Consider the following 46128-nt stretch of genomic DNA (forward strand, 5'->3'; position numbering starts at 1 on the left):
ATGAGAGATTATAAGGCTGAACTCAAAACTGCTGAGAGAAAGGGAATAGAAAAAGGAAGAGAAGAAGGCATGGAAAAAGGCATGGAAAAAGGAAAAATTGAGGTTGCAAAAAGCTTTCTAAGAATGGGATTAAGTATAGAACAAATAGCAACAGGAACTGGCCTTACTGTTGAACAAATTAGAAAATTAGAAAATTGAAGCTAGAGGTTACAGATAAATATTTATAATAATGTATTATGAGTTTGTCATATATTAAGGATTTTTCACATATAAAGAAAAAGCCAGCTTATTCCAAAATATTGGATATAAATTAGCTTTTTTAACATTAATGACTACATAATGCTTTATCTCAGATTAATTGTTATTCCATCAAATCAAAGTATCTTCTCAAAACAAACACTGTATTTACTGTTTACATACTCTCCATAAAGCTCAATATCAACATATCCAAATTTTCTATATAAGGAGATAGACTCTGGTTGAAGTGGTCCGGTTTCTAATTTTATTGAATTATAGCCCATACTTTTTGCTTTATTCTCAAGAAACAAAAGAATTTTAGATGCTATTCCTTGCTTTCGGAATTCACTGTCAACATAGAATCTTTTTAATTCTACACTATTTGAGTCTAAAGGACGTATACCACCGCATCCAACAGCATAATCATTAATGTATGCAACAACAAAAACTATTTCATTCACTTTGGGGTCATTAAAATCTACACCAAATATACCTTCTTCAGGGTATTTTTTTAACATCTCACTATCAAGTTTAAAAATCAATTGGTGCAAATCATCATTTTTCGAATTGACTTCTTTTAAAAACACATTGGTCATGTTATTCTTAACTCCTTCATTAATGCATTATATTTTACAACTTGGACTCAATACATATAGAAATTATATCATATTAAAAACTATAGGATTTTTCATGATGTATTTTTACATAATAATAGGTGCAGCTCTAAGAACTGCACCTATTATTTTTCTATTATCTTTAAATCTGTATGTAGAATATGATTATCTATCCAATTAGTAACGAAATCTAGTAATTCTAAAATATAGGCATCTTGATTCTCATCTATTTTGTCCAAATCAAATTTTGTAACAGTATCAATAAATTTTAGATGTTCTATTTTATGAGTAAACAATTTTTTATATTTAATGCTTTCCATATATTTTTCTTCTTCACTAAAATGAAAGGCAGTATAGTCTCTTAACTCATTTATTAAATCAACTATTCTGTTGTACTTGTCTACAATCAAGTCACTTTTCAATAAATTATAGATTTCTTCTGCTAAATCAAATAATTTTTTATGCTGCTTATCAATTTCTTCTAACCCAAGTTTGTATTTATTATCCCATTCAACCATAATTAAATCCTCCATTTTTATTATTTAATTCATTATGCTAACTTAATAGTCAATTTTAATTATAATCTTGAATAAATAATATTTCTATAATATATTATATTTATTATGGAAATATTTACACCCCAGGGGTGGAAAAAATGTTCAATATGGAAAAAATTACACCCCAGGGGTGGAAAAAATGTTTGTTATGGAAAAACTTATAACTTTGAGGTAAATTATAATATAGTGATATACTACTATTTGGGAGATGATTGAATGGAATATACAGAAATCAACAAAACAAATCTTAAAGGATTGTCAAAAGTTGCATTAGGAACTTGGGCCATTGGTGGATCTGATTGGGGAGGTACTGATGTTAAGCAATCTGTTGCAACTATTAAGCATGCTTTAGATTTAGGTATTAATTTGATAGATACTGCTCCAGCTTATGGTAGAGGAGAATCGGAAAAAATTGTGGGAGAAGCAGTTAAAAATATACCACGAGATTCTTTTTATATAGCTACTAAAGTGGGATTGGATTGGTCTAAAGGTGATGGAAAGGTTTATCGTAATAATACGAAAGAAAATATCCTAAAGGAAATAGATGATTCTCTGCAACGTCTTAAAACAGATTATATAGATATTTATCAAATTCATTGGCCAGATCCTCTTGTACCTATTGAAGAGACTGCATTAACAATGAAAAGTCTTCTTGATGCTGGAAAAATTCGTGCTATTGGTGTAAGTAATTTTAGTTCTCTGCAAATGGAAACATTTAAGAAATTTGCTCCTATACACACAGTTCAGCCACCTTACAATATTTTTGAACAGGATTTCAAAAAAGATTTATTACCTTATGTAAAAAATGAAAATATTACAGCTTTGTACTATGGCAGCATTTGCCGTGGACTACTTAGTGGAAAAATGAAAGCTGATCGTAAATTTGATGGTGACGATTTACGTAATACTGATCCAAAATTTCAACCTAAGCGTTTTCCTAGTTACATTAATGCTGTGGAAGCTCTAGACAAATGGGTAAAAGAAAGTTATGGAAAATCTGTTATTAGTCTTGCCATTCGTTGGCTAATTGATCAACCTGTTTCTGGCATTGCATTATGGGGTGCTCGTCGTCCTGATCAATTGGATGCCATTAAAACTATTGATGGTTGGAAATTGAAAGAAGAAGATTATAAAACTATTGAATCAATTGTAAACAAGTATGTAAAAGAAGCCGTTGGTCCTGAATTTATGGCTCCACCTGCACGTACATTATAGTGAAGTGCTTAAATCAAGCTAACTTTCATATGTGAACATAAAAACACCGTAAAATTCTTCGTTGAATAATACGGTGTTTTTTAATATTTTACTTTTTTAATATTATAAGGCATCTTCAAAAAATAAACAAGTCAGTATGCTAGCCTATTTTAAATCCTACTGCGTCAACAGAACCCTCTGATAGCCAACTATCATTAGAACCTGTTTCCTTGTTGGATTCAAAATATTCGTCGCATCTTTGACTTCTTATTTATTTTCAGATGCCTAATGTATTTTCCTAAGCAGCATCATATTATTCTTCAATAAATTTCATCAATTCCTCATTAAATTTATCTTTCTGATCATAGAAGGAGGCATGACCGCTGTACTTGAATGGTACAAGCTTTGAATTTCTAATACTTTGTTTTTGTACCTCACCAAGTGAGAATGGAACAACCTTGTCATGAATGCCATGAATAATTAATGTAGGAACATTTATTGCCGCTAAATCAGAAAATAGTTCTTCACGTATCCAAGTATTTGCGATTGCAGCAGTTGCCCAGCCTGATGCTTGTAACCCTAAGTTTAGGAACCAATCGGCGAAGGGTTCAGTTATATGTTGAAAGAAAAATATATCACCAAAATCACTGAGCATTTTAGGACGATCAGCATATGTTGCCTGAATAATATTCGTTACAACTTCTGTATCTACACCGTAAGGAAAATTAGGACGTTTAATAAGGCTAGGGGCTGCTGCTGCAAAAAGGGCAAGCTTGGAGACACCATATTCTTTATGTCTACCCATATATCTGACAGCAATTGCTCCTCCTGTTGAATGACCTGCCAGTGTAAAATTTTTTAATCCTAAAGCTTTAACCACACCAAAAACATCGTCTGACAATCTATTGTAATCATATCCTGTAAAGGGCTTATCTGATTCACCAAACCCTCTTTGATCTATGCCAATACATCTGTATCCGCGTTTAGGAAGCTCATTAAACTGATACTCAAATAAATTATGGCTTCCAGGCCAACCATGTAGAAATACAATTGTCTTATTACCTTCTGGGTTGAGATCCTCTACATAAATTTTTACCTTCGGTTCTACTCCAACATAGTATCCCACCGAAATACCCCCAATATTTAAATAACTATATTGATATGTTATTCATATGGGTATGAATTTGTGAATGATTAAGGTGATTCTTCAACGGGAAAGAATTGCATCTATAGGATGAATAAGCAGCATAAGAGTGAATATTGATGAATTTGAAATGTTCTGTTATTATTATAGACAATATAATTACCAAAAATAAAGGAGCAGATATTTATGGATCTTTACAGAGAGTTGTTTTTAATGCAGCAAACTTATGCTACACTTTTTTCTCTTGCCAATAAGCTTCAGGTAAAAGGCGATCAATACCTTGGGAGCTTAACTTCAAGACAGCTTATGACAATGATTGCAATTTTCCATCTAGCGGAAGATGAAACTACAATGAATAATATTGCGAGAAAATTAGGTACCACTAAACAGAGTGTGAAACAACTTATAAGGATTATAGAAAATAAAGGTTATGTTATCACTGTACCCAGTAAACAGGATAAGCGTGCAGTTAATGTCAGAATTACGGAGTCTGGAAAACAGGTCATGATTGATTGCTCCGTAAGATCATTGAAGTTTTTTGCAGATCTTTTTAAAGATTTTACCACAGAAGAAATGGATATATTGTGGGGTCTGTTAAAAAAAATGTATCGGTTTGATGGTGAAGAGCAGGATGGTTTTGAAGAAGATGCTAATGTGGGAATGGAGGAAGGACTGAATGAGGATCAAATAAGAGAACTGAAGGAATTTGAAAGGAGAAGAAATCATTCTCAAAATGAAGAAAATAAAAATGAATAAATTGTCTCTATCTGTCTATAACTCTTCTAATATGAGCCTTTACATGGGGGATGGTAGCATCTTTAAAGGATACTACTATTTACCTAATGTAAGGCTTTTTTTATCTGATGACTAGCTACTGTAACACTTATGCCGCACTCGTTGAAAGTGATCCATGTAAAACCTAAGATTTGGTTCTCTGCTTGAAGTCAGTAAGATTTATTAATATTTTTTTCCAAAATATTCATAGTAAAATAGGAAAAACTAAATAATGAAAGTAACATTGAGGCACATTCAAATAAATAACTAGTCAGTTACTAGTCTATTTTGAATCCTACTACGTCAACAGAACCCTCAGATAGCTCACTATCCTCAGAACCCGTTTCCTTGTAGACTTCAAAATATCCGTAGCATCTTTGACTTACTATTTATTTTCATATGCCTTATTATGCATCTTATTTTATAGGGTATTTCGGATGTATACTTATTTAAAAATAGACAGTATATTGACTAAATTTAAACATTCTGTTATTATTCTTTTAGACAGTATAATGTCTAAAGGGGGATATTTATTATGAATAATATTGTTACAGTTAAAAATTTAGAAAAAAATTATCATACTAAAAAAGCCGTTGATGGAATTAATTTTGTAGTAAATAAGGGTGAAATTCTTGGGTTTCTTGGCCCTAATGGAGCAGGTAAAAGTACAACTATCAATATTTTGGCCACCATATTATCAGCTGATAAGGGTGAAATAAGCATATTGGGCTATGATTTAAAAAAAGATATAAATCCTATCAAACAGGGAATTGGAATCGTTCCTCAGGATTTAGCCATTTATGAAGAAATTTCTGCTGAAAAAAATGTGCGGTTTTTTGCAAGCCTGTATAACATCAAAGGAAAACAGCTGGAAAGCCAGGTAAAGGAGGCTTTGGAACTGGTAGCTCTTTATGATAAAAAAGATGATAAGCCAAAGACTTTTTCAGGGGGCATGAAAAGAAGATTAAATATCGCTTGTGGAATTGCACATCAGCCGCAGTTTATTATTATGGATGAACCCACGGTTGGCATAGATCCCCAGTCAAGAAATCATATATTGGAATCCATTAAAACCCTTAAAAAAAGAGGCGCAACGGTTATATATTCTACACACTACATGGAAGAGGTGGAAGCAATTTGTGATCAAATTATTATTATGAATGATGGAAAGATTATTGCAGAGGGTACAAAAGAAGAATTAAAGAAGAAAGTGAATGATGAAATCACCTATTCCTTTAGTATGAAAAATTTAAATAAATTAAGTGATAAGCAGTTTTATGAAATTGATGGTGTAACAAAAGTTAAAATATCTGAAAATACCATTGAGATAACTAACGAAAAGTTAAAAGACAATCTCAATGAAATTATATCCAAAGTAACAGCAAAGGGCTGTAAAATTGAAAACATGAGCAGTAAAGAGGCATCTTTAGAAACTGTATTCTTAGAATTGACTGGAAGAAATCTAAGGGATTAGGAGGGAGCATATGAATTTTATAAAAATAGTTAAATTTGATTTCATGAATATCCTTAGAAACCCAATGCTGTTAATTTTGAATACTGTATTTCCATTAATACTCATTGGGGTCATAGGTTTTGTCACAAAGGGTGGTTATGGTGCAGGAAGTGTAAGCTCCTATGATTATTATGGAGTCACCATGATGATTTTTACAGCGTTATTGATTGCTATGACAGCTACCAATACCTTCATGGAGGAAAAGGTTAAAAGAGGGAATACACGCATCACCTATGCACCAGTTTCGAAAACGGAAATATATCTATCCAAATTGATTTCTACTTATATTTTGGGTACGGTTTCATACAGTGTCATATTGTGTGTAGGACAATATCTTTTTCATATTAACTTTGGAGGTAAGAATATTTTATATATTATGTTGTTAATCAATATATTGTCGCTATTTGGATGTTCTTTAGGAACTATGTTTTGCTGTATTTTCAAAAATGAAGAAGCAGCAAATTCGGTGATGCAGATTCCAATATTATTGTTCGTTTTTTTTGGTGGTATCTTTTTCCCGGTAGCTAGTCTTGGAAAAATCGTGGAGACAATATCATATATATCGCCAGTGAAGTGGATTACAGAATGTGCCTTTAAGGTTATTTATGATAATGACTTCAGCATATACCTACCCACACTTGCCATTGTGTTGTTTGGAGCTATAATTTGTATCATAATATGTGAAATCATTTTTAAACCGGAGGAATATGTATAATGAATGTAATTAATCTATTGAAAAATAATTTAAACAGGATTTTAACCCAAAAGGCCATCATTATAGTGGCAGTGGTAGTTGTACCGATTATGATCGGAGTGGCTGTGTTGTTTTCTGGAAAAACTGACATGAAGGCACATATTGCCTTGGTTTCAAATAATCCACAGAACATTCCTAAAAATGATAGGATTCAAATTGACGTAATGAATAAAAAACCAGCTACGTCGAAGCTGCTTTTAGGTAAATATGCTGCTATTGTGGAAGAAAAAAATAATGGAACCTATGATATAACAACTATAAAAAATAAAGCTGATAAGAAAGTCATAGAAAACTTTTTTAAATTGGGCAAAATTTCGGAAAGTGATCATAATAAAGGGGCGCAAAGAGGCACTGGAACGAACATTTTAGGATTTATTCTAATGATCATTTTAATGCAGGGGGTTGCATTGATTACACTTTATCCAGAGGATAGAACACTAAAAACATTTAGACGGATATTAACAGCACCAGTAAGTGAAAAGCAATATATTTTTGCACAGGGAATCTTTACTTTTTTATGTATTTATATACCTACCTATTTGTCAATTGCTATTACAAAGTTGTGTTTTGGCATAGAAATCGGATTTAGTCTTGGAATGCTGGCAATATTAATTGGGATTCTTTGTGCTCTCTCAACGGCACTTGCTTTATTTATTGCATCAGCAATAGAGAGTAACATATCTTTAGTGGCCAGTGCAATTTATATCATAACTTCTATATTAGCAGGCTGTTTCTATTCTTTTACGGGGGATAATAAAGTTCTTGATACCATTTGCAATATCCTCCCGCAAAAGGCATATATGACACTGAGTCAGGGTATAGAAAATGGAAATGGTATATTAAAATTTACAGGACAGCTTATATATTTACTTATTTGGATCGTTTCACTCTGGCTCTTAGGAAGTCTTATTAGTAAGAGGAGAATGAAGGAAGGTGTCTATTAAATCATAAACTTATTTGTATTTAAATCCTCCCTCTACAAATTCATATTTATTGAATTGTTTACATCGTTCATATGCCGCATTGTATTACTAGTGCATTTTATTAGAAAAGGGTGAAACAACCTTTTCTTAGTTGAAAGTGGACAGTTAAAAACCAGTTATGAGTTAAGAATTAATAGTTAATAAGGCTTTTTCTACACTATGCTACGAAAAAAGTTTAAAAACTAAGAAATTAACATTGGCTAAAATTACACCCCAGGGGTGTAATTTTAGCCATCTATTGGAATTTTTTCATAGTATAATGGAGGAAAAATCTTCATCACGCTCAACTTTCAACTCTTAACTCTCCACTGTCTTTTTAATTCGTCCTATCTCACGTGGTTTGAATTAATTACCCATAATTTTACCATATAATTTAAATATATTCAGTACAATATTTATCTGAATGTAGAAAGGTTAATTATTTCACACTACATTATTCAATTCTTAAATTCCACTTATGTCTATCCTATCTAGTTCGCCATTTATTCAAAATTAGATTCTAAAAACAAGGGATTCTTCATGATATATTTTTACACAGAAGTTCTTACGGATTATTTAAATAGATAATGAAGTTTCCAATAAAATTGGATATAATATAGGTAAGATAGATGTGAGATAGTAATGTGATGAGAAATTGGAAAAATTTACACCCCTGGGGTGTAAATAATGGAAGGGGAGTGGTAAAACAATGTGCAGATTAAATCCAAAAGTAGATTTTGCGTTTAAAAAACTGTTTGCAAGTCCGGAAAATAAAGATTTATTGATATCCTTCATAAATTCAATGCTTTCAGAACATGAGCAGATTTCTGATATACAATTAAAAAATCCCTATAACATAGCGAATTATAGAAAGGGTAAAATGACCATACTGGATATAAAAGCAGTGGACGAAAAAGGGGTATGGTATGACATAGAAATGCAGCTGGCAGAGCAGAGTTTCTATGATAAAAGGGCCTTTTACTATTGGGCAAAGGTATATTCAGATCAGATAGAAAGTGGAGATGATTTTGAAACCCTAAGAAAAACTATAGCTATAAACATACTGGATTTTAATTATATAGATGAAGAAGATTTTCACAATGTATACAAGGTATTCAATGAAAAGAGTAAAAAGGAATTTTCAAATATATTTGAAATGCATTTTATTGAATTAAATAAATTTAAAAAAGACTATAAGAGTTTAAGTAGTACACTAGACAGATGGGTAACTTTTTTAAATAGAGCTTATGAAATAGATGTCAATAAAATACCAGAAGAATTAGCCTTGGATAAGGAAGTGAAAAGGGCTATTGAAAAGCTTGATATTATGTATCTTGATAGTGAAGAAAGAGAAATATATGAAAATGATTTAAAGGCTATGAGAGATTATAAGGCTGAACTCAAAACTGCAGAGAGAAAAGGAAGAGAGGAAGGAAGAGAAGAAGGGAAAATTGAAGTTGCAAAAAGCCTTCTGAAAATGGGATTAAGTATAGAACAAATAGCAGCAGGAACTGGTCTTACTGTTGAAGAAATTAGAAAATTGAGACTATAATCTTATGGTGCTTCATCTAGGGTACGGGGTGATTATCAAATAATTTTCACACAGTTATTTGATAATCTAAATGTAATAAGGCATCTTCAGATAAATAACTAGTCAGTATACTAGTCTATTTTGAATTATACTACGTTAACAGAACCTTCTGATAGCATCACTATCATCAGAACCTGTTTCTTTGTATATTTCAAAATATACGTCGCATCTTTGACTTGTTATTTATTTTCACATGCCTAACTAGATATTATATAATAAAGGAAGAAATAATTAGATTTGGGGTGATTTTAAAATGAGTATTTCATCAATTTCTTTTACATCGAATAGCGTAAGCGTAGTGAATAGCACTAGTGATAGCAATGTACTTAGTAAACAAGCATTAGATATTCAGAAAGAGATACAACAAGAAAAGGTAAGTAAAGACGATGAAAAGATAAAACAGTCTAAAATTAGTCAACTACAAGCTCAGTTACAACAAATTCAAAGTGAAATTCAGCAAAAACAATCTCAAAGTACAAATCAAACTTCTAGTCAACAGGTGCAAGCATCAAAAAGTGTTGATAATAATTTAAATACATCAAAACAGAGTTATTCTGATAATATATTGGATACATTTGCTTAATAGTAATATGATGAAGACTAGTCATTACCAGCCTTATTATAGTCTAAAGCAGGATTTTAACTCCTGCTTATTTTTTTCTAATGTCCACACTTATAAAAATTGGAAAAAATTACACCCCTGGGGTGCGATAAGTTCCAAAAATGGAATAAATCATACTACAGCGGTTCAATAAACTAAGTCGGATTATGTCCAAATATTGGGTATAATCTGACTTCTTTTACTTTTATACTGATTAGTGATAAAATTATAAGTGAAATGAGGTGTAAAGAATGATACTTTATCATTTCTCAAATGGAAGGTACAATAAAATAATTCCCAAATCAGCAGCAAAAAGGCAGCTAGCTGAAGGGAAGACAACAAGAGAAAAAATAACGATTTTAACTACCAATCCCCATATGTTCTATGAAAATGACAATGGAGATAACTTTTTTAAATATAGATATATTGTAAAGCTGGATGGAAATGATCCTTACTTACATGCTGACGATAAATTCAATGGTATGATGGAAAAGTATAATAAAGCCTTTAATTCCAAACGTTCTGCATTTAAGTGGTTCTTCTATGAGAATCCACTTGAGTATACTTCTATATCAGAATGGGATAAAGAGTTAAGTAAATTCAAAATGGAATAAAAAATTATTCAGATTACAAATGTTCGCCTTTAGATGCTGCTTTACATAAAGCAAGTACAAATAAGTAAACTGCAGTTATAAAAGAACCAATAAAAATAACCATTATAATCACCCCTTTAGTTTTATTATAGACAGCTTGTCTAGAAGGTATACCGCTAGTGTCTATATATTTACTATAGATAAATTATAATGGTTATTAACTTTATAGGTATTAACGAGATTTTAAATTATAGTAAACATTACTTCAAATTCATTTCAAATATCAATGAATCTTATTTAGTAGAATTTGTACTCACACTAAGGTTAGATGAATTGTTCATGGATGTGGTGCTGTTATCGCATAAGCTGGTAAAGATCAGCCATATTATCTGTATTAGCTCCCACTCTAAGAAACACGCAATGTTAATCGATTTTATAATATTTAAGTTGAATGGAAAAATTTGCACCCCAGGGGTATAATGAATGTTAAATATGGAAAAAATTACACCCCTGGGGTGTAATATATAATAACTATTGAGGTGATATTGTGAACAAAATAAATAGAAATGATCCTTGTCCATGTATGAGCGGTAAAAAATATAAAAATTGTTGCATAGGTAAGGATTTTTTAGAAGAATTAGAAAAAGAAAATCTAAAATATTATGATGAAGAATACATACTTAGTGAAATAAAGAAAGAAAGCCAAGCTTTTAATATATTTTACGAAAATGAAAGACAAAACATTAAGAGGGAATTACTGTGGCTTAAAAAGACCATCAATTCAGGGGCAAATATGTCTTATGGAACATTACCCTTTATAGATAATAATCCCTATTGCATTGCAGTAAAAAATGCACCAATACTATTAGAGGAGTCCTTTGAGGCTGCCCATGAACTTCAACGTATAATTTGCCTTGAAGAGAGCTTTAAAATTGTAAAATTTAAAGAAGATGCAATAGGTCATTATAGTAGTATTCTCTGTAGAGTTATTAATGATATGATATATGATTCAATGATCGATAACAGGCTCATTAAATATGGATTTAATTTAAATGATCATTACGAAAAAGATGATGAAATTCAAATTAAAACCATAGGAGTTCAACCAATTGAAAGTCTTTCACCAGAGCAGGTAGTATTTATTACTACTCTATATGTGAAGAAAACTTTGGATTTGAGAAATATTTATCCTAATATTAAAGATGAAGAAGTGGAATTTAATAAATGGATAATTAAGAACTATAGTGGACTTGTACCATTTTCAAAAACTATATTAAAATTCGTTGAAGAAGTAGGATATGATACTCCAGCGAAAGTAGAGACTATTTTCAATAATATGATTAATGCATTGAAATTAGAGGAAGTATTGACTATAGATTATATATAAGAGCCTAAATTTAGGCTCTTTTTTATAGGTTAATGTTTTATAGTTTAAGCTAAAACACTTCTTTCTTCTTTCAATTTAAAGATTTCTTCAACTGCTTTTTTATAACCACCAGCTTTTCTAAAAGAATGGCTTATCTTTTTAATATTTTCAAGATAGCTTGGATCAGTTAAAACCTTTTCCACAGAATCTTTTAAAATTTCTGGAGTAAGCTTGTCTTTATCAAGAGAAATAGCTGCTCCAAGTTCTGCAGATCTTCCTGCCATATAAGGCTGATCTGCACTTATAGGTATTGCTACAAAAGGTATATTATTATACAGTAAGTCACTGGTACTATTCATTCCAGCATGAGTTATGGCAACATCGGTATATTTTAAAATTTCTGATTGGGGAACATAGTTTTGTACAATGAAATTTTTAGGTATATCAAATTGAGATAAATCTACATTGTATGCAGCCATAACTACAATAGCATCAGTATTAGCAAAGCTTTTAAAGAATATATCATATAGTTTACTATTAGTATTATTAAATACTGTACCAAGTGAAATATAAATAACTTTCTTTCCTTTTAATTTTTCAAAGGGAAAATCTAAATTCTCTTTTCTATCATATATTGGTGGACCTATAAATTTAAAACTATCATCATAGTATTCCATATGTGAAACAAAATATTTAGAAGTATATGCAATATTTATATCACCTTTATTAAAAAATAAACTAAGTATTTCATCAGGCATTTTTACATTATAAGTTTTCTTTAAGTTTTCAGATACTCTTTTATAATTAGCTATAGCCGGATGATTTTTCATTAAATCTTTATCCATTAAATATTTATTTTGAGCCATAAGTTCTTTTGGGGTAGCAAATACTGCAAAGGACGAAATAGAAGGAATTTTTAGTATTTGGGCAATAATATTTCCAAAAGGGAACATAGCAGCATAAGCAACGTAATCAAATTTTGTATCTTTAATTTGATATAAAATATCTTTTATAACTTCTTCACTGGAATTAAGAAGTTCATTTATATGATTTAAGAATTCGTTAATATTCATTTCTTTAGTAATAGTATGTTTTTTTGTAAGAGGATTGGATTCTCCTTTGTAACTTTTAAATAGAGCTCCTGTACTTTCTATTTTTTCTTTAAAGTCTTCTGAACAAAAATAAGTCACTTCTTCTCCTCTTTTTGTTAATTCATTTACTAATCCCAATGTAGGATTAACATGGCCATGAGCTGAAAGGTTTAAAAAAAGTACTTTTGACATATCTTCACATCCTTACCTTATTTTTATATGTGTATTTTACTACAATGATATTTATTGTCAATTTAGAATATGGATGTATACGGTTAAAATTTGTGAATAAATTGGTAAATATATATTAACAATTATGTAACCTAAGTGAATTTGATTCCAATCTTCAATGATTTTAATGCAGCAACTTTTATTTCAGAAATATATTAATGTTATTTCTAAAATTTTCTCATAAGTAACTCTACTTTCAAAAAACCTAGGATTGTGAACTGCCCCCTGTCTACTTGACAGGGGGCAGTTCATAGCTATCTTAGGTTTAATTTTATACATTTATAGATATTAAGTTTAGAATTTAATTTCTTCTGTTTCACCACTAAATGAATATATAGTAGCGTTTACCTCAGTAAAATAAAGTACTTCAAAAATATCATCATCTGCTTTGTACATATAAAGATTTTTAGTGGGAAATGGGCTTTGATAGTTATTTATAATTTATGTGAAAAAACACTGCGTTTTGGAGAATTAAAACGTAAAGTTCCAGGTGTTACACAAGCTACACTTACAAAGCAACTACGTATTCTTGAACAGTATGGAATGATTAATAGATATGTGTATGCAGAAGTGCCACCGCATGTGGAATACTCTCTTACTAAGATTGGAGAAGAGTTCATTCCTGTATTACAACAATTTGAAGTCTTTGGAAATAAATATATAGATTTTTTAAAAGAAAAATATTAATCGTATTTCTGTTAAATGGAAGAAATTGAACCACTGGGGTGTAGGAAATGTGATTTATGGAAAAAATTACACCCTGGGAGTGGGTTACACATAAGTATAATACTGAAAATAAAAGGAATCTTTTAGAATAAAGCCTAGACCACAAATTAAGATTATGATAATAAAGAGGATTTTTTTAATTCCTTCTAGAACTATATGAATTATTAACCTATAAATTGAAAGAAGGTGAGTTTTAGCGAGAGACTTCCAATTATTATATGTTACATTCTCTCACTGAAGATAAAGATGAATAAAAAACTTATTATTCTACTATTGGTAGCGGCAGGTTCAATTGGAGCAGTATTACCAACTACAAATACCTATGCAGCTGCTGGAAATGAAAGCGTAATTTCTAATACAGTAAATACTTTGGCAGCAGTAAAAGTTACCTCATATACAGCAGCTAAGACAAAGGCTAAACCAGCACCAAGTCTACAACCACTGACATGTATAGATACTCCATCTTCTGGATTCAATGTAAATAAGAATTTTAATGTGAATGGCTGGGTACTCAATGGTTCTGGAGTAAAGCAAGTTCAAGTCTATGTTGATAATAGATTAATTGGAAATGCTTCTATTGGCAGATTTAGACCAGATGTGGCCAAGGTATTTCCAAAGTACAACAATAAGAACAGTGGATATTTATTGACTATACCTAAAAATAAAATTTCTGCAGGAAACCACACAATAACAGTTAAATCAATGGGCAATGATGGAGTAGTAACTAGTAAATCTGTTAAAATATCAAAGCCAAAGGATTTATTATACATAGATTCACCACAGCAGGGTCAGCATGTTAAAAATAGCATAATTGTATCAGGTTGGGCCTTGAGTATTGAAAATATGAGGCAAGTAAAGATATCAATAGATAATAAATTTGTAGGAAATGCTACCATAGGACTAAGTAGAGCTGATGTAGCTAAAGCATATCCAGTATATCTTAAGGGTAACAGTGGTTTTAGGTATAATTTAAATGTGTCCAAGCTATCAAAGGGTAATCACACTATAACAGTCACTGCCATTGATGTCAGTGGAAATAGCGTATCTTCAAGTAAGACTATATCTACAGCAGAGGTAAAATCAGTTGTTACTTTATCGAATAAGGTATCTACAACAAAAGGACAAGCTATAATAAGCTATGCTGAAAAGTTTAAAGGAGTTAAATATGTTTGGGGAGGAGAGAGTCCCAGCGGATTTGATTGTTCAGGATTTACAGAGTACGTATACAATCATTTTAGTGTAAAGCTTCCTCATAATGCAGCGGAGCAGTATGGTTATGGAAAGTCAGTGAGTAAGAGCAGCCTGCAACCAGGTGATTTAGTTTTCTTTGGGAAAACAGCTAGCAGCATATATCATGTAGGTATATACATAGGAAATGGTAATTTTATAAATGCACCTAAACCAGGAGACAAAGTAAAAATAACAGCACTCCGTTATATGCCTGATTATTATGGGGCAAAGAGAATAACAATTAAGTAAGGATTAAATGGAAAAAATTACACCCCTGGGGTGTAAAAAAATATGGGTTATGGAAAAATTTCCAATAGTCTTTAAAGGTAAGTTAAATCCATTTTTATAGATTATATTTTGAATATAAGTTGAAAAGGGTATATAAAATATATTAAAATATAATTAAAACTAATAAAAATAGGATAAAGTTAATTAAAGTTAATAAAAACATATTAAAAAGTTTAAAATATAAGATATGGGATATAATTTTAATAAAAGTTAGTGGAGGGAATGTATTATGAGAAAATTATTGGCTGAAAAAGTATTTAAGCCGGGCTCATTTCCGGAATACACTTATATATCACGAGTATCCCCTGAAATTAATGTTAATTATGAAACTAGATTAAAACAAGCATTAAAGATATCAGGTTTTTTGACATCAATAGTAGGACCTTCAAAAATGGGTAAGACAGTTCTTTGTGAAAAAGTTATAGATTTGAAAGATTTGGTTGAGATACAAGGAGGAGATTTTTCATCTTCTAATGATTTTTGGAAAGTGCTAGCTCAAAAAGTTGGTATATCAGTTGAAGGTGAATATAGCGAAACTCATAGTAATTCAAATGGTAAATTAACTAAAAAATTAAGTGAGACACAAAGATATATTACCAGCAAAGATAGAGTTATTGATTATTTTAAGGAGAATGAATTGGTTCTAGTTTTAGATGATTTTCATTATGCACCAGAAAATGCTCAGGTATATATTGCACAACAGTTAAAAGATGCCATAAGAAGAGAATTTAAAGCTATTATAGTATCACTACCACATAGAGCTGATGATGCTATAAGAAAAAATGCAGATCTGAGTGGCAGGCTAAGTTTAATTAACATTGAGCCTTGGAATGAAGAAGAATTAAAACAAATTGCAATAAAGGGATTTAAAAAATTAGAAGTAGAAATATCAGATGAAGTTGCCTTAAATATAGCAAAAGAAAGTCTTACATCCCCACAATTAATGCAGTATATATGTCTTAGTCTATCAACCATATTAGATTTAGATAATGAATGTACAAGGAGAATAGTTGATTTTTCAAAACTTGAAGAAAGTTATAAATTTACTACTTTAAATTTTGAATATAAAGATGTTATAAAGACATTAAAAGAAGGACCTAATACTAGAGGGAAAGGAAGACGCCTTTATAAGATTAAGACAGGGGAATCTATAGATGTATATGGTTTAATCGTAAAGGCCATAGCTGAGAATCCACCTATAATGGGATTATCCTTAGATGAAATAAAAAAAAGAATTGATGATTTAATAATAAGTTCTATAGATAAGCTTGATAAAAGAAAGATTAAAGATGCTTTAATTCAGCTTCAGAGTATTGTAAACGAAAAGGAGGCAATTTATCAAGTATTTGAATGGAAAGACAATATACTATATATTTTAGATCCATTATTTTTATTTTATTTAAGATGGGGTAGTCATTAAATATTATTAAACCAATATTTCCTCTGGTAAGATTAGAGGTTTCAAATGATACTGGATATAATTCTGTAAGATATGATATTTATATAGATGAATATGATGTAGTTATAGAAGTAAAATGTAGCAGAAATAGTATGACGGAAAGAACTATTGAAGAGGAAATTGGTTCGGATATTTATCATTATCAAACAAAAAATGTATTTTTCTTTATATACGATAAAGATAAGATAATAAAAAATATTGATGCATTTATAAAATCATATACTAAGAATGAGAATAATTTTGATAAGAATGTTGATGCAATTGTTATTCAGCCAGTGTTATTATAGATAATGTTGGTATTGAAATAATAAAATCATACCCCATTGGTGCAATAAATGAAACTATTTCCATTTATTCGCACCCCTGGGGTGTAGAAAATGTGATTTATGGAAAAAATTACACCCCAGGGGTGAGTTGCATACTACTTCAAATCCCCTTCAAATATAAACTGATGAAGATCGGCTACATTCTTAGCTTTATCCCAGCCTAAGAAATACACACCATTAATGTATTTGCTATAGCTATAACCAGATTTATCTTCTGGAAGCCTAAATTGGTCAATAGTTCTGATCTTATTAGTTATTACATAAGAAGTATCTGCAAGGATGTCTGTTTTTGATAGTGAAGTTTCCACATCAGGGAAAATAGTATCAAGGGCTGTAGAGGCATCGGTAATGCTCATGGAAGATAGTTTACTGAAAACTTGAGTTAAAACAGCTCTCTGCCTTTCCGTTCTCTGAAAATCCTGTCTTCCTACGTATCTTATTCTAGAATAACCTAAAGCTTGTACACCGTTTAAATGCTGCATGCCGCCTTCAGTTAATAGCTTAGGAGTTACTCCTTCAAGTTTTGCCACTTCTCTTATGTAGCCATTAGCAACGTCTACCTCAGAGGAAGATATATTCATATCTATACCACCAACGGCATCTACAATTTTATCAAAATGGGTAAAGTCTACTTTTACGTAGTCTTTAATGTTCATGTCAAAATTACTGTTTATGGCTTTGATGGCATATTGACCGCCGCCGTTTTTACCTCCACCTTGTTTATAGATAACATTGATTCTGTCCTGAGTGGTACCTTTAGTAGCGCCTTCTCCCTGAATATTATCTATGAGCATATCTCTCATTAGTGAAGTGATTTTTATTTTATTGTGAGCTTTATCAACACTTAGAATCATTATGGAATCTACAAGACCTGGATCAGTTTCAGGATCACGACTGTCTGCACCCATAAGTAGTATGTTAGTATAATTTTTATCAACATCTTTACTAGTATCAGTATTAAACTGCTTTGTATTTATACCAAGATCAGAAGGCTTGTCTGATATCTTTGTAATTTTGATTTTTGATAGTTTACTGTTTATGTATAAATAACTGCCTCCACCTATGATAGCAATAACTACAAGTACTATTATAATGGGAATAAATATTTTCTTCTTTTTCATTATGTTCCTCCAAAGTTTATTTTGTATAAGATTCACTAAGGTATATTATATATTTTTATTGAAGAATATGCCAGTGGGGGAAGGAAATTTAAGGAATAGTTAATATGGGGATAGCAGCATATTTACCTAAAGTAACTGAATAAAATAAAAAAAGCACTCCTTAAAGGGTGCTTTTTTATTATAAACCATTGCTATATTCCCAAACTAGCTTACACCTATAAAACATCTGTCTTGGCAATAATTAAGTCAGCTTCACTATCTTCAATAGCGCCTATAGCTGATAATTCTTTAACTAACAGTCTCATCAATACCCTGTTTCTTTTATTTATAGTAATAGTTGTTTTTATAGTTGTATCTGTATTCTCCATAATATAATCCTCCATATCTTCTTATAATAATTATTTACAATTAGAGGAGTTTTATACCATGTATACGTTTATAAATACAAGATTTTATAAAAATTCAAATCCTTTTCATAGCTTTCATTATGTAAAACCATTCACGTCAAATAACAGTATAATATAAACATAAGCATTACAAATGTAAATAAAGATATAATTATTAATACTTTTTTCATTTTATCGCCTCAATATGCTATGAGTATTCACAAATTATTAATACATTATTCACATAATATCATATTGAATTTCACCATACAAGTATTTTATAAAAAATTAAGACCAAATCTAGAAATACTTTTTAATTGGATTATATCAACTTTTGAGTAATATAGTATTTAAATTCACAACTAGAATATCAATGAAGCTTACTTAGTCGGAATTTGTACTCCAACTAAGTTTAGATGAATTATCCAGGAACGTGTTGCTGTTATCCCCGCCTTATAGAAAAGCAGAGTGCAGTGGAGTGTTACAGCGGCTAGTTATCGGATAAAAAGGATTTAGAAATTAATCTAAATCCTTAAAAGTATTTATTCAGTTATCACTTATATTTATAAAGAAATCTACAGATAATTAAGTATTTTTGTTAAATTTTTTTCTGTACATGAAAAATTACCTGTTATATTAGGATTGTTTACAAATGTAGGTCCTATTAGTATTTTCACTACTTCATTATAATTACCATCTATTTCAGATATGATAGTATTAGTAAAATTTGAAGAATTATTAATTCTCTGTGCACTTATTGTTATTAAGTGATTTTTATAACTAATAGGAACTTGGATATAATCTACAATAGGGATTTTACCATCTTCTGATATCCTTTTTTCTAGTGTATTTAATATTGTTGCTTTACCTATACACTGGGAAACATTTTGAATAACTTTTCTAATATCATTTTGATTTCTTATAAGCATAAATTCTCCCTTCAATATTTAATCATTATGATAAATTATATGATTTATAGTATGATAATTATTATCTAATATATATTAAATGAAGCTATTTTCACATTTATTTTATATCCATTAACTTTTATATATAAATTATACAATACTATTTGTGATAAGTTCCCTGTCATTTACAAACTGTAAAGATATAATTATAATGTAACTATTGTGATAAGGCACATTCAAATAAATAACTAGTCAGTATGCCAGTATATTTGACTTACTATTTATTTTCATATGCCTAAATAAACTTAAAAATTAAAATTCTAGTAATAAAGTTAACAATATTAACTATAAATTATAAAATGTATTACCATAATTGTTCTATAATTGAAGCAAGTTCTTAATTCAGGTGGGGATTCTTTTACCCTATCTGAATTTTAGAACTGCGAATGCATGGCTTACTTGGCGTTGGCCTCCCACTTGAAGAAAAGTAGAGAGCCCAAATTTTAATTTGGTGCGAATCACTTTCGCAGAGTGCAAGCAGAGAACCAAAATCTTCTTTTTGATTTTGTGTGAATCGCTTTCACAGAGTGCGTTGGAGACTTACACCAAGTTAGTCCGGTTAAAAGTAATATAAGATAAAGGGATATAAACTTAAGAGGGGAAATGTAAAATGAAAATAGTTGTAGCAGGGACTGGATATGTAGGACTAGTAAGTGGAGCTTGCCTATCAGAGGTAGGCCATAATGTAACTTGTGTAGATATTGATGAAAAGAAAGTTCAACTTATGAAGGATGGAGTTTCTCCAATATATGAACCGGGTTTAGATGATATATTAAAGAGAAATTACAGCGAGGGTAGACTTGATTTTACTACGGATTATAAAACTGCATATAGTGATGCAGATGTAATATTTATAGGGGTAGGTACTCCTGAAAAGGCAGACGGATCGGCTAATCTAGACTATGTATATATAGTGGCAAGACAAATTGCACAAAATGTAACTAAGGATTGCTTAGTAGTAGTTAAATCCACAGTGCCTATAGGTACTAATGATGAAGTGGAAGAATTCTTAAAAGATAATTTAGTTAATGATGTAAATATAGAAGTAGCATCCAACCCAGAATTCTTAGCTCAGGGTACAGCAGTTAAAGATACACTTCATGCAAAGCGTATTGTGGTAGGAGTAGAATCTGAAAACGCAAAGAATGTTATGAAAGAGATTTATAATAGATTCAATCAACCTATTGTAGTTACGGATAGAAGAAGTGCAGAGATGATAAAATATGCATCAAATGACTTTTTAGCATTAAAGATTTCCTTTGTAAATGAAATTGCAAATCTTTGTGAACTGGTAGGTGCAAATATAGAACACGTAACAGAAGGCATGTCTTATGATCCACGTATAGGAGATAAATTCCTAAAAGCAGGAATTGGATACGGTGGTTCTTGTTTCCCTAAGGATACAAAAGCACTTCACTGGTTAGCTGATGGCTGTGGATACGAGGTAAAAACAGTTAAAGCAACTATAGACGTTAATGAGAATCAAAAATTCAGGCTAATAAGAAAAGCAAAGCAAAGATGCAAAATATTAAGGGGACTAAAGGTGGCAGTACTTGGACTGACTTTTAAGCCTGGTACAGATGACTTAAGAGAAGCACCATCTATTCCAAATGTAAAAATGCTTTTACAAGAGGGAGCAGAAGTAGTTGCCTATGATCCAGTAGGAGAAGATAACTTTAAAAAGCTATTTTCAGAGCAGGAGATAACTTATGTACAAGACCCAAAAGAAGCTCTAAAGAATGCGGATTTAGCTTTTCTTTTCACTGAGTGGAAAGAAATCACTGGATTAAAATTAGATACTTATAGAGAATTAATGAAAAAACCTGTAATATTTGACGGCCGTAATTGTTATAGATTGGAAGAAGCCAAGGAAGCAGAGGTTGAGTATTATTCAATTGGAAGACCGGTGGTGAAGTAGTCAGTATGAATTTTGGAATTCTTTAGAAACAAGGGACTGTTGTACTAAGTTCTTAGTGCAACAGTCCCTTGTTTTTCAAATCTCCATAAAATATAATCAATATCCTATCCAAAGAAAAAATTAAGAATAAGCAAGGCAATAAGTCCTGTAAAGCAGGCTAGGGTTGAGGTAACAGACCAGACTTTCATCTGTTCCTTAATGTCTTTTATTCCAATGGATTCATTGATAACCCAAAAATAGGAGTCATTAAAATAAGAAAATAGCATTGAACCAATACAGGCAGCTAGTGCCGCAAAGGTAGGGTCAATATGAAGGCCTGGAACCATTGGTGCTGTTACAGAAGCGGCAGTCATTATGGCAACAGTTCCTGAACCTTGTACAAGTCTTAGTAAACAGGAAATAATGAAGGGGAGAAGTATTGGTGGAATGCTGGTTTTTGAGATCCCCAATGCAATAAAATTACCAAGTCCGCTGTTTTGAATAATCATTCCAAGGGCGCCACCACCTCCGACTAAAAGAATTAATTTTCCACTGGCTTTAAGTCCTTCTTCCATGGCATCTAAGGTTTCACCTTTTGAAAAACTTTTGGTAAGACCTAAAATGGCAATTAACAGGCCCAGTGCCAGTGCAATTATAGGAGATCCTACAAAGGAAAAAATTGAGGCTATAATATTCCCTTTAAAGTTTAAGGATTTTAAAACAGTGCTTAACAGTATCAATAATATGGGTATTAAAACTGGCGCAAAGGACAAGAAAGGTGAGGGTAATACTTTATTTTCACCTTGACCGTCAGCAGTGTCAGCAGTATCATCAGTAGTTTCATCTTCCTGAAAAGTGATTTTTTCTTCAGGTCTTATCCAGCCATCCTCAGTTTCATTAGGTAATTGATATATCTTATTTCCTAAATATTTTGCATAGGTAATTATAACGCATAAAATTGGAATTGCAATGATAGTACCAAATAACATGAATCTGCCTATGTTGGCATTGAGAATTCCAGCGGCGCCTATAGGACCAGAAGCAGGGGGAACTAGGGCATGGCTCATTAGAAGTCCGCCAGCTAAGGCTATTCCTAGGGAAACTACAGATTTACCTGTCTTTTTAGAAAGGCCCTTAACTAGAGGTGACAAAATAATAAAACCAGAGGTACAGAATATTGACAGGGAAGTTACAAAACCGGAGGCTGCCAAGGCCTCTTCTTCCTTTTTGCTGCCAAACAGCTTTATAAAGCTATTTGCCATTACTTTTGTAGCACCGGATACTTCCAAAAGCTTTCCAAGCATAACTCCAAAACCAATAATAATACCAATGCTGCTTAGAGCATTTCCAAAGCCCTTTGAAATTGACTCTACCACCTTTTGTTGATCCATTCCTCCTAGGATTCCCATGGTGACAGCAGCAATAATTACGCCTAAAAATACATGCACTTTAGTTTTAGTAATTAGAAATATAAGTAAAGACATACCAATAATTAATCCAAGTATCATTTGGATTCCTGAACTCATTTTAACTACTCCTTTTCAATATTGATATATTTAAGCCCTGTTACTGTATTCAGTAGAGGTTTTGGTTTTAAGATAATTGATGCAGACACTTAAAGTGTCTTTGCTGCCTACTAAGCCTCCTTTTGTTATTATAGGTTTATTGTCAAAAACTCCGCCTATTACTCTGCCGTAGATAGCCAGTGGAATAACTTCATCTTTTACATCTATGCCATCTGCCTTTATTTTGTTGCAAAAGTCTTCTGTAACATCACCACCGGAAGTATAGACACTTCCAATTTTATTTCCCAGATTTTCAATTACAAGATAAAGTATTTCAGCAATAGCACTGGTTATTAAATTGGAGCACTGCTTCTTATTGAGATTATAATTTTTTTCTATTTCAACAAAATCCAGTACATCTTTTTCATCAGTTGTAGTAGTAATAATTAAAATATTGTAATTAGCTTCTCTATTAACAATTTCATTAACAATCCTGTTTATTTCCTCAGACTTCTTATTCTCCTGAAGGAAATTTAGTGTATTCGTTTTCATGATTAGCGGATTATATTTTACTTTAAGATAGTTTATCTGTTCCCTTGTAAGATTACTAGCACTTCCAATACCGCATAATACTTTTTCACGGGTCTTCAATTTTTCGTCTTTTTTATAGTACATATTTGCGGCAGCGGCAGTAAAAGGACCGGGATCTACGGATATGAATTTAACTTTGCTTTCCACAGAAGCTTTGGCAATTTCATTGATATCGTTATTAGTGCAGGCATCAATGACAATAATTCTATTCTTATGCTGTGCATTTTTTAGTATTTCCTGTTTTATAACATCAGATCCCTTAAGCACTTTGTCTAGAGGTATAAAACCTATCTTATATTTACTCTGTTTTTTTACTATTTCAGTAATCTTAGAGGTGTTCACAGGAGAAGTAGGATCTTTCACTACTTCAGTTTTTTCTAAAGGAACACCATTAACCAGTAAAAGATCACCTATACTTACTCGACCAGAGTCTGGAAAGGAGGCAACAACAATAGCTGTAATATCACTGCCAAGGCTTTCAATTATGCTATCTATTTCATAGCCTACATTTCCTCTTAAGGTGGAATCAATTCTCTTACTAAAAAATATGTTTTCTTTATCTGTAAATAGATTTACTGCATCTTTAACTTTTTTATAGGCATCTTCAGGGGCAAGGCCTCTGCTATTAGTGGTAATACTTAACACATCAAAATCTTTAAATTTATATAAATCTGATTCCTGTAGCAGAGTTCCTACCTTTAAACCATTTTTGGCAAGCAGGGCTCCTGTATCATTGGCTCCGGTTAAATCATCTGCAATAATTACTGTCTTTAACATATAATCCTCTCCCATCTTTACAATATATTTAAAGTATTAAAACTCTCAAATAGTTATGCTGAATTTTAAGTAGATTAAGTTCATCTGATTATAATGATTTAGTGATTAATTGTCTTTAATATTTTCAGCTAAAAAACCTGGTCCGTATTTCGCTGCCAGCAAAATAGCTTCTATCATGCTTACTTCACTTACTTTTCCTGTACCAGCTATGTCAAAGGCGGTGCCGTGATCTACAGAGGTACGTAAAAAAGGCATGTTATTAGTTAAGGAAATTGTTCTTTCAAAGTCCACCATCTTTGTGGCAATATGCCCCTGATCATGATAGAGGGAAAGAACTGCATCATATTTTCCAAGTAAGGCCTGATGAAATACTGAGTCAGCACCAATGGGACCATTTATATCCACTCCTTTTTCACGAAGACTTTCAACGGCAGGAGAGATGTATTTTACTTCCTCATCTCCAAAAAGACCGTGTTCTCCGGAATGAGGGTTTAGTCCTGCAATAGCCATGTGTGGATTTTCAATGCCAAGTACCTTAAGAGCCTTTTCACAGCGAATTGTAAATTCTTCTATGCCTTCCTGTGTAATTAAATCACAGGCATCTCTTAGAGATACATGTCTGCTGTAGAAAAACACTTTTAGACCTTTTACCTCAAACATGGTTAGAGGATTCTTTGTATGGGTAAGACTTTCCAGTACTTCTGTATGACCTATATAAGGTACCCCTGCACTTTTAAAGGATTCTTTATTTAAAGGAGTGGTTGCAATAGCTGCAACTTTTTTGTCCATAGCTAACTTTATGGCATAGGAAAGATAGTCAAAAGCTGCCTGACCGCATTGTGCCTGAACTTTTCCAAACTTTAAAGTACTAATGTCAATATTATTTAAATCAATAAAATCTATAGTGCCAAAGCTGTATTTACCTTCATCTGGCACTGATACAGCATTTAACTCAAGAGAAATATTTGTTATAGTAAGAGCCTTATCTAAAACTCCTTTATCCCCTATAACAATAGGATTACATACTTCATAAACTTTTCTGTTTTTAAGAGCCTTAACTACGATTTCAGGTCCTACTCCTGCAGGATCCCCTAGGGTAATAGCAATAATTGGTTTTGTCATTTTCAATCTCTTCCTTTCTGAATATATAATATAGGGTGTAAATCTAAACAAATACGCAGTTATCAATATTGAATTTATTAAAATCCTCTATGAGGTTTTTTGAGTGCCTGTCAACAATAATTCCCGTTAACATTTTGAAAGGCTGTACTTTTACCATACTTTTCTTTTGGTATTTATCACTGCTGGTAAGTAAAAAACTTTTTTTACTTACATTTATGAAACTGTTCTTTAGATACATCTTTTCAACATTGGTGCTCATAAAACCATTTTCCATATCAAAGGCATCACAGCCTAAAAAACAGGCATCCACATTGTATTTTTCAACTTCCCTACAGGTTTCAATTCCAGTACATTGCTTTGACTTCATGGAAACTTTTCCTCCAAGAAGGGTAACATCTATATTGGGAAAATTACTTAAAAACACACCTACTTTTAAATCATTGGTAATGACCTTTAAATTTTCAATGCTTTTTATACACTTAGCCATTTCCATTATGGTGGTACCTGCATCCAATATAATTGTGGAATTAGCCTTTACAAACTCACTGGCTTTTTTTCCTATTAAGTACTTTTCATCCATCATAGATTTTTCCTTTTCAAAATAACTTTTTTCTCTAATTATATTGCTTTTGATTATAGCTCCACCAAAAGTCCTGTCTATAAGCTGCTGACTTTCTAAAAATCCCAGATCTTTTCTTATAGTTACCTCAGATACATCTAATCTTTGGGATAGCTCCAAAACGGTTACATTTTTGTGCCTGAGAATATAATCATATATTTTTTCTCTTCTCTCCAAAGCAAACATAATTTTTGTACCTCCCGAGCCTAGTCTGTTAGTATATTTAACCTGACTAACTTGCTGTAAGACTCCCACGCACTCTGTGAAAGCGATTCACACAAAATCAAAAAAAAGATTTTGGTTCTCTGCTTTTCTTCAAGTGGGAGTCTAACGCCAAGTAATCCATGCATTCGCAGTTCTAAAATTCAGATGGGGTAAAAGAATCCCCACCTGAATTAAGAACTTGCTTCAATAATCTTGAAAGTAATCTAATAACCATGCAGTTTATTAAATGCTTTCAATGTGTTTCATTTTCTTTCTTTATAGATATATGAAGGTGATGGGGAAGATATGATAAAAATATGGTTGTAATTTAGAATAGAAATAATGTTTTAGTTAAAAATTTATTTTAAAGACTTTGTGTTAAAAATAGAATGAAATAAAGAATATTTAGCTGATTCTAGATAGATGTATTATTTTAATTAAAGAAGTAAATATGGTATAATAACACTAGGGAAATTTAAAACAAAGGCAGTGATAAGATTGGCAAATGAGAAGATAAAATGGCATCCAGCCTTTGCGGCAGCAATACAGCTTGAACTAAAAGAATATAGAAAAGAATTAGAATTTCAAACAGAATATCAACTGACAGATGAGCCTTTAAGAATAGATGTATTAGTTATAAAGAAGCTTAAGGATATAGAAATAACTAAGTCTATAGGTAGAATATTCAGAAAATACAATATATTTGAATACAAATCACCAACAGATTATATATCAATTGATGACTATTATAAAGTAAAAGCTTATGCATATTTGTATAAGGCATTATCAGAAGGAACAAATAGTATAGACATAAAAGAATTAACTATAACATTGACTTCAAATAAATATCCTAGAAAATTAATAGACTACCTAAAAGATGAACAAGAGGCTGTAGTAGAAAAAAAGGAAGATGGTATATATTATATAAGAAATACAGATATAGAAACACAACTTTTGATATCAAAAGAATTGGATTATAACGATACTAAATATTTAAAATTACTTCAAATACAACACGAAAATAAAAATATGATAAATAACTGGATAATAGAATACATTAACAATATGAAAAATCCGTTATATGCGGTGATAATGAATGTACTTGCAGAAGTAAATCCAAATGAGTTATTGGAGGTGTATAAAGATATGGGAAAAGCAAAATTGAATGAAAGTAATAGAGAATTTCTACTTGATATGATGAAAAAGCTTGACCTTGATAAAAAGCTTAAAGAAGAAGGAATCCAAGAAGGAATCAAAGAGGGTAGGGAAGAAGGAATTAGGCAATTAATACTAAAACAATACCATAAAGGACTCTCAATAGAATATATAGCAGATATAAATGATATTAAAATAGAATATGTAAAGAAAATAGTATCAGATGCCTCATCCACAGCACAAAGTTAGATTATATTAAGACATTTAAATTAAAATCTACCCCAGGGGTGTAATAATTGCACCCTTTGTGCTGGAATAATCTATAAGTATTTTATTACCTATATAAGCATTAATAGAGGATGTATTTATAATTGTACTGCCACATTTTAAATAAGATAAAGCTGCTTTAGTAACATGAAACATAGGATATATATTTGTTCTAAAGGTATCATCTAGCTGTTCAGCAGAAATATCTTCAAGTCTAGTTTGTGGAAATTGTACGCCTGCATTATTAACTAATACATCTAAATGGCTAAAAGCAGAAATTGTTTCTTCAACGTTTTTTTTACAAAAAGATTCTTCTCTCAGGTCTCCAGATATTAAAATGCATTTTCTGCCTTGGGCTTCTACTAATGCTTTTGTTTCTTTTGCATCTTTATGTTCATTAAGGTATACAATGGCGATATCGGCACCTTCTTTAGCAAAGGCTAAGGAAACGGCTCTTCCAATACCACTGTCACCACCGGTAATTAAAGCTACTTTATCTTTTAATTTTCCAGTACCAATATAATCGGGATTATCAAAGATTGGTCTTGGATGCATTAAGGTTTCAAGTCTAGGCTGTACAGATTGATGCTGAGGTGGAAATGCTATAGGTATTCTTTTACATTCTGTTTTATAACCTAAATATTTATAATATAGGGTCATCGTTGTTCCTCCTAGAAATTATATCATTTATATAATAATAGGATAAAAAATTAAGTTGGTTAAAATGAGTAACAATATTGTTAATTATTTTAGCTAAAAAACATATTCTATTTACATAGCCCATTTTCCCATATATTGAATTAAGGGCAAAATAAAAGCACTTCTGTTAGGAGTGCTTTTACTATTGAAGATCTAATATATTCTTTTCAGTTCTCTTTATAAATATATCGTAGGTATAAGATACTATATTATCATATTAATTTGTCTAGTAGATATAAACATTTTATAGGTAATTATAAAGCAAAGAAATATGTCTAAGCACTCTATATTTTTGAATATGTATTGATGAATAATATGTTCCGCTTTCTTTATATATCCATAAACACTTGTAAATATCTATTAAACTAGGGTTATGTACGCTAATACTTAATAGAAAGACTTAAATTAGCAAAGACTATCAAATAATACTAATGGGAAATCTCTTTAAGGTACGCTAAAACCATATTTTTCTCATTTTCAGGGCAATAAATAGTATTAGTATTCCTTCCTATAGTATATATCTCAAGATCTTTATCATTAATAACTGGATATACTGTTGAAGTAAAGTTACTGGCAAATAGTGCACCCACAATTCTATTAAGTCCTTCTTCATTAGCCTTAGATTTGATATTAGCAACGGGTTTTCCAAGCTTCAATGTATTTGATGAACCTGAATATGGCACCTCAACATAGGTCATATTATACATTTTAAAATTATCAACTGCAGTATCACCATTTGCAAGTTCTCCCCAGTATACAACTTCCCCTGATTCTGCCATAACAACATCTTTGGAATTACGTTTGTTTCCTGCTCGCATCAAGCCAACCCAACCAACAGGAATTAATTCTACTAAGAGACTTATTATTAAAAAGATTATTGGAATAACAATGTAGCGTTTTTTAGGATTCTTTCCTTTACGCTTTTTAAGTTTCCATATAATTATAAATATTACATTCAGTATTATAAAGAACAATGCTACAAAAAATAAAACGACCAGTATTAAGAAAAATGCTAATGCAACCATTAATCTATCCCCCTTGTATAATTTAAATATATAAAAAAGTATACCATAATATTCTACATAATCCATTATTACATATAAAATACATACTAAAAAAGCACCCTTTTTCAGAGTGCTTTTTATTATTTATTGAGGTCAACTGCTTCTTCCTGCTCCACAAATTCTTTCATCATAGCATTTACCCAAGTTGAAACTCTAATGCCTTTCTTCTCAGCTATTTTTATCAATCTTTCATAGATGTCAGGGCTTATTGTCATATTTGTTTTTCTTACTGCCAAGTAAATCACCTCAGCTGAAAGTATTGACTTTAATTATATTTTAAAAATTATTGTTACTTTTGTTCCTTTATTTGGGATACTTTCAATTGACATATTAGTATTATACACATGTTTAAGCCTTTTTCTTATGTTTTTAAGACCTACACCAGTTCCATCCGCAAGTTCTCCAGAAAGTACTGCATTGAGCTTATCCTCGCTCATACCTATGCCGTTGTCTTCAACAGTTAAGATATAATTGTTAATCTTTTGTTTACCACAAATAAGAATTTTTCCTCCATCAGGATTTTTTAGTATGCCATGTTTTAATGAATTTTCCACAAGAGGTTGTATGATAAAGGGAGGAACATATATATCATCATCTTTAATATCAAAGTCATAGTCTATTAATTCACCAAATCTAGATTTCTCAATATCTAAATAATTACGTGTAAATTCAATTTCATCATATAGTAAAACTTCTTTCTTGCTGGAATCAAAATCAAAACTATGGCGTAAATACATAGATAATTTCTCTATAAGTTCAGCAGAAGCAGAGGGATCAGTATAAGAATAGGCAGTAATAGTGTTTAGCACATTGAAAAGAAAATGAGGTTTAATTTGTGCCTGTAGAAAAGCCATTTCATTTTCTATGGAAGTAGTAACTGCTTGCTTTAAAGAGCAAAGTGTATCAATTCGAGCTCTTAGTTCTACAATATCGTAGGGTTCGAAAATACAGTCGTTAGCACCAACTTCAAAACTTTGTAGTACACTTTCTGACTGAATCATGGAAGTTATTATAATTACAGGAAGCTCTAATCTGGTATATTCTTTACGAATACGACTGCATATCTCAAAGCCGGAAATATCAGGTATTGCAGCTTCAACAATGACAACATCAATATTTTTTTCGTTTTCTATATATTTAAGTGCGTTTTTCGCTATTATAAATCCTTTAACTGAAAAACCAATTTGACTTAAAGCCTGGGAGATAGCTTTAATATTTGGAATATACTTAGCTATAATTACAGCAGTTTTATTAGCACCTTCTGTCGTAAAAGTGATAAGAGGAGTAATGATATTATTTTTACCCAGACTTTCAAAATTAGAAATACTATTTTCCTTTAGTAAATTCTCCTCAGATATATCTAAGGTAAAAGTAAATTTATATCCTGAATATGTAGGTTCTATACTAATAGTATTGTTGTGATTTTTCATAATATGTTTAATTATATATACACTAACACCTAAATTGTCAGGCATAGTGGAATGTTTTTCACCATCCACAAAATGTCTTTGAATAAGTTCTATAGTCTCTAAAGGCATTCCTGAAGAATAAATATAAATATATACTTTTTTATGTTCAACCTTAGTTTCCACTAAGATATTATTTTTGTTCTCAGTGTGTTTAAGACATATATTAAAAAGATTGTAAATTACCCTAGAAATCCAGTATCTATCAGCATATACCGGAGGCGTTTCCTTAGAATTTTTTAGTGGAGTATAGACAATATTACTATGTATTAAGTAAGAATATTCGCTTGTTATACCTTTAAGCAGCTTAGAAATTGAAAAGGTTTCTTTATTAAATTTCAGTTCACCATACTGAAGTCTTGAATAGATCATAATATTATTCAGCATATCAAGTATATTTAAGCCGCTTAAATGAATCTCCTCTATAGCCTTAAGTCCTGGGGATTCAATGTGTTTATAAGTTGAAGCTCTAAATTTTTCTGTAGCCACTACAATGTTGTTAACTGGTGTTCTAAGTTCTTTTGAAATATTGCTAAGGAATTCATCTTTCACAGCGTTAAGATAGATTATCTGATCTAAAAGCTTCTTATTTTTATTATAGCTTCTAATGTATTGTCTCCCTAAAACAAAAACAATACTGATCATAAGCGCGAAAATTCCAAAAGTGGATAGAGGGGTGTCCACAATTCTAAAAATATTATATGAATACAAAATGTCGTTTAAAGCCAATGGTAAAAGGAAGGAAATGCCTATTAATATTGGTAAGGCATCTTTTTTGCCATCCTTGAATTCTGTAATCAAAGTAAAAATAACAAAAGCTAAATATACAAAATGTAGCCAGCTAAAGTGATCTTGCAAAGCAGAAAAAGTATTTGTAGGGAATATTAAAGTTAATAATGAAAGACTTAAAGCAATAATTACTGCGATATGAGTTACTACTCCTATAATCTTTTGGGGAAAAATACTATTTATGTATAGAATAAAAGTTACACTGACCCAGTAGTTAATAATTGCTCCAATGGTAAGGGAAAGATGAAAATTAATATTAGGAAAATAGTTTCCTACAGGATAATTATATGAAAAAAATCTTGATAATAGAATAATAAGTCCACATAAAGATATATACAAAAAACTCACATTCTTATTTCCTGTGAAAAAGACTGTAAGAAAAAAGCAAAATAAAATAAATGTACATCCAGATAGTAAATCCAGAAAAAATATATTCCAATTATTAAGAAAAGCGATTTTTTCTTCCGAACCTATTACAATTGGTGATTTAAATCCCCCACGCCAGGTAGCATAATTTGAGACCTGAAAATTAATATAAAATTCATTAGAAGGAGACGTAAAATAAGTAATCAGTGGAAGATATTCAGCTTTACTGGCACTAGGATTAGATGAAACAATACCATTGTGAGCTATTTCTTTCCCTGAAACAATTAATCTATAGGCTGTAGATTGAGAATTTATTTTTAAATATAGCTTTTCACCTTGCTTTGCTCTAACCTTTAAACGATAGGTGGCAAAACCATTTCCAGGAAGAGATTTTCCATGAAGTTTTATTCCATTCCAATAATTGGGTATTGATGTGGAGGCATCTTTAGAATAATTTTTGTCATCAGAAATAAGCCTTTTCCAGTAAAAATTCCAATTGCCAGATAGTATTACAGAATTTTCTGTATTGGGATTCCAATTTGAAAGGTCAATGGCTCCATTACTTATTCTAGGTAGATTTTTATTTTGATTATATTGAAATAAAAAAAGTAAAATAATAGCGAAAATAATAGTAGAACAAATAATAGTAGAACAAATAATAAATATCTTTTTCAAAAATCAAACACCTCCAGAAGCGCATTAAAAGATAATACATAATCTAAAACGACATATTATAACATATTATAACATGTCATTTTAGATTTGGAAATAGTTATAAGTAAGATGCGATTTATGTAAATAGTATTAAGAAATGTAATAATGTTCAGAAAATGTACAGAATAAATTGCTACACTTGAAATATGTATTTATTACATAATAAACTATTTATTCAATATATATAATAAAAATAGAAATTTTAACAAAATATTGGTAGAATAGTTTTATATGTATTATATTGTAAATAAAAGATTGTTATGTAAACAGGAATCTGATTATATTTAAAAACAAATATAATCATGTAATATAAACTATAAAGGAGAAAGTAAGTATGTTAAAAGCAGTAATTGTTGATGATGAAAAACCAGCTATTGATATTTTAAAAATATTTTTGGAGAAAACTGGACAAGTAGCGGTTATAAATACTTTTCAAAATCCTAAAAAAGCACTTAATGAGATAGAAAAATTAAAACCGGATGTAGTTTTTCTTGATGTGGAAATGTGTGGTATGTCTGGCATTGAAGTGGCTAGTAATATATCATTAATGGATCATAATAGTGAAATAGTTTTTGTAACTGCATATGACAGATATGCACTGCAGGCTTTTAAGGTTAATGCCTTAGCCTACTTATTAAAGCCTGTCTTAGAAAAAGACATCAATAAGACTGTTAAAAGATTAATGAAAGTATGTGGAGAGTTACCAATGAAGCAGGAAGTTAAATTACAGGCTAGAATACAATGCTTTGGAGAATTTGAAGTTTACAGTAATTTGAGTGGACAACCTTTAAAATGGAGAACATCAAAGTCAAAGGAATTAATGGCTTATTTCTTTGAAAATAGGGGTATACCTATAAGTAAATGGAAGCTTTGCGAGGTACTTTGGCCAGAGGGTAATCAGGATAAAATAGACATAAATTTACATACAACCATCTATAAAATGAAAAAAACTCTAAGAAATTCCAATATAGATGTAGATGTAAAATTTGTTAATAAGGCTTATGTTATGAATATGAAAGGTGTGTATAGTGATCTAGATGAATTTGACTCATTAGTTGAAGATAAGATTGTAATAAGTGATAGTAATATTAATAAATATGAAAAGGCTTTCTCTCTATATACTAATAATTATTTTGAAGAAGACGATTACTATTGGTCCATTGATTTAAAAGAAGTTTATCTACAAAAGTTCATAAGAATATCAAAGAATTTAGCAGATTTTTATATTGAAAAGCATAATTATGATAGGGCTATTATTGTGATAAAAAAGGGAATGAAAATCTCACCGTTAGAAGAAGATTTACATGAAACCCTATTGTACATATATGTTTTAACAAATGATAGAATTTCATTTTTAAATCATTATGATTCACTATTGGAATTATTCACTGAAGAACTTGGTATTGAGCCAAGAAATACTTTAAAAGGTATGTATAAAAAGATGGTATCTAATTGCGGGTGAAAGGATCTTTTCAAGAAGATGGATTAGTGATTTTTTATTAAAATATCAATAAATCTTATAAGTGAGAATTTGTATTTCAGCTAAGTTTATGTTAATTACTCAGGGACGTATATTAAATAGAGTTTAAATGCATAAGGGTTAGACTAGTAATAATTGATGAGAAATAAAAATTATAATTTAAGATAGAATTATGAAAAGCCTCTTTATGCTGAGATAATATAAAATATCAGCATAGAAAGGCTTTATTATTATTTAAACTGTTTCTGTATGACTGATCATTATGCCATAAAACCCTTTATTTCCTGCGGTAGTAGCTGTAATAGTAACTGTATTATTATTTGTAGATGCTGTAAATTCATTACTTGTATCAGTAACTTCATTTACCATAATAAGCTGACTCATCCAAGGGTGTTTTCTTTTTATAATATCAAATACGCCCACTCTAGTAAAACCTGTACCTGAGCCAATACTCATATTAAACACTAATATTTTAGTGAATCCCTGTAGTGGATTTATACTTAAAATATTCGTATTAGTTTTTGCAAAGAATAAATCCATAAGGGAATCATTTACATTCCAGCCGCCATCAGGTGAAAATTTTAATTTATTTCCTAAGCATTCAAGATAATTTTGAGGTATATCTATTAGTGTACTCAATAATATAGTGTCTATTGTTATAGTAGAAGCATCTATACTATTGTTATTAAATTGTACTGTTGAGAAACCTTGTCCAGTTTCCATTTTTAGAAGGCCAATTCTATTAGCTGAAAGAACAAATTTATTTTCTGTTATCTTAATATCTGCTTTTGAATGATAGCCATCGGCTCTGCTATAAATTGCAAAGGGAGTCACAGTACTTCCACAGGTTATAAATTGATTTTTACTTATATGGAATCCATTAATAAAATCTCTAATTTCCAGTGAAGGACAATTATCAAAAATATTATTGTTTACATCTAGGCTTTTAATACCGGTACCAAATATCAGTACGTTGTTAAAGATGTTTCCATCAATACATTTAGTATTTTGACAATTTACAAATCCTACTTCTCCATTTATAAACTGATTTCCCTTGACAGTGATATTTTTAGCCATATAATTAGGATTATTAGCAAAAAATTGTGCATTGGTTATTTTTCCAGTAAAACCATTTGATTTTGTGAGGATATTTCCCTGAAAAATCAATCCATCAACTACATCGCTAGTGTCAGAACCCCAGAAAAAGTTAGCTCCACTTCCAGAAGAACCTGCAGGGGCAGTGCCATTGTCCTTTAAGATATTATTTTTAACTACGGATTTTGGACATTTTTGAAGATCAATGCCATTGTCGTAGCAGTTTAGAATTGTATTATCAGTTAAAAAGTGATTTGTACAAAATTGCTGACCTATTCCAATCCAGCTGGAGTTTGTTATAGTATTTTTTGCTATCCTATTATTGCTGCCGCTGGATAGGAGAAAACCAATACCAAAGGAACTGGGATTATTGATTATATTTTTTTCTACTATGCAATTATTCACTACTTTGAAAAAGCCTATGGCTGATGTGGTAAATTGATTATTGCGTATTCCATCATCATGGAGTCCATCGCCAATATGCTCAATAATATTGTTATAAAAATTATTATAAGATGAATTTTCACAGTATATTCCATAATACTTGAAATGGTGTATATGAGTATTTTCTATAGTTATTCCAGACACATTTTTAATGGAAAAGGCAGTTCCAAGGGTATTGTTTGCCTTATTGCCGTCTAATTTCAAATTGTATATCTGTATATTATTTGCATTGATATTTATTTTACCAACGGCTGCATTATTTATTAATTTTAAAGTTCCTGTACCTAAAATAATTATACTTTTATTTAAATTTAGTGAATCATATAAATAAATGCCACTGGGAATAAAGGCAAAGTCACCATCATTCAAACTATTAAAATAATTTTGTATTGCTGTGCTGTCATTAGTCACACCATCTCCCTTGGCACCGTATACGTCAATTAACAGCCGTAAAGCTGAACCTGCCATACTAATTCCTCCTTGGAAAATTTAAATATTTGTAAATTTATTGAAGTAATAGAGTATTTATAGAAAAGTTGATTTTTATGAATAATTTAAAATTCATACACTTCTAGCTTATCTATATAGATGTTTCCTGGACCAGCTAAAAGATCTAAACCTAAAGCTATTACAAAATAATTTGCCCAGCTTGGCCTTGTTGATTGAATAGCGCCAGGATCAAAAGAAGACCAAGTATTATTCAATGAAACCCATTGTCCTATATGACCTAAGTCCTGGGTCTTAGCAAAGTCTGTCAAATAAATATCATTACCATAGGTGTGAGTGTGCTTATCAGTACCGCCTGTCCCTGTTTTATTAATAGTAGTTGTTGTAACTATTTTTTTGCCTCTAAGACAATCTGCCCACAGAATGTAAAAATCAATTGTATTGGTTGGTATATTTATATTGGATTTCCATCTTAATCTATAACTAACCCTCTTTGTATTAGGTTGTAATTTAACAAATAAATAGCAGCCAGAACTAGAATAGGAACCAAATTGTTTTGTAATCTTTGTTGAAAAGGTACCTGATTCAAAAACAGTAGTATCTCTAGTAATATTAATATTTTTTGCACTGAGAGTGTTATATATTTCATTATCTGTATAACTGAATACCTCTGCATCTAAATGTTTAGGCGAGAAATTTAAACTATTTTCATTTAAATAATTAGTAAAGAAGCCAGTATAGATATTATAGGATTTAGAACCTTCTATTTTAACTTTTCCACCATTAGTAACAATGTCATATTTACCTACAGTATTAAACAGTCCACCATCAATATAAGAGTCCTTTATATAAATCCCTTCACAATCAGTGCTTACATTAAAGGGTGCATAGGCAGAAGTATTTTGAAATATAAACCTTGAATTATTTATTTGAAGTGTACCGCCATTGCCGGATACTTTTATTCTGCAAGAGCCCTCTATATGACACTGTGAAAGCATTGCTACAGAGGAATTAATATCAAATTCCAAGGAATTATAATCAAAGGAGCAGCCAAAGAAATGAAACTCACCTGAAGGATTCTGGATGTTTACCGCTGTACCTGCATTATAGAAAGTGCAGCCATAGAAGGATATACCTTCTCCATAGTCACTGTAGCCAGAAGGCATAAGAAGACAAGTATCACAATCAAATATATCCACCGAAGTGTGTCTAATCAAATAAGCATGATTGCAATATTTAATACCTACTGCAAATCCTCTTATATTTATCTTATTTAAATCCACATGAGCAACACCGCTGCCATTTACACTGCTATCTATGCGTAAAGCTGTAGAATTATTTCTTGCAGTACCGCTGCTTTTACCATCAATAAATAAATTCTTAATCTGTCCAACATGATTATTAAAATAGGGAGGTACCTTAGTAGCAGTTACATAAATACTAGTTTGTGCTGGATTACCAGTAAAATCTAAAGTGGCTGAACTACCTTCTAAATTTATATAGGATAAATCTATTGTTAAAGCAATATTACTAGCAGTATCATAACTTGCTATTTTATAGATTTTAAATGCTTCTAATTTAGCTTTTTTACCTTGAGTTTTACAATCGGCTAATAATCTTAAAAATCTTCCTCTGTCATCTGTTTCGCCTGGTATTCTTGGATATAAAGATATTGATAGGATGCTTTCATTTGAATTATCTACATCTGCTGAGATTTCATCTTCTAAACTTTGTTTTATATGGTCAACTTTGTAATTGTCAGTTAAACCCTTTATCATATTTGTTTGCCTCCTCCTGTTATGTAATATAATATGCGGAGTAGGGAGGCTATGTGCTTATGTGGATAGATGATTATTAGATAAATTACAATTATAGACGAACAAAAGGTGGGGATAACCGTGTATATCTATGTACAGAAAGACAAACTTCTAACTATTTTACCATTAAAAATAATTATTAAAATCTAATTTTTAATAAAAAAATGAGGCTCTTCTCAAATTTAATGAATATTTATTCATCTTAAGACAGTCTCTGAAATCAATCTTATTTCTAATTATTTTGTTTTTTATGTTCTAAATAGGTTTTGTAAAAGGGTGATGTTAGCAAAGCTCTATAATGAGACATTTTGACATACAATACTTCAGCATTAATGACAATATTTGTACAGAAATTTTATTCCAATTTACATATACTGGATCTAAATCTTATGTTACAGTATTTTAATATTACTTGTTATATATTCCAAATGATAGTATAATAAATAAAAATTGCAAAATGATTATTAAAAATTTGACTAATTTATTTAGTTAAATTTAGTTTAAAAGAGTTGGGTGTGAATTATGACTATAACATTGATTGGAAGTATCTTATTGCCACTTATTTTAATCTTATTTATTTTTTTTGATACAAAGTACTTATTTTATTTAGTATTCTTATTCTCGGCTTTTACATCTACAGCTTTAGTTAAGTTTGCTGGAGGGGGAAAATCATTTCAAATATATCATGTAGCTGCGGTAATTTTCATAATAAAAGTTTTTATGGAATTAAAAAAGAGGAATTTAAGTATAAAGGATTTACATAGTAAATTGTTATTTATATTTATAAGCATATGTTTTATCTCAATATTTTATCCACTTATCTTCTCTGGAGGTACCATTGTAAAAACTCCAGCAAGTGATAAATATCTTCCATTAGCATTTTCTTATCAAAATATTACACAATTTCTCTATTTATTACTAGGATATTTAACCTATTTATCAGTGTTAGCATTCTTTAAAATAAAAGGTTTAAAAACAGATACCGTAATGAATATAATCCGTATTACTCTACTAGTAATATTAATATTAGGTATACTTCAATATGTAATGCCAGTAGATGCATATAACAATCTTTTTAGAAATGATTTTCACAGTAATGATCAGCGTGTAGCACTAGGCGTAAGAATTTCTTCTGCTACTATGGAAGCATCAATATTAGCCTTATTTATTACTCCTATATTTATTGGACTAGCTATTAATTTCTTTAATAAGTTTAATGTACTGGATTTAGTTTTAATAATATTGTCCATAGCTATAAACTTGGAGAATGGCAGTTCCTCATTTTTTGTGGGAATATTTATATTTATTATCTTTGAAATATTCATAAGTGTATTTATAAAAAATAAAAAATTATCCCATAAACAGATACTTACATTTGGAATAATATTGCTATTGATTATGGTATTAGTTGCTGTATTCAAAGATAAATTTAATTATAATATAGGAAATATAGTCGGCAAATTAAACGGGCAAGGCGAATCTGGAAGTATGAGAAAATATGATTTCCAGTACCATATGAATGTATTTAAAAATTATCTTATTACGGGTATTGGCTTTGGAAGTGTAAGATCAAAGGATTTGATATCTACAATTTTGGCGGATGTGGGATTAATTGGAGCTGTGCCTTTATTAGTTTACATAGTTGGAAGATTGTATTTACTGAAGAGAATAGGAGATGATTTTTCTAAAGTATTGTATGCTATAATGTTCTCTACTATAGTAGTACTGTTTATTTCAGTGCCCGAATTTTTTTATCTGTACATATGGATATACTTTGGAATAATTGATTATTTCTTGTTTAATGAGAATAGTAAAGTGAAGGTGTATTAAAAGAACAATAATTACTGGAGGAGTGTAACAAAATGGTTTTAATAATATCTGGGAATAGTGTTATAAGTGGAGCGGAGTACGTTTTAGCAGATTATTTAAAGTGTTCAAATAAAAATGAATTTATGGTTTTAACTTCTGAAACCAAAAAAGTTGTTGATTTTTATAAGGACTTGGATGTAAATACAATTATAAGTTCTAAATATATGACACCGTCAGGAGCATCAACTAATAGTAAAATTATAGGAAAATTAAAAAAGCTGTTAAGATATATCTTATCAAAGCAATTAATAAAGAAAACAATTGATAAATTCAATATTAAAACAATTGTAGCCAATAATACTACAGATGTTATATATTCTGCCTGGGTAAAAAAAGTTTCAGGAGTTAGATATTATCAGTACATTCATGACATAATTCATAAGGGAAGCTTTATAGCAAGGATTATATTAAAATTTGATAAATATGTGGACAAGTATTTTGCAGTGTCAAGGGCAGTTAAGGGTTCTCTTTGTGATATAGGAATAGATGAAAACAAAATAATATTAATTTATAACGGTTTACAGGATTTAAAATTTGCTCGGAAAAGTATGAATGATAAATTGGTATTTGGATTTCTAGGGGCTTTCAGTTCTAGAAAGGCTCCATTGACATTCGTTGATTTTATTAAAAAGTCAGGATATAAAGGTGTAATGGCGTACCATATTTCAGAGGATAACATGGAAAATAAAGTGAAAGATAAAATTAAAGAAGATAATTTAGATATTGAATTAATCGGAAAAGTGGAAAGAAACAATATAAAACAATTTTATGATAATATAGATTTCTTATTTGTTCCAAGTATACATGATCCTCTTCCAACTGTAGTACTTGAAGCTTTTAACTATAGTACTCCTGTTGTAGGAAGGAGTATTGATGGTATACCAGAAATGATTACAGAAGATTTTAATGGATATCTTTTCAAAGATAATGAAGATTTTAATAAGATAATCTCTAAAATCAATAATTTAGATGAAAAAACATATGATGAAATGTGTATTAGTGCCAATTCAATCATTAAAGATAAATTTAGTTTAGATAAAAAAGTATGTAAGCTAAATAAACTTTTATTTTATAGCTAAATTTATGTTTAAATTAGGAATTTTACTTAGGCATATGAAAATAAATAACAAGTCAAAGATGCGACGTATATTTTGAAGTCAACAAGGAAATAGGTTCCTAAGATAGTGAGCTATCTTAGGGTTCTGTTGACGCGGTGGGATTCAAAATAGACTAGCATACTGACTAGTTATTTATTTGAATGTGCCTTAAACACTTAATTCTAATAATCCAGTCTACTCTTTTTAGTAAGGGGCTGCTTCAAAATTAACACATTTTGAAGCAGCCCCTTATATTTAGTATAACTCAAATATCAATGAATCTTAATTGGTGTGATTTTGTTCTACTCCTTTTAAGTTTAGATGAATTATCTAGGGAATGTCATGGAATTGGATAAAATGTTCAGAAAATGTCCAAGATGCCTTTGTATTATTAAATCATGTATTAGTGAAAAATGAGCTATAAAGCATATGAAAATAAATAGTAAGTCAAATATACTAGCATACTGACTAGTTATTTATTTGAATGTGCCTAAGTAAATAAAAATATTTTATAGGATTGGGGTTGTAAATGTGAAAGTAGCTTTAGTACATGATTGGCTAACAAATATGGGTGGGGCAGAGAGGGTTCTCATAAATTTTAAGCAAATATACAATGATTCTCCAATATACACAACACTTTATAATCCAGAAAAATTAGATGATGAATTAAGAAATATTGACGTGAGAACATCATTTTTGCAAAATGAAAAAAATTTGAAAAAGGGACATCAAAGTCTATTACCCTATATGCCAATGGCCTTTGAGAGTTTTGATTTAAATGAGTACGATGTTGTACTAAGCAGTAGTTCTTCCTGTGCTAAGGGAATAGTGACAAGTCCTAATTCGCTGCATGTATGTTATTGTCATACTCCTATGAGATACGGCTGGGAGTTCTATTATGAATATGCAAAAGATTGGGATATGAGAAAGATAAAAAGAAATATGCTTAAGTATTTTATTAACTATATGAGGGTATGGGATAGTGTATCCTCAAGCAGAGTAGACTATTTTATTGCAAATTCTAAAAATGTGGCACTTAGAATTTGGAAACATTACAGAAGAGAAAGTGTAGTCATACACCCTCCTGTAAGATGTGACCTATTTAATCTAAGTGAGGTTGATGAAGATTATTTTTTAATACTTTCAAGACTGGTACCCTATAAAAAAGTTGAACTAGCTGTTAGAGCTTTTAGTGAACTAGGATTACCTCTAGTTATAATAGGTGATGGAGTGGAGAAAAAAAAATTGCAATCCATAGCAAAGGATAATATTAAATTTTTAGGTAGACAACCAGACGATGTAGTAAAAGAATATTACTCAAAATGTAGAGCTTTTATATTTCCTGGTGAAGAGGATTTTGGCATAACATCTTTAGAGGCTCAAGCAAGTGGACGACCTGTAATTGCCCTTGGAAAAGGTGGGGTATTGGAGACCGTTGTAAAAGATCAAACGGGAGTTTTCTTTGAAGACCAAACAGTGGATAGTTTGAAAAATGCAGTTAAAAGGTTTGAAAATATGGAATTTGATAAAAAAGCTATTAGAAAACATGCAGAAGGATTTAGCGAAGAAATATTCAAAGGTAAAATCAATGATTTTGTCCATACTAAATATCAGGATTTTAAAAAAATTAGTAAATGGAAGATACTATAATGAAGCAGGTTGTATTTAATGCATTGCAAACTTCTTTAAGTGGAGGAATTGGAAGATACAGTTATGAACTAGCAAAAAATATTTATGAATTAAATAAGATTGATCTAAAGATTGTAATTAGAGAAGAAGATAAAAATTTATTTAATTTCGCTAGAAGGGAAGATTTAATAATAGCTAAAGAAATAAAAAATAGTAAAAATAGAAATTACTATGAACAATTTAAATTGCCTGAAATAATAAATGAATTATATCCTAAAGCTGTAATACATTATCCAGATAGTATGGCACCTCTCTTTGCGAAAAACAAAGTTGTAATTACAGTTCATGATTTAGCCTTTAAAAGTCTAAATCATGCCTTTACTTTAAAGACTACATTATGGAAAAATGTTATGACGGATTTGTCTGTAAAGAAAGCAGATAAGATTATTGCTATAACTAACTTTGCTAAAGACGAGATATTGAAATATTACGATGTTGAACCTAGTAAGATTAATGTAGTTTATAATGGATTTAATAATTTTTCAAGAGATTCAATAATCTTAAAGAATATATCTAGTAGTATTTTTAAATTCAGTGATAAACCATACATATTAACAGTAAGTACTATATCTCCAAGGAAAAATATAGACGGACTTATAAGAGCCTTTAATTTAATAAAGGATAAAGTTAATTTTAATTTAGTGGTAGCAGGTAAAAATGGATGGTTATATGATGATATATTTAAGTTAGTAAAAAATTTGAAATTAGAAAATAGAGTCATTTTTACTGGTGGAGTAAATGACGACGAACTTAAGTTTTTATATCAAAATGCAAACATATTTGTTTATCCTTCTTTTTATGAAGGCTTTGGATTGCCACCTTTAGAGGCTATGTCCTATGGAATTCCCTGTATTGTTTCAAATGCAGCTTCTCTATTGGAAGTGGTTGGTGATGCTGCTTTAAAGATAAATCCCTATGAAATAGAGGAAATATGCAAAGGGATTGTAGAAGTATCTAGTGACTTGGAACTAAAAAATAATATGGTAAGAAAGGGATTTAAGAGGATAAAAAGTTTTTCCTGGGAGTCCTGTGCTGATAGAATTGTAAATTTATATTAGGCATATTCAAATAAATAACTAGTCAGTATGCTAGTCTATTTTGAATCCTACTACGTCAACAGAACCCGTTTCCTTGTAGACTCCAAAATATCCGTCGCATCTTTGACTTACTATTTATTTTCATATGCCTTAAATATGTACAAATGAGCAGCATCACTATTCATATCTATGAATAGTGATGCTGCTCATTAACCATTTCAATATTAAAGATACTTAATCTTATTTTTAATAAGAAAATGATTCGTTCCTAGCTTGATATCTTCATTATACATGGATACAAGTTGAAAGAATAATCACTAAATAACATTTACTGCTTTTTACAAATCAATGTTTCAGCAGCAGCAAATATAATCCAGATAAATAAATTGTAAGGCTCTGGTACAGAAGTAAAAGCACATATGAATAAAACAAATATATAATTAGAAAGTCCATAGCTTAATTTACTTATAGTTTTAAGTTTAGTTATGATTTTATATAGATAAAATATAAATATTCCCATTCCTATAAAGCCAGTGTTGCATAGCCAGGTAGAAAATAGATCTTTACTACGTGCAGTACCAAAACCAACTCCTAAAAAGGGATAATTTAGGGCCGCATTTATGTGAAGCCTAAAAATTGATGAACGTTCTTTACCAGATACGTTATTTCCTAAAAATTTATCATAGGAACCTGTTATAAGCGAATCTTTTATAATTGGATTCAGATTTATCACCACAATAAGAAGTAATATAAAAAGAAAAAATATTATTGGAAGAATATATCCTATTTTTTCTTTTTCATCAGTAATATTTTTTATCAGTAATAGGAGTTTATCAAAAATTATTTTTAATATTAGAGCTGCCAGACCTACAAAAAAAGTAGTAGAAGTTGAAAGAATAGCAGTTAAAATAATTAACAATATAAATACTACCTTATGTGTAATATCTAATGTATTTTTTCCTAGGGATATACTGAGTGCCAACATGGGAATTAAAAAATAAGCTAACATGGAAGGTTCTTGTGTCACACTGTACACCCTTATAAAACCTATTCCACCTTGAGTATTACCATGTATGCCACTTCTAAAAATTTTGTCAAATTCTAAGTGCTTTATGAAGGCAAACTCCTGATAAAATCCAAGTATGCAAATAGCTACAGTTGAATATATTAATATTTTTACGCACTGTTCTATTTCAGCTGGATTATGGTAAAAATAATTTTTTATACATAGATATACTATAAAACAAAGTATTAAGTACATTAACTGAGTTATATTTGATGAGGTAAAGGAAATATTACTGATTAAACTATCTTGATTCATAATTAATACGTCTTTTGAGTTAATTAAGGTCGGCATAATTATAGATAAAATACTTATAATTATAAAAGCAAATAAAAACTTATCAGGTTTTATCAGTAATTTTTTATTATATATAAGAAAAAAGCTTTTTATTATAAAAAGAGTTCCTAAATAATAACTTGGCTGCAGACTGAAGTTACTTCCAAAATTAACTATACTACTAGAAGTAAATCCTGAAAAGAATATTGTTAAATATAAAATATATTTAATATCTTTAAAGAATAAAAATATTCCTAAGGGAATTAAAAAATATCCTATTATTTGAATCTCCATATTATTCCTCCTGATTTTATACATAGTAATACAGAATAATATAGGTATATTATTAAATGAAGTACTTACTTTATAAAAATTTATATAAGGCACATTCAAATAAATAACTAGTCAGTATGCTAGTCTATTTTGAATCCCACCACGTCAACAGAACCCTCAGATAGCTCACTATCTGAAGAACCTATTTCCTTGTAGGCTTCAAAATATACGTCGCATCTTTGACTTACTATTTATTTTCATATGCCTAAAGCTATCAAAATAGTTGAATAATGTTGCATATGTACAAACTAAAAAAAGTATATTAAATGATACTATAATTATATTAAAATACTTACCAATATACAATTGTTATTTTTTATCTGATGACTACCTATTCTAATAATCATATCCTATTACATAAAATTGAAGCAAGTTCTTAATTCAGGTGGGGATTCTTTTACCCCATCTGAATTTTAGAACTGCAAATGCATGGCTTACTTGGCGTTGAACTCCCACTTGAAGAAAAGCAGAGAACCAAAATCTTTTTTTTGATTTTGTGTGAATCGCTTTCACAGAGTGC

Annotated in this window: 37 protein-coding genes and 2 pseudogenes; 21 read left to right on the plus strand and 18 right to left on the minus strand. The window is 30.3% G+C overall.

Features of this window, described 5'->3' with window-relative positions; genetic code table 11:
- Positions 1-198 (plus strand): annotated as a pseudogene (locus RH99_RS05580) (Rpn family recombination-promoting nuclease/putative transposase); the annotation flags it as partial.
- 176 nt (positions 199-374) lie between these two features.
- On the opposite strand, the gene RH99_RS05585 reads toward RH99_RS05580, so the two are convergent.
- Complete coding sequence (locus RH99_RS05585; RefSeq protein WP_010235110.1) at positions 375-833, minus strand: GNAT family N-acetyltransferase; 459 nt, start codon at positions 831-833, stop codon at positions 375-377.
- Between the two features lie 143 nt (positions 834-976).
- Positions 977-1369 (minus strand): bacteriohemerythrin, encoded by a 393-nt coding sequence (locus tag RH99_RS05590; protein ID WP_010235112.1) that lies wholly within the window; start codon positions 1367-1369, stop codon positions 977-979.
- Between the two features lie 255 nt (positions 1370-1624).
- Between RH99_RS05590 and RH99_RS05595 the strand changes: the two genes are divergently transcribed.
- Positions 1625-2623, plus strand: coding sequence for an aldo/keto reductase (locus tag RH99_RS05595; RefSeq protein WP_010235114.1), 999 nt, complete (start codon positions 1625-1627; stop codon positions 2621-2623).
- Between the two features lie 292 nt (positions 2624-2915).
- Here RH99_RS05595 and RH99_RS05600 read toward each other — a convergent pair whose 3' ends face one another.
- Positions 2916-3728 carry an alpha/beta fold hydrolase gene (locus RH99_RS05600; protein ID WP_010235117.1) on the minus strand — a complete coding sequence of 271 codons (813 nt, stop codon included), beginning with the start codon at positions 3726-3728 and terminating at the stop codon, positions 2916-2918.
- Positions 3729-3932: 204 nt separating this feature from the next.
- Here RH99_RS05600 and RH99_RS05605 point away from each other — a divergent pair, with 204 nt between their 5' ends.
- The 8 genes from RH99_RS05605 (at position 3933) to RH99_RS05640 (ending at position 11921) form a co-directional block, all read left to right on the plus strand.
- A complete protein-coding gene (locus tag RH99_RS05605; RefSeq protein WP_010235119.1) occupies positions 3933-4502 on the plus strand; it encodes a MarR family winged helix-turn-helix transcriptional regulator in 570 nt (189 codons plus the stop codon).
- Between the two features lie 553 nt (positions 4503-5055).
- Positions 5056-5994, plus strand: coding sequence for an ABC transporter ATP-binding protein (locus RH99_RS05610; protein ID WP_010235122.1), 939 nt, complete (start codon positions 5056-5058; stop codon positions 5992-5994).
- A gap of 10 nt (positions 5995-6004) precedes the next feature.
- On the plus strand, positions 6005-6748 hold the full coding sequence (locus RH99_RS05615) for an ABC transporter permease (RefSeq protein WP_010235124.1): 744 nt from the start codon (positions 6005-6007) through the stop codon (positions 6746-6748).
- Positions 6748-7731: an ABC transporter permease gene (locus RH99_RS05620; protein ID WP_010235127.1), complete on the plus strand. Its 984-nt coding sequence runs from the start codon at positions 6748-6750 to the stop codon at positions 7729-7731. The genes RH99_RS05615 and RH99_RS05620 overlap by 1 nt, the downstream gene beginning before the upstream one ends.
- Before the next feature lie 727 nt (positions 7732-8458).
- A complete protein-coding gene (locus RH99_RS05625; protein WP_010235130.1) occupies positions 8459-9301 on the plus strand; it encodes an Rpn family recombination-promoting nuclease/putative transposase in 843 nt (280 codons plus the stop codon).
- A 292-nt stretch (positions 9302-9593) separates the two neighbouring features.
- Entirely contained in the window at positions 9594-9923 is a 330-nt protein-coding gene (locus tag RH99_RS05630) for a FlxA-like family protein (protein ID WP_010235133.1), read from the plus strand.
- Between the two features lie 269 nt (positions 9924-10192).
- The gene (locus tag RH99_RS05635; RefSeq protein WP_010235136.1) at positions 10193-10555 is read left to right on the plus strand and encodes a hypothetical protein; all 363 of its coding nucleotides are present in this window, start codon (positions 10193-10195) and stop codon (positions 10553-10555) included.
- Positions 10556-11081: 526 nt separating this feature from the next.
- Positions 11082-11921 carry a YecA family protein gene (locus RH99_RS05640; protein WP_010235138.1) on the plus strand — a complete coding sequence of 280 codons (840 nt, stop codon included), beginning with the start codon at positions 11082-11084 and terminating at the stop codon, positions 11919-11921.
- Between the two features lie 44 nt (positions 11922-11965).
- Here RH99_RS05640 and RH99_RS05645 read toward each other — a convergent pair whose 3' ends face one another.
- Positions 11966-13183, minus strand: coding sequence for a macrolide family glycosyltransferase (locus RH99_RS05645; RefSeq protein WP_010235140.1), 1218 nt, complete (start codon positions 13181-13183; stop codon positions 11966-11968).
- Between the two features lie 441 nt (positions 13184-13624).
- On the opposite strand from RH99_RS05645, the gene RH99_RS05650 reads away from it, so the two are divergent.
- From RH99_RS05650 to RH99_RS05665, 4 genes are all read left to right on the plus strand, one after another.
- Positions 13625-13909: a winged helix-turn-helix transcriptional regulator gene (locus RH99_RS05650; protein ID WP_373854701.1), complete on the plus strand. Its 285-nt coding sequence runs from the start codon at positions 13625-13627 to the stop codon at positions 13907-13909.
- A gap of 285 nt (positions 13910-14194) precedes the next feature.
- On the plus strand, positions 14195-15427 hold the full coding sequence (locus tag RH99_RS19195; RefSeq protein WP_010235143.1) for a C40 family peptidase: 1233 nt from the start codon (positions 14195-14197) through the stop codon (positions 15425-15427).
- Between the two features lie 268 nt (positions 15428-15695).
- Positions 15696-16886 carry a P-loop NTPase family protein gene (locus RH99_RS05660; RefSeq protein ID WP_010235146.1) on the plus strand — a complete coding sequence of 397 codons (1191 nt, stop codon included), beginning with the start codon at positions 15696-15698 and terminating at the stop codon, positions 16884-16886.
- Between the two features lie 14 nt (positions 16887-16900).
- Positions 16901-17212 carry a PD-(D/E)XK nuclease domain-containing protein gene (locus RH99_RS05665; RefSeq protein ID WP_279373416.1) on the plus strand — a complete coding sequence of 104 codons (312 nt, stop codon included), beginning with the start codon at positions 16901-16903 and terminating at the stop codon, positions 17210-17212.
- Positions 17213-17346: 134 nt separating this feature from the next.
- Here RH99_RS05665 and RH99_RS05670 read toward each other — a convergent pair whose 3' ends face one another.
- The 3 genes from RH99_RS05670 to RH99_RS05675 all read right to left on the minus strand — a co-directional run bounded on the left by RH99_RS05670 (position 17347) and on the right by RH99_RS05675 (position 19687).
- Positions 17347-18372 carry an LCP family protein gene (locus tag RH99_RS05670; protein ID WP_010235152.1) on the minus strand — a complete coding sequence of 342 codons (1026 nt, stop codon included), beginning with the start codon at positions 18370-18372 and terminating at the stop codon, positions 17347-17349.
- 215 nt (positions 18373-18587) lie between these two features.
- Complete coding sequence (locus RH99_RS19200; RefSeq protein WP_158511937.1) at positions 18588-18740, minus strand: hypothetical protein; 153 nt, start codon at positions 18738-18740, stop codon at positions 18588-18590.
- A 593-nt stretch (positions 18741-19333) separates the two neighbouring features.
- The gene (locus tag RH99_RS05675; RefSeq protein ID WP_010235153.1) at positions 19334-19687 is read right to left on the minus strand and encodes a hypothetical protein; all 354 of its coding nucleotides are present in this window, start codon (positions 19685-19687) and stop codon (positions 19334-19336) included.
- 649 nt (positions 19688-20336) lie between these two features.
- Between RH99_RS05675 and RH99_RS05680 the strand changes: the two genes are divergently transcribed.
- Positions 20337-21644: a UDP-glucose dehydrogenase family protein gene (locus RH99_RS05680; protein ID WP_010235155.1), complete on the plus strand. Its 1308-nt coding sequence runs from the start codon at positions 20337-20339 to the stop codon at positions 21642-21644.
- Positions 21645-21748: 104 nt separating this feature from the next.
- Here the strand turns inward: RH99_RS05680 and RH99_RS05685 are convergent, their stop codons facing one another.
- The 4 genes from RH99_RS05685 to RH99_RS05700 form a co-directional block, all read right to left on the minus strand.
- The gene (locus RH99_RS05685) at positions 21749-23149 is read right to left on the minus strand and encodes a GntP family permease (protein WP_010235157.1); all 1401 of its coding nucleotides are present in this window, start codon (positions 23147-23149) and stop codon (positions 21749-21751) included.
- 30 nt (positions 23150-23179) lie between these two features.
- Positions 23180-24496: a four-carbon acid sugar kinase family protein gene (locus RH99_RS05690; protein WP_010235159.1), complete on the minus strand. Its 1317-nt coding sequence runs from the start codon at positions 24494-24496 to the stop codon at positions 23180-23182.
- Positions 24497-24601: 105 nt separating this feature from the next.
- Positions 24602-25618 carry a 4-hydroxythreonine-4-phosphate dehydrogenase PdxA gene (gene pdxA, locus RH99_RS05695; protein ID WP_010235161.1) on the minus strand — a complete coding sequence of 339 codons (1017 nt, stop codon included), beginning with the start codon at positions 25616-25618 and terminating at the stop codon, positions 24602-24604.
- Between the two features lie 43 nt (positions 25619-25661).
- Complete coding sequence (locus tag RH99_RS05700; protein WP_010235163.1) at positions 25662-26423, minus strand: DeoR/GlpR family DNA-binding transcription regulator; 762 nt, start codon at positions 26421-26423, stop codon at positions 25662-25664.
- A 507-nt stretch (positions 26424-26930) separates the two neighbouring features.
- Between RH99_RS05700 and RH99_RS05705 the strand changes: the two genes are divergently transcribed.
- Positions 26931-27845, plus strand: a complete 915-nt coding sequence (locus RH99_RS05705) for a 3-isopropylmalate dehydrogenase (protein WP_206771401.1) — start codon at positions 26931-26933, stop codon at positions 27843-27845.
- 39 nt (positions 27846-27884) lie between these two features.
- Here the strand turns inward: RH99_RS05705 and RH99_RS05710 are convergent.
- From RH99_RS05710 to RH99_RS05725, 4 genes and pseudogenes are all read right to left on the minus strand, one after another.
- A pseudogene (locus RH99_RS05710) lies at positions 27885-28523 on the minus strand (SDR family NAD(P)-dependent oxidoreductase); the annotation flags it as partial.
- Positions 28524-28990: 467 nt separating this feature from the next.
- Positions 28991-29587: a hypothetical protein gene (locus RH99_RS05715; RefSeq protein ID WP_010235171.1), complete on the minus strand. Its 597-nt coding sequence runs from the start codon at positions 29585-29587 to the stop codon at positions 28991-28993.
- Positions 29588-29706: 119 nt separating this feature from the next.
- Complete coding sequence (locus RH99_RS19880) at positions 29707-29841, minus strand: hypothetical protein (RefSeq protein WP_279373418.1); 135 nt, start codon at positions 29839-29841, stop codon at positions 29707-29709.
- A gap of 54 nt (positions 29842-29895) precedes the next feature.
- Complete coding sequence (locus RH99_RS05725) at positions 29896-32922, minus strand: histidine kinase (protein ID WP_010235175.1); 3027 nt, start codon at positions 32920-32922, stop codon at positions 29896-29898.
- Positions 32923-33295: 373 nt separating this feature from the next.
- Between RH99_RS05725 and RH99_RS05730 the strand changes: the two genes are divergently transcribed.
- The gene (locus RH99_RS05730) at positions 33296-34423 is read left to right on the plus strand and encodes a response regulator (protein ID WP_010235177.1); all 1128 of its coding nucleotides are present in this window, start codon (positions 33296-33298) and stop codon (positions 34421-34423) included.
- Positions 34424-34675: 252 nt separating this feature from the next.
- Here RH99_RS05730 and RH99_RS05735 read toward each other — a convergent pair whose 3' ends face one another.
- Together RH99_RS05735 and RH99_RS05740 are read right to left on the minus strand one after the other, a co-directional pair.
- Entirely contained in the window at positions 34676-36448 is a 1773-nt protein-coding gene (locus RH99_RS05735) for a right-handed parallel beta-helix repeat-containing protein (protein WP_010235179.1), read from the minus strand.
- A gap of 86 nt (positions 36449-36534) precedes the next feature.
- On the minus strand, positions 36535-38205 hold the full coding sequence (locus RH99_RS05740) for a hypothetical protein (protein ID WP_010235182.1): 1671 nt from the start codon (positions 38203-38205) through the stop codon (positions 36535-36537).
- 561 nt (positions 38206-38766) lie between these two features.
- On the opposite strand from RH99_RS05740, the gene RH99_RS05745 reads away from it, so the two are divergent.
- The 4 genes from RH99_RS05745 to RH99_RS05760 all read left to right on the plus strand — a co-directional run bounded on the left by RH99_RS05745 (position 38767) and on the right by RH99_RS05760 (position 43957).
- Positions 38767-40074: a hypothetical protein gene (locus tag RH99_RS05745; protein WP_026038414.1), complete on the plus strand. Its 1308-nt coding sequence runs from the start codon at positions 38767-38769 to the stop codon at positions 40072-40074.
- Between the two features lie 32 nt (positions 40075-40106).
- Positions 40107-41192, plus strand: a complete 1086-nt coding sequence (locus RH99_RS05750) for a glycosyltransferase family 4 protein (RefSeq protein WP_010235185.1) — start codon at positions 40107-40109, stop codon at positions 41190-41192.
- A 549-nt stretch (positions 41193-41741) separates the two neighbouring features.
- Positions 41742-42860, plus strand: a complete 1119-nt coding sequence (locus tag RH99_RS05755) for a glycosyltransferase family 4 protein (RefSeq protein ID WP_010235187.1) — start codon at positions 41742-41744, stop codon at positions 42858-42860.
- On the plus strand, positions 42860-43957 hold the full coding sequence (locus tag RH99_RS05760) for a glycosyltransferase family 4 protein (RefSeq protein ID WP_010235190.1): 1098 nt from the start codon (positions 42860-42862) through the stop codon (positions 43955-43957). The genes RH99_RS05755 and RH99_RS05760 overlap by 1 nt, the downstream gene beginning before the upstream one ends.
- Positions 43958-44264: 307 nt before the next feature.
- Here RH99_RS05760 and RH99_RS05765 read toward each other — a convergent pair whose 3' ends face one another.
- Positions 44265-45569, minus strand: a complete 1305-nt coding sequence (locus RH99_RS05765) for a hypothetical protein (RefSeq protein WP_010235193.1) — start codon at positions 45567-45569, stop codon at positions 44265-44267.
- Positions 45570-46128: the final 559 nt, after the last annotated feature.

The sequence above is a fragment of the Clostridium arbusti SL206 genome (assembly GCF_000246895.1).
In the GTDB taxonomy this organism is placed as follows: Bacteria; Bacillota; Clostridia; order Clostridiales; family Clostridiaceae; genus Clostridium_I; species Clostridium_I arbusti.

Bases quoted from the DNA above. Each gene is read 5' to 3' on its own strand.
- pdxA (WP_010235161.1), bottom strand. From the start codon at position 25,618: ATGACAAAACCAATTATTGCTATTACCCTAGGGGATCCTGCAGGAGTA.
- RH99_RS05610 (WP_010235122.1), top strand. From the start codon at position 5,056: ATGAATAATATTGTTACAGTTAAAAATTTAGAAAAAAATTATCATACT.
- RH99_RS05765 (WP_010235193.1), bottom strand. From the start codon at position 45,569: ATGGAGATTCAAATAATAGGATATTTTTTAATTCCCTTAGGAATATTT.
- RH99_RS05590 (WP_010235112.1), bottom strand. From the start codon at position 1,369: ATGGTTGAATGGGATAATAAATACAAACTTGGGTTAGAAGAAATTGAT.
- RH99_RS05685 (WP_010235157.1), bottom strand. From the start codon at position 23,149: ATGAGTTCAGGAATCCAAATGATACTTGGATTAATTATTGGTATGTCT.
- RH99_RS19880 (WP_279373418.1), bottom strand. From the start codon at position 29,841: ATGACAATAAGCCCTGACATCTATGAAAGATTGATAAAAATAGCTGAG.
- RH99_RS05745 (WP_026038414.1), top strand. From the start codon at position 38,767: ATGACTATAACATTGATTGGAAGTATCTTATTGCCACTTATTTTAATC.
- RH99_RS05630 (WP_010235133.1), top strand. From the start codon at position 9,594: ATGAGTATTTCATCAATTTCTTTTACATCGAATAGCGTAAGCGTAGTG.
- RH99_RS19200 (WP_158511937.1), bottom strand. From the start codon at position 18,740: ATGGAGAATACAGATACAACTATAAAAACAACTATTACTATAAATAAA.
- RH99_RS05700 (WP_010235163.1), bottom strand. From the start codon at position 26,423: ATGTTTGCTTTGGAGAGAAGAGAAAAAATATATGATTATATTCTCAGG.
- RH99_RS05660 (WP_010235146.1), top strand. From the start codon at position 15,696: ATGAGAAAATTATTGGCTGAAAAAGTATTTAAGCCGGGCTCATTTCCG.
- RH99_RS05675 (WP_010235153.1), bottom strand. From the start codon at position 19,687: ATGCTTATAAGAAATCAAAATGATATTAGAAAAGTTATTCAAAATGTT.
- RH99_RS05620 (WP_010235127.1), top strand. From the start codon at position 6,748: ATGAATGTAATTAATCTATTGAAAAATAATTTAAACAGGATTTTAACC.
- RH99_RS05735 (WP_010235179.1), bottom strand. From the start codon at position 36,448: ATGGCAGGTTCAGCTTTACGGCTGTTAATTGACGTATACGGTGCCAAG.
- RH99_RS05760 (WP_010235190.1), top strand. From the start codon at position 42,860: ATGAAGCAGGTTGTATTTAATGCATTGCAAACTTCTTTAAGTGGAGGA.
- RH99_RS05750 (WP_010235185.1), top strand. From the start codon at position 40,107: ATGGTTTTAATAATATCTGGGAATAGTGTTATAAGTGGAGCGGAGTAC.
- RH99_RS05645 (WP_010235140.1), bottom strand. From the start codon at position 13,183: ATGTCAAAAGTACTTTTTTTAAACCTTTCAGCTCATGGCCATGTTAAT.
- RH99_RS05730 (WP_010235177.1), top strand. From the start codon at position 33,296: ATGTTAAAAGCAGTAATTGTTGATGATGAAAAACCAGCTATTGATATT.
- RH99_RS05740 (WP_010235182.1), bottom strand. From the start codon at position 38,205: ATGATAAAGGGTTTAACTGACAATTACAAAGTTGACCATATAAAACAA.
- RH99_RS05715 (WP_010235171.1), bottom strand. From the start codon at position 29,587: ATGGTTGCATTAGCATTTTTCTTAATACTGGTCGTTTTATTTTTTGTA.
- RH99_RS05635 (WP_010235136.1), top strand. From the start codon at position 10,193: ATGATACTTTATCATTTCTCAAATGGAAGGTACAATAAAATAATTCCC.
- RH99_RS05670 (WP_010235152.1), bottom strand. From the start codon at position 18,372: ATGAAAAAGAAGAAAATATTTATTCCCATTATAATAGTACTTGTAGTT.
- RH99_RS05595 (WP_010235114.1), top strand. From the start codon at position 1,625: ATGGAATATACAGAAATCAACAAAACAAATCTTAAAGGATTGTCAAAA.
- RH99_RS05605 (WP_010235119.1), top strand. From the start codon at position 3,933: ATGGATCTTTACAGAGAGTTGTTTTTAATGCAGCAAACTTATGCTACA.
- RH99_RS05625 (WP_010235130.1), top strand. From the start codon at position 8,459: ATGTGCAGATTAAATCCAAAAGTAGATTTTGCGTTTAAAAAACTGTTT.
- RH99_RS05680 (WP_010235155.1), top strand. From the start codon at position 20,337: ATGAAAATAGTTGTAGCAGGGACTGGATATGTAGGACTAGTAAGTGGA.
- RH99_RS19195 (WP_010235143.1), top strand. From the start codon at position 14,195: ATGAATAAAAAACTTATTATTCTACTATTGGTAGCGGCAGGTTCAATT.
- RH99_RS05690 (WP_010235159.1), bottom strand. From the start codon at position 24,496: ATGTTAAAGACAGTAATTATTGCAGATGATTTAACCGGAGCCAATGAT.
- RH99_RS05585 (WP_010235110.1), bottom strand. From the start codon at position 833: ATGACCAATGTGTTTTTAAAAGAAGTCAATTCGAAAAATGATGATTTG.
- RH99_RS05615 (WP_010235124.1), top strand. From the start codon at position 6,005: ATGAATTTTATAAAAATAGTTAAATTTGATTTCATGAATATCCTTAGA.